The sequence below is a fragment of the Dasania sp. GY-MA-18 genome, assembly GCF_024734385.1.
GTDB lineage: Bacteria > Pseudomonadota > Gammaproteobacteria > Pseudomonadales > Dasaniaceae > Dasania > Dasania phycosphaerae.
In genome coordinates this window covers 1-52,489 of sequence record NZ_JANHAP010000018.1, presented here as the reverse complement: position 1 = coordinate 52,489, position 52,489 = coordinate 1, and the positions used below count along the sequence as shown (strand labels likewise).

Annotated in this window: 34 protein-coding genes and 1 pseudogene; 13 read left to right on the top strand and 22 right to left on the bottom strand. The window is 42.5% G+C overall.

Annotated elements, in window-relative coordinates; genetic code table 11:
- Positions 1–647: 647 nt before the first annotated feature.
- Positions 648–1,946 carry an adenosylmethionine--8-amino-7-oxononanoate transaminase gene (bioA, locus tag NO559_RS16460; protein WP_258332971.1) on the bottom strand — a complete coding sequence of 433 codons (1,299 nt, stop codon included), beginning with the start codon at positions 1,944–1,946 and terminating at the stop codon, positions 648–650.
- 348 nt (positions 1,947–2,294) lie between these two features.
- Between bioA and NO559_RS16455 the strand changes: the two genes are divergently transcribed.
- On the top strand, positions 2,295–3,422 hold the full coding sequence (locus NO559_RS16455) for a class II histone deacetylase (RefSeq protein WP_258332970.1): 1,128 nt from the start codon (positions 2,295–2,297) through the stop codon (positions 3,420–3,422).
- Between the two features lie 9 nt (positions 3,423–3,431).
- Here NO559_RS16455 and NO559_RS16450 read toward each other — a convergent pair whose 3' ends face one another.
- Positions 3,432–4,448, bottom strand: a complete 1,017-nt coding sequence (locus NO559_RS16450) for an AraC family transcriptional regulator (RefSeq protein ID WP_258332969.1) — start codon at positions 4,446–4,448, stop codon at positions 3,432–3,434.
- Between the two features lie 529 nt (positions 4,449–4,977).
- On the bottom strand, positions 4,978–6,888 hold the full coding sequence (locus tag NO559_RS16445; RefSeq protein WP_258332968.1) for a TonB-dependent siderophore receptor: 1,911 nt from the start codon (positions 6,886–6,888) through the stop codon (positions 4,978–4,980).
- Positions 6,889–7,870: 982 nt separating this feature from the next.
- Here NO559_RS16445 and NO559_RS16440 point away from each other — a divergent pair.
- The gene (locus tag NO559_RS16440) at positions 7,871–9,262 is read left to right on the top strand and encodes an aldehyde dehydrogenase family protein (protein WP_258332967.1); all 1,392 of its coding nucleotides are present in this window, start codon (positions 7,871–7,873) and stop codon (positions 9,260–9,262) included.
- 643 nt (positions 9,263–9,905) lie between these two features.
- Positions 9,906–10,169 carry a hypothetical protein gene (locus tag NO559_RS16435; protein WP_258332966.1) on the top strand — a complete coding sequence of 88 codons (264 nt, stop codon included), beginning with the start codon at positions 9,906–9,908 and terminating at the stop codon, positions 10,167–10,169.
- Between the two features lie 383 nt (positions 10,170–10,552).
- Here the strand turns inward: NO559_RS16435 and NO559_RS16430 are convergent, their stop codons facing one another.
- From NO559_RS16430 to NO559_RS16410, 5 genes are all read right to left on the bottom strand, one after another.
- Positions 10,553–11,761: an IS256 family transposase gene (locus NO559_RS16430; protein ID WP_258332965.1), complete on the bottom strand. Its 1,209-nt coding sequence runs from the start codon at positions 11,759–11,761 to the stop codon at positions 10,553–10,555.
- Positions 11,762–12,350: 589 nt separating this feature from the next.
- Positions 12,351–12,863: an FRG domain-containing protein gene (locus NO559_RS16425; RefSeq protein WP_258332964.1), complete on the bottom strand. Its 513-nt coding sequence runs from the start codon at positions 12,861–12,863 to the stop codon at positions 12,351–12,353.
- A 31-nt stretch (positions 12,864–12,894) separates the two neighbouring features.
- Entirely contained in the window at positions 12,895–13,542 is a 648-nt protein-coding gene (locus NO559_RS16420) for a hypothetical protein (RefSeq protein WP_258332963.1), read from the bottom strand.
- 720 nt (positions 13,543–14,262) lie between these two features.
- A complete protein-coding gene (locus tag NO559_RS16415) occupies positions 14,263–14,727 on the bottom strand; it encodes a GNAT family N-acetyltransferase (protein WP_258332962.1) in 465 nt (154 codons plus the stop codon).
- A 1,564-nt stretch (positions 14,728–16,291) separates the two neighbouring features.
- On the bottom strand, positions 16,292–17,197 hold the full coding sequence (locus tag NO559_RS16410; protein WP_258332961.1) for a DUF6538 domain-containing protein: 906 nt from the start codon (positions 17,195–17,197) through the stop codon (positions 16,292–16,294).
- Positions 17,198–18,144: 947 nt separating this feature from the next.
- On the opposite strand from NO559_RS16410, the gene NO559_RS17060 reads away from it, so the two are divergent.
- On the top strand, positions 18,145–18,396 hold the full coding sequence (locus tag NO559_RS17060) for a transposase (RefSeq protein WP_375542747.1): 252 nt from the start codon (positions 18,145–18,147) through the stop codon (positions 18,394–18,396).
- Between the two features lie 1,245 nt (positions 18,397–19,641).
- Positions 19,642–20,871: pseudogene (locus NO559_RS16405) on the top strand (agmatine/peptidylarginine deiminase).
- A 626-nt stretch (positions 20,872–21,497) separates the two neighbouring features.
- On the opposite strand, the gene NO559_RS16400 reads toward NO559_RS16405, so the two are convergent.
- The 4 genes from NO559_RS16400 to NO559_RS16385 form a co-directional block, all read right to left on the bottom strand.
- Positions 21,498–21,749, bottom strand: a complete 252-nt coding sequence (locus NO559_RS16400) for a transposase (protein ID WP_375542745.1) — start codon at positions 21,747–21,749, stop codon at positions 21,498–21,500.
- Between the two features lie 487 nt (positions 21,750–22,236).
- Positions 22,237–23,478: a CehA/McbA family metallohydrolase gene (locus NO559_RS16395; protein WP_258332960.1), complete on the bottom strand. Its 1,242-nt coding sequence runs from the start codon at positions 23,476–23,478 to the stop codon at positions 22,237–22,239.
- A gap of 23 nt (positions 23,479–23,501) precedes the next feature.
- Positions 23,502–24,224: a hypothetical protein gene (locus NO559_RS16390; protein ID WP_258332959.1), complete on the bottom strand. Its 723-nt coding sequence runs from the start codon at positions 24,222–24,224 to the stop codon at positions 23,502–23,504.
- An 862-nt stretch (positions 24,225–25,086) separates the two neighbouring features.
- Positions 25,087–26,319, bottom strand: coding sequence for an MFS transporter (locus NO559_RS16385; protein WP_258332958.1), 1,233 nt, complete (start codon positions 26,317–26,319; stop codon positions 25,087–25,089).
- A 544-nt stretch (positions 26,320–26,863) separates the two neighbouring features.
- On the opposite strand from NO559_RS16385, the gene NO559_RS16380 reads away from it, so the two are divergent.
- Both NO559_RS16380 and NO559_RS17055 read left to right on the top strand, forming a co-directional pair.
- The gene (locus NO559_RS16380; protein ID WP_258332957.1) at positions 26,864–27,208 is read left to right on the top strand and encodes a transporter substrate-binding domain-containing protein; all 345 of its coding nucleotides are present in this window, start codon (positions 26,864–26,866) and stop codon (positions 27,206–27,208) included.
- Between the two features lie 932 nt (positions 27,209–28,140).
- Positions 28,141–28,359 (top strand): helix-turn-helix transcriptional regulator, encoded by a 219-nt coding sequence (locus tag NO559_RS17055; RefSeq protein ID WP_375542746.1) that lies wholly within the window; start codon positions 28,141–28,143, stop codon positions 28,357–28,359.
- A 93-nt stretch (positions 28,360–28,452) separates the two neighbouring features.
- Here the strand turns inward: NO559_RS17055 and speB (NO559_RS16375) are convergent, their stop codons facing one another.
- From speB (NO559_RS16375) to NO559_RS16355, 6 genes are all read right to left on the bottom strand, one after another.
- Positions 28,453–29,457 (bottom strand): agmatinase, encoded by a 1,005-nt coding sequence (speB, locus tag NO559_RS16375; RefSeq protein WP_258332956.1) that lies wholly within the window; start codon positions 29,455–29,457, stop codon positions 28,453–28,455.
- A 364-nt stretch (positions 29,458–29,821) separates the two neighbouring features.
- A complete protein-coding gene (locus tag NO559_RS17050) occupies positions 29,822–29,923 on the bottom strand; it encodes a transposase (RefSeq protein WP_375542744.1) in 102 nt (33 codons plus the stop codon).
- A 1,463-nt stretch (positions 29,924–31,386) separates the two neighbouring features.
- Entirely contained in the window at positions 31,387–31,749 is a 363-nt protein-coding gene (locus NO559_RS16370; RefSeq protein ID WP_258332955.1) for a hypothetical protein, read from the bottom strand.
- Positions 31,750–32,847: 1,098 nt separating this feature from the next.
- Positions 32,848–32,982: a hypothetical protein gene (locus NO559_RS16365; protein WP_258332954.1), complete on the bottom strand. Its 135-nt coding sequence runs from the start codon at positions 32,980–32,982 to the stop codon at positions 32,848–32,850.
- Positions 32,983–33,083: 101 nt separating this feature from the next.
- Positions 33,084–34,040 (bottom strand): agmatinase, encoded by a 957-nt coding sequence (speB, locus tag NO559_RS16360; protein WP_258332953.1) that lies wholly within the window; start codon positions 34,038–34,040, stop codon positions 33,084–33,086.
- 256 nt (positions 34,041–34,296) lie between these two features.
- Complete coding sequence (locus tag NO559_RS16355; RefSeq protein ID WP_258332952.1) at positions 34,297–36,444, bottom strand: TonB-dependent receptor; 2,148 nt, start codon at positions 36,442–36,444, stop codon at positions 34,297–34,299.
- A 1,462-nt stretch (positions 36,445–37,906) separates the two neighbouring features.
- Here NO559_RS16355 and NO559_RS16350 point away from each other — a divergent pair.
- The 3 genes from NO559_RS16350 (at position 37,907) to NO559_RS16340 (ending at position 40,974) form a co-directional block, all read left to right on the top strand.
- Positions 37,907–39,331 carry an aminotransferase gene (locus tag NO559_RS16350; protein ID WP_258332951.1) on the top strand — a complete coding sequence of 475 codons (1,425 nt, stop codon included), beginning with the start codon at positions 37,907–37,909 and terminating at the stop codon, positions 39,329–39,331.
- Between the two features lie 250 nt (positions 39,332–39,581).
- Positions 39,582–39,920: a hypothetical protein gene (locus NO559_RS16345; protein WP_258332950.1), complete on the top strand. Its 339-nt coding sequence runs from the start codon at positions 39,582–39,584 to the stop codon at positions 39,918–39,920.
- A gap of 208 nt (positions 39,921–40,128) precedes the next feature.
- Positions 40,129–40,974: a response regulator transcription factor gene (locus NO559_RS16340; RefSeq protein ID WP_258332949.1), complete on the top strand. Its 846-nt coding sequence runs from the start codon at positions 40,129–40,131 to the stop codon at positions 40,972–40,974.
- A 484-nt stretch (positions 40,975–41,458) separates the two neighbouring features.
- Here the strand turns inward: NO559_RS16340 and NO559_RS16335 are convergent, their stop codons facing one another.
- The 3 genes from NO559_RS16335 to NO559_RS16325 all read right to left on the bottom strand — a co-directional run bounded on the left by NO559_RS16335 (position 41,459) and on the right by NO559_RS16325 (position 46,750).
- Positions 41,459–43,558 carry a 3-hydroxyacyl-CoA dehydrogenase NAD-binding domain-containing protein gene (locus NO559_RS16335; protein ID WP_258332948.1) on the bottom strand — a complete coding sequence of 700 codons (2,100 nt, stop codon included), beginning with the start codon at positions 43,556–43,558 and terminating at the stop codon, positions 41,459–41,461.
- Between the two features lie 35 nt (positions 43,559–43,593).
- Positions 43,594–44,796 (bottom strand): 3-oxoadipyl-CoA thiolase, encoded by a 1,203-nt coding sequence (locus tag NO559_RS16330; RefSeq protein ID WP_258332947.1) that lies wholly within the window; start codon positions 44,794–44,796, stop codon positions 43,594–43,596.
- A gap of 82 nt (positions 44,797–44,878) precedes the next feature.
- Positions 44,879–46,750 (bottom strand): acyl-CoA synthetase, encoded by a 1,872-nt coding sequence (locus NO559_RS16325; protein WP_258332946.1) that lies wholly within the window; start codon positions 46,748–46,750, stop codon positions 44,879–44,881.
- A gap of 203 nt (positions 46,751–46,953) precedes the next feature.
- Between NO559_RS16325 and NO559_RS16320 the strand changes: the two genes are divergently transcribed.
- From NO559_RS16320 to NO559_RS16310, 3 genes are all read left to right on the top strand, one after another.
- The gene (locus NO559_RS16320) at positions 46,954–48,153 is read left to right on the top strand and encodes an acyl-CoA dehydrogenase family protein (RefSeq protein WP_258332945.1); all 1,200 of its coding nucleotides are present in this window, start codon (positions 46,954–46,956) and stop codon (positions 48,151–48,153) included.
- 25 nt (positions 48,154–48,178) lie between these two features.
- Positions 48,179–49,306: an acyl-CoA dehydrogenase family protein gene (locus NO559_RS16315; RefSeq protein ID WP_258332944.1), complete on the top strand. Its 1,128-nt coding sequence runs from the start codon at positions 48,179–48,181 to the stop codon at positions 49,304–49,306.
- Positions 49,307–49,373: 67 nt separating this feature from the next.
- Entirely contained in the window at positions 49,374–50,198 is an 825-nt protein-coding gene (locus NO559_RS16310) for a thioesterase family protein (protein WP_258332943.1), read from the top strand.
- Positions 50,199–50,200: 2 nt separating this feature from the next.
- Here NO559_RS16310 and NO559_RS16305 read toward each other — a convergent pair whose 3' ends face one another.
- Complete coding sequence (locus NO559_RS16305; protein WP_258332942.1) at positions 50,201–51,001, bottom strand: IclR family transcriptional regulator; 801 nt, start codon at positions 50,999–51,001, stop codon at positions 50,201–50,203.
- Positions 51,002–52,489: the final 1,488 nt, after the last annotated feature.

Sequence of the window (52,489 nt, the reverse complement as noted above, 5' to 3'; positions counted from 1 at the left end):
AAAGCCGGAATACTACTATAATTGGGATATTGCAGCGATTTTGAAAATTAAGGCACCTCTGGAGACCTTATGAAGCGTGGGCTGTAGCGATAAGTGTTACATTAGGCGGGGATGTCCCCAGAACCCCTCGGTGGAGTCTATTTAGAGGTGCCGCAATAATATGTCAAGCAATAAGACCGACCGCATTAGACTGCTTCGTAGCCTTGGTTTTCCATCCCTCATCGCAAGGGGGCTGGGCTTTCGCAGTTTTTGGTAATATTGGAATTCATTTTTGTTTCCATATTTGTTTATTGAGTAGTTCATAATCGGGATAGGGAGGCTCTTCACGATACGATACCGTTCACTCCTCCGGCATATCGCTCACGTACACGGTAATTAAAATTTCTTTGTGTTCAACTTGCTACCAAACAAGTATCTCCCCCCCCTCCAGCTCTTTCTAAATCACGAGGCTAAAACTTTTCAATTGGTTAGGGAGAAGGAGCCACTCAGCTGAAATACTGGCTTAGGCTTGCACGAATCAGCATAAAAATTGAGCGGGGTTAGCTCTTAAAGGCTGATCAGAAGGCCTTGGCCACCACAGGCACAAACTATTTCTTTAGGATGACTTTAAGCGCGTAAAATATCCATGCATGGAATTATCGGAAAATTTACTGCTGGTTGATGACCTTAAGGATGTTTTCACATAGCGTTGCTAAGTCTTCATCATTCATAATATATGGTGGCATTATGTAGATGAGTTTTCCAAACGGCCGAACCCAAATACCGGCATCAACAAATTGCTTCTGAATACTGGCCATATCAACGACATGTTTCATCTCAATTACACCAATACTGCCCAGCACTCGAACACTCGCTACTTGAGATAATAGAAAAGCAGGGGACAGGCCTTTTATCAACTGCCGCTCGATGTTATTGATAATGCTTTGCCATGGCTGTGAAATCAGTAGTTCGATACTTGCACATGCTACGGCCGTGGCCAACGGGTTACCCATAAACGTGGGGCCATGCATAAAGCAGCCCGCTTCGCCTTCACTAATACCAGTACTTATTCTTGCGGTGCAAAGTGTAGCGGCAAGACTGAGATAACCGCCTGTAATGGCTTTGCCTAGGCACATAATGTCAGGTTCTATTCCTGCGTGTTCGCAGGCAAAAAGCTTACCTGTACGGCCAAAGCCGGTGGCAATTTCATCAAGTATCAATAGTATTTCATACTCATCACACAGTTCACGCAAGCGTTTTAAATAACCCGGAGAATAAAAGTGCATTCCCCCAGTGCCTTGAACAATCGGCTCAATGATGACTGCCGCTAGTTGTTGGTGGTGCTGCTCTATGCGAGCTTTCATCTCGGCGATATGTTGTTCTTCAAAGGCGTCGTCAAAGCGGCATTGGGGTTGCTCTACAAAATAATGCTTCGGGAGGACATCCTTAAAAATATGGTGCATGCCGTTAACCGGGTCGCAAACGGCCATAGCTCCAAAAGTGTCGCCATGGTAGCCATTGCGAACAGTTAATAGCTTTTGCTTGCTCTTATGCCCTGTTGAATACCAATACTGTAAGGCCATTTTAATCGCGACTTCAACAGCCACTGAACCTGAATCACTGATGAAAACCTTATCGAGAGTGGGGGGGGTAATATCGACCAGCAGTTTTGCTAGTTTGGCTGCAGGTGGGTGGATAATACCGCCAAACATCACATGTGACATATCATCAAGTTGTGCCTTGACAGCTTGGTTAAGAGCCGGGTGGTTGTAGCCGTGAATAGCGGCCCACCACGATGACATGCCGTCAATCAGCTCTCTGCCATCGGCTAGCTTTAATCGAACACCTTGTGCGGATACAACCGGGTAGCTAGGTGCCGCCGCCGCTGTCATTGACGCGTAGGGGTGCCATATATGCGCCTTGTCGATGGCTAATAATTGTTCAGTGCTAAGAGGTGACGAAGACATGGTGTGGCCTGTGAGCTCAAACGAAAACCGGCATTGAAATGAAAAGTAATGAGTTACTACAACGAATATTCTACATAATTTAAATGACTCAACTACAAGTCGCTCTAAACATACTTCTCTAACTAAAAAAGTTTTCGTATGATGTCGCGAAAAAACAGCGCAATATTCTAAAGCATTGTATTTACAATTATATGGGTAAACTGTCATGTTCTATGATTTTAAAAGCTGCTGTAGATTAGGGTGATATTTCTAATAACCAGATAGCTATATGTGCTTCTATTACGGTGATTTGTTTGTGAGAAGGTATTAATTTTATCTATATTGATAAAACATAATGTGAAGTTTCAGATGAGCTTATCTAGAGGTGAAAAATTGAAGACTGGATTTGTATATCATGAAATATATATGTGGCATAACACGGGGAATAACGCAGATGTTATGCCTTATGGTAATCCAGTGCAGCCTGGTATACATATAGAGAATCCCGAAACAAAGCGCCGTTTTCATAATTTACTTGAAGTTAGTGGCTTATTGCCACAGCTTGAAAAGATTATTGCTCGGCCTGTTACGGAATCTCAACTGTTGCGCTATCACACCCCTAAGCACTTGGCTAGAGTAAAAAAATTGAGTGAAGGAGATGGTGGTGATGGTGGCTATTTTTCCCCAATAGGTAGAGGGAGTTATGAAATAGCTATGCTGTCAACGGGGGGAGTGATTAGTGCTGTAGATGCTGTTCTAAACGGTGACGTGAAAAATGCCTATGCGCTAGTTCGGCCACCGGGTCATCATGCGCTGGCGGATTCCGCCATGGGGTTTTGTATGTTTGCCAATGCTGTACTAGCGGGTTTACATGCACTGGAGGCTCGTGGCTTGAAGCGCATTGCGGTTGTTGATTGGGATGTTCACCATGGAAATGGTACCCAAGCTGGATTTTGGGAAGACCCAAGAGCTTTAACCATCTCTATTCATCAGGATCAATGTTTTCCTTCTGACTCAGGATTTACCACAGAGGTGGGCGCAGGAGAGGGTGAAGGCTACAATATAAATATTCCTTTACCTGCCGGCAGTGGTGTTGGGGCCTATGAAGCTGCCTTTGATAGAGTTGTTATTCCAGCTTTACAGACCTATAAGCCAGATTTAATTTTTGTTCCCTCTGGCTTTGATGCTGGTGCCCATGACCCGCTAGGGCGCATGCAAATGCATAGTGAGGGCTATCGTAATTTAACCAGAAAAATCATGAAGGTTGCTGATGAGGTTTGTGATGGGCGGATAGTTATGTGCCATGAAGGTGGCTATAACGCTGCGACCGTTCCTTTTTTTGGCCTGGCAGTGATGGAGGAATTATCAGGGTTGAAAACTAATGTGGTGGATCCCTTCTATGAATCTATGGCAGCTTTAGGCGGCCAAGAATTACAGCCGCATCAGGCTGATGCGATTTCTTCTGCTGAAGCGTTGCTAAAAAATTTAACAAGATAAAAAGATAGATCAGCTATGTTCTTCTAATTTACGATAGGCTTTAGGCGTTAAACCGTAATAGCGTTTAAAGGCGGTTACAAAATTACATGAATGTTCATAGCCCAGTTGCCATGAAATTTGATTGATATTTGTTTCGTGCTGGAGCAGTAGAGTTTTTGCCTTTTCCATACGCACCTGCATAAGCAGGTTTCTAGGCGAAAGCCCAAAATGCTGCTTGAAGCGACCGATTAGGGCGCTTCTACTCATTCCTATTTCTTTAACCAGCTCTTCGGCCGATGGTGGTGATGATAGGTCGGCAACAAGTAGCTCTCTTGCTCGATCCAGTAGCTCTACTTCTTTTGTGTTTAATGGTTTATAAGGGGTTGCTCGTTCTTGCCTACGAAGTAATCGAGTCATTAAACAGATCAATTCAATAGATTTTGCTTCAATAAATCTTTCTATAATAAGACCTGTTTGATCTGCGGCAGCTAGAATTTGTATGGCCTGATTAATTTCGGTGTCCATCGCTAACGTGTGGTAAAGAAAGTTACGATTTTCTTCATATATAGGACGGAGTGATAGCGGTATTTCATTTGTTTTTTCTCCAAAAAAATCTAAAAATAAAAATGATTTAGATATTAGTATTTCAACTGTCACAAATCTGACGTCGGCTTTGCAGTAGCTTTCTATTGTTTCATTGTGTTTGTAATACTTTATTCCACAAGTACCTTTGCTGTGAGGGTATTTTTCTTGATTTTTTAAAGTTAAGTGGTTGCCGTTGATATTAAAAAAATAACTAATATATCCGCCCATTGATTGTATTTTTACCGTATTGTCGCGACGCATTTTTAGATCAACAGTGCGCATAATGATGCCGTTGCGTATTGTGTAAAACTGATCAAAGCCTATCTCGTCTTCTGTTTCGTGCTTAATTCGAAAGCGAGAATGGTTAGATAATACTGAAATTAGTTCAGTATAAGGTGTGTTGTAAAACTCAATGATGTCTTCGCTGTATAAATTGGGGAAGGCTGGGGAAAAGTTTTCCACTTACAATTCCTTAATCATCTGAGTAAAATGTATGCTGTATGGATATATTTATGTGTTTATACATTGAAAGTGAAACTGTCAAAAGTATGACAAATGAGGGGTGGGGCTGAGGTTAGCTATTCTATATGTTTTTTTAAACAATATAAGGTTTTGAAATATTAAAGCATATTTATGGGGTATTACCAAATGAAATATATGAGTGTTATTGTTCACTAAACGATAGTCGGCTTGAGTGGTTGTTATCTGCGTCGGTGATATTATTTTTGATTGTCGCTAGTTATGAGGCGGGTAAAGGGCCTAGTGTCTAAATGCGCTCCTTTATACGATTTAAAACTTTTCACTTCATGTTTTACGAGTTTATATCTCAAAATCAATTTAGGAAAAGGTCAGTTGGCTCATGTTATTGTGCCGGTTATGAATGCTTGGGCTATGATGTCAATTTTCGGTTGTTTTTCAGAGAACCCTTAGAATAAATACCTCAGCAGTAATTCTGTCCCTAGAATTGTATAGGGAGGTAAATCTTACTGGTCTAGAAATTCAGTTCCACCCCGAGCGTATAGGTGCGCCCCCGGTTAGGTATGCCCAGCGGATAGGAGGTTCCCACAGCTGAGCTGCTAAAGTAGTCTTTATCTAGCAGGTTTTTTATCCTGCCAATGATTGCCGCCTTCTTACTGAAGCTATAGCGTAGTGCAGAATTGACCACCCAATAATCATCCAGAGTGACAACGGTTGATACTCCGGTGCTCATTTCCATCTCATCGTGATAATAGGCGTTAAGGTTAAAGCCCCAGCGCTTAAACTGGGTACTGGAAATCAATGAAAAGGTGTTTTTTGGTACACGATTGGGACTAGGCTCAACCTCATTCAGTAGCGTGTAGGTAGCTCGCAGTGTCCCTTCGCTTCCCAACATTGTTAACAACTCCAGTTCCCAGCCTTCGGTATTAACCTCTGTAGGCAAATTGGTAAATATATTTGGCGTATCAAAAGTGGGAAGACCTAGTGAGACTCGAGGAACGGTTGTTATCTTATTCTCATGGGTACTATTAAAGTAGGTCGCTCCGAACTGCCCCCAGTCAAATTTGTGAAACCAGATCAGCTCTTGAGTTTTTATTGTCTCGGGGTCGAGATCGGGGTTTCCGACGATGGTTGATGAAGATTGACGGATAGAAGGCGCTCGAAACGCCTCGCCATAAAGTACTTTGAAGGTAGACCCAAAATTGCTGCTATATATCAGTGCTGCGCGAGGGTTTGTGGTGACGCCAAAATCCGAGTAATCATCGCGACGTAACCCAAGAGTTAGTTGGAGCTGGTCACTAAACCGGTATTCGTTCTGCAGGTAGATACCGAGTACATCACGGCTCCCTTCCTTGACGAAGGAACTTGTTGCTCGCATCTCCCCAGAGGCATCGCTCAGAATGCGTGCTTTTTCGATGTCCGGCTTGCGTAAATTAGCGCCGGCAAACCACTTACTGTTCGGGCTAAAATTAAAGGCGCTATCTAGCCCTATTTCCCACTCCGATTCTAGCTGAGTAGTTCCTGCAAGTGGTGACGGTGTGCCGGCTGTGGCCTCAAATTGAACGTCAATGCTTGACTCTGTGTATGCGCCATGGAAACTCAGCCCCCAGCTATCATTATTGACCACCTGGTAGGTCGTGCGGATAGAGTCTTGTTGCGTTGCACGCCTATTAAGGCCATCGTGAACTGCGAAGCGGATAAAGAAATCATCCAGCTGCCGGCGCATATGACGCGCATTAATTTGCAGGTTATCGCCATGGCTATAAGCCAGATAGAAATCAGTTTCGTCTCGTGGATCATGAGTAGATGAAACGTTGGGGTTGACTGCTTGTACCACCTCGGCCCCGTAGTGTTCACCGTCATCGGTGTATCGACGGGCGGAAAGGCTCAAAGACCGGTTTTCGTCTTTATAGGTAGTATTAAAATAAGACTCAAAGCCGCCTAAATTCCCCAGGCCTAAATAGCCATTGCTGGTCTCCTTGATGGTGATAATGTTAACGACGCCGGAAAATGCTCCTGTGCCATAGAGGGCTGAGCCGGGGCCGCGAATTACCTCCACTTTTTGCGCATTGAACAATGGTATGTTGTGATTGAGATCTCCCGCCCCTCCACTTAAGTCGTCGGACAATCGCTGTCCGTCAATCATAATCAGAAGGTTGTAGGAAGTTGGTGGTGTGCTGCTACCGCGTCCGGCTATCATATGCCCACTACCCAAAACGATATCACGGGAAGACTGGAAGCCGGGCACAAAGTTCATCAGCTCTTCCAATGAGTTTATGCCCATGGACTGGATTTCTTTGCGTAAAAATACAGTTACCGAAGAAGGAGCGTCGAGCGTAAAGTGCTCTGATTTGGAAGCGACAGAGACCTCCATATTTAAAAGATCCTGAAGACTAAGGGTAAATAAGTCGAAATCTTCTGCCATACTGGCGCTGGTGCAGCCGCCCAACAAAAGCAGTATCGCTGATTTACCATAATATGGCATATTTATTTTACTCAATATATTGATAAGGGTTTTTGTTGGTGATGAGATAAATTGCCTCTAATTCAACACCTAACATCCAGTTATAAACAGCTCAAAGCTATTCAATTATGGGCGAAATTAGGTAAAAAGCTATATACGTCGTTTCTTGTCAGTATGAAAATCTCGACTTAGGTAAACAGTTTATAATTTGCCTGAATCGAGTTTAGTATAATCAACCACAACTGAGTAAGCGTGTATCAACTGCATTGTATTGTTGTGTTTCTATTGGTTTGATAATTGCGGGCAATGGTACGGCAGATTTAACGCAGCAGCGCGAAGACATTGTTAATAGTCTCAACCGTCCTGATTTGACTATTAAAAAGTTCATTTGTTTCTGCAGGGCATTGTATTTCAGCAAAGCTTTTTAAGCGTCTGGCAAAGCTCAGGATGCCTTCAATCTGATATTCTAGATATTGCTTAATAAAAGGGTGGTTATAATCAATGTTCATATTGGCCTGTAAGGCTGTGGACTAATTGAAAGGAAAGACTGCTTTACAGGTATTTAGGCTGTTTCCCTATTTAAAGGAAAAGCACTATTAGGCGAAGGGGTATTGTGTTGATACGGAGATGATTCGCCAATATGTGAAGAATCAGGGAAAACTTGGAAGAAACTGAACTTAAATTTTAATTGGTTATTGTAATCGAATTACGATGACGAAGACTATCCTTCTATGAGGGCTGGTCTTAAGGGAGAAGCCAAATCCACGTTCTTAGAGCGTGGATTTTTATTTAAGCTGTTAGCGCGACTGCAGTGATAATTAAAGTAATCACTGGCGTACAAAACAGATTTTTGCAAAGCGAAGAACGACTCGTAGGTTTCAGAGTTAATTGTGATCGCTGTTAGTGTTTTCAGTGCTGTTGAGAAATGTAAGAGGATATTGTAATGAGTGTAAGTGATAAGGTAATAAATCAAGATGCAGGTCATTTACTTGATACTGCTCATCGTGCGGCTGATGAATTCAGTCTTTTCACTAAAGAGCAGGTTGAGAGTATCGTCAGGCAGGTTGCTGAAGCGGCAGAGAAAAAGGCCAAGTTTTACGCAGAGTGGTCAGTACGCGAAACGGGATTCGGTGATGCTGGTGATAAACATAAGAAGAATATGCGCAACTCTATTGGCATGCTGGATGAGTTTAAGGTAGAAGACTACGTCAACCCGGTAGTCGATCACGAAAATAAAATCATCAGCTTTCCTAAGCCCGCTGGGGTAGTAGTAGCTCTGGTGCCCTGCACCAATCCGGTAGCTACAATTTACTATAAAGCCATGATGAGCTTAATGACGCGTAATGCGATGATTCTCTGCCCTCATCCGTCAGCCAAGAACTGCTGTGTAGATGCCGCCGACTTGGTGGCGGAGATAGCTGAGAAAGCCGGTGCCCCTAAAGGCACTATTCAGGTACTCAGAGAGCCGAGTATTCCACTGGTAAATCAGTTACTGCAGTCAGATCGCACCAGTCTAATTCTCGCCACCGGTGGCCCGGCCATGGTGCGAGCCTCCTACAGCTCCGGCAACCCGGCGCTGGGGGTAGGTCCGGCTAACGTCGGCTGTTATGTGCATAAGTCAGCCGACGTGGCTACCGCTGGCGCCAATATTGTTTTTAGTAATAGTTTTGACAACAGCTTGCCGTGTACTTGTGAGTCGGTGGTGGTTGCCGACCACGAGATCAGTAATACCCTTAAAGAGATGATGACTCAATCTAATGCATATTTTGTCGCCGGCGACGAAGAAAAAGCCCTTCGTGAGTTTTTGTTCGCTGAAGCAGAATCCAATAGAGCGGCGGTGGGTAAGAGTGCCGAATGGATAGCTGAGCAAGCGGGTTTTTCTGTGCCGGCTGGCACCAAGTCACTGGTGGTCGAAATCTCCAGCATTGGGCCGCTTGAACCGCTAAGTAAAGAGAAGATGTTTCCTGTGCTGGGTTACATCACAGTCGATGGTCCACAGCAGGCGATTGAAACCGTTCATGCTATGTTGGCGATGATGGGCAAGGGCCATTCGGCGGTTATTCATGCTAATGACCCCAGTGTTGTGGCGAGCTATGGTGCTGCTTTACCGGTATGTCGGATTGCGGTGAACACTCCTGGTGCAGCCGGGTCGGCTGGTGTTACCACCAATCTCTCTCGAGGATCAGTGATTGGTACTGGTTTCTTTGGTCGCAGCTCTGTTGATGACAATGTTGGTCCCAAGCACTTGATTCAATGGACGCGGGTGGCATACCACAGCGACCCATCCGTTGTGATTGGCGATATGGATGAGGCGTTAGAAGAAATGGGTTATTAATGCTGTTAGGGAAATATCTCGCAACCTTAATAGGGTATTGCTATTAAATTAAATAGCAATACCCTCATTTTTCTGTGTGAATAGTAAAATTGAAGGGAGCACGGGTCTACGTCAATAAGTTTTATTGGTCACGCTAGGGTATTAGGCTGAAAAAACATAGCTGTTGCAAGCTGAAGCTTGTAGGTTAAAGAATTGATGGAGCTGTCGATATTATTGCTGAAAGACATGGCAGCGGTTGCGACCATCGGCAATATGTTTTTAAGAGTTGCAAGAATCACCAGCAGGCCCATGAATGGAGTATCGGCGATACAAGCAATTAGTTGTAGTAGCCGCCGATTTAATCAACCCTGAATAGTTTTTTACGATACTCCTTCTCGATGCCGTGACATTACTTGGCCATACAGGAATAGTTGAGACATTGCCTCATAATCCTGTGGCATTGAGATAGGTTAGCTTTTTCATAAGAAAAACAATATATTAGAAGCATGATAAAAAGGTTTCCATGGAATGTTATACCGACTCTTCCGCATAAACCCCAAAACCGGTACATATACCGACTTGTCCTAAGTTTTCAGATTAAACCGACTTGTCCGTTCAATAAGCGTTATATACCTTCGATTTAATCACAAAGAACTAAATCACCATGTACGCAATGTTATCCCTAGACTTAGATAAAAATACATCCAGTGAGGAAAGAAATAAATTCTATGAATATTTAAAAAATGAGAAATGGACTAAAATTCCAAAAGTAACAACAACATGGTATGCAAAATTTAAGGATGGCGGCACAGAATCTGGGGCAACTCAGGCTACAAAAAGCGATGTTGACAATGCAGCCAAACATGCCGGAGTTACGTCATATGATGCCGTAGTCAATGTCAGTGAATCAAAACCAACATCTTTCTAGCCTTGTATATAATAAGTTTAGGCAATCGGAAAACTTACTGCGCCTTCGGCTACGTAATTTTCCGTTGCTAAAGGTGTTAACTGCACAGAGTATGAAACAGGTATCTAAAGTGATCTCAACATATATACGCCTACCTAGAAAGGTATATTGGTCTGCGGTACTTGTCGTGGTTGCCATTAGTCTTTTGAGTAACATTGGTGTAAGTGAAATGCTCATGGGAATACTTACTCCAGTTCAAGCAGGGTTGATGCTAATGGTGTTTCACTATGTGATTACGATGTTTCTGTTTAGGGAATATGAAAGTAGTAATATCCAGCGGGTAATGAAGCATCCAGTAGTTTTGGCGTTTCGACCCTGTAAATATTTCTGTGTAACTGCCAGTGTTAAATATAGTCAGTTAAGCGGTCTTCGAACTCAATGATAAATCGGTTCAAGGCCGGCTTCCAGTTTCTTATCGGCATCGTCCATTTTTTTGATGCTTCTTGTATCGCCAAGTAAACCACTTTTTTAGCCGAGTCATCACTGGGAAACAGCTTACGCTTTTTAACAGCTTTTCGAATGACACTGTTGAGCGATTCGATAGCGTTGGTGGTGTAAATGGCTTTACGAATATCCTCAGGGTAATTAAACAGTGTATTGAGGTTATTCCAGTGTGCGTGCCATGATTTACTGATCTGTGGGTATTTGTCATCCCAGCGCCCTGCAAACTGCTCTAATGCAAGCAAGGCTTCGTCTTCGGTCACTGACTTATATATGTGTTTTAAATCAGCCGCTATGGCCTTGTAGTCCTTCCAGGGCACAAACTTCATTGAGTTACGCACCATGTGCACAATACAGAGTTGCATTTGTGTCTCAGGGTAGACTGTATTAATCGCGTCAGGAAAGCCTTTTAAGCCATCAACACAGGCGATTAATATATCTTTTACACCACGGCTTTGCAGTTCAGTGAGCACGTTAAGCCAGAACTTAGCGCCTTCGTTTTCAGAGATCCAAAGCCCCAGCAGCTCTTTGTGGCCCTCTAGATTTACACCTAGCGCTAGGTAGATCGCTTTGTTGATGACCTGCTTGTCCTGCCTGATTTTGAGTACGATACAGCCGAGATAGACGATGGGGTAGATGGCATCCAGCGGCCGTGCTTGCCACTCTACCACTTGCTCGATAACCGCATTGGTCACTTTAGAGATGAGTGTTGGTGAAATGTCAGCGCCGTACATTTCTTTAAAAGTGGTGACAATTTCGCGCGTACTCATTCCCTGGGCGTAGAGAAATAGAATTTTGTCATCCATTGAGGTGAAGCGACGTTGGTGTTTTTTAACGAGCTGAGGCTCAAAGCTGCCCGCTCTGTCACGTGGAGTGTCGACTTCAAATTGACCATCTTCGGTTTGTAAGGTTTTACTTGTAAAGCCATTGCGGCTGTTAGTAGCCTCAGATGGCTCGTGTCTTGAGTAACCTAAATGATCTTCTAGTTCAGCGTTAAGCGCGGTTTCAACCGTTATTTTTGTGAGCATCTGCCTAAAGTCATTAAGATCAGCTTCCGTCTTAATGTTTTTAGCCGCAGCTTGAGCTATCGCTTTTAATTCGTCGTGATTCATAGTGCGTCTATCCTTACCCTTTTTTGGGTTTAATGATAGACAGTTACACAGATTTAGTTACAGTCTCGGCGTTTCGTTGGTTTATCCTGTTCACAATAACTGCTTTTTTAATATATGGCGTGTAAAAGACACGTTAAACCACCGTTACAGCCGAAAAAAATCCTTGGTATCACATCTAAGTCTTCCCTAGTGCCCTATACTCCCTTGTGGCGTGTGTTTTTGTTTGGGGTGAGATACTTGTGTATAGTTCATTCCTTCCACCGCGCTCGTACGGTCTGCTGTGAACTCGTAAAGGCATGAATTATTCTTAAGGTCAATTCCTACGATTATGTCTCTATAGTTTTATTTCAACTTTAGAAGTAATAATTTGCAGCCTTCCAGATCTTATTGGTTCATATTCAAACATTTTTATTTCTGACGCTATTCCACACAAGCCTGGATATATAAATGATGCTGATACTCCTAGTGTTCTTAGCCTTTCACGAAGTTCATACTTCCACTCTTTTTTTATCTCAATTTTATGAATTCCCTCAATAGATAGGGGAGAAAAGGGATCTTTAGGGCATGAAAAAACCGATTTTTGGTTCAGTTAGCGTTTGTCAGAGTATTTAGGGCGGACAAAGACTACATTGCCTTGATGGCTTTGTATTGCGAAAATAGCTACTGGCTTTTCTTTATGCTCTTCAGTGTAATTGGCAGTTTTGTAGTCAAAGATTTCAAAGTCATCAGTGAATCCAGTGTTAGTATGATAAAGGTATGCGTCATTTTCATCGTCACCTTCAATTGCAAAATAAAGGGCTGCTAGAGGGTTAGTGCTCCAGTCGAGTAGGCGGGTTGGAAGTCCATAGTGCTGTGCTAAAAACAGCCACTCAAAGTCAGTTGAGGGAGGCTCTACAATTGTTGGAGTTGAAAGCCGCTTAAATTCACTCAAAATGTTGTCTTCAATGGACGATATATCATTTCTAGTGCCTTCCTTTGTTCCGCGCCCAATAGATGGTATTAATTCATATGCTTGGCGTGAAACTCCCCTGAATAATGTTGATTTTTTATTGAGCATTAATTTGTTAAAGTCTTGCCAAAATTCTTCAATTGATTTATTCATGTTATTTAAGTTCTTACTGTATTCAGATTTTTTATTTAGCTGATTCAGCTTCCGAATAAGCAGTGGAAATAGATTTCACCTCGGTTTCAGACCATTTGTAAATCTCGATTCCAAATTTAAAGTAATCAGGAACTGTATCTGTCGCGAAACCACTGACAAAATAGTGTTTGCCATCTGAAAACTGTTTTGTCCGTCCATAATGGTCGTTTGACATAGGAAGAGGGTATTTCCCACTCCATATGCCGAATTCTGTTAGAAACTGTAAGTTATACTCGCTTTCCTCATCTGAGGTGTAACCGGCTCTTGTTGATAGTTCGTATAAATCATGCCCTAGAAGAACTTTTGGTATTTTGGGCTTCTGTGTCATTTTAGTGTGTATGTTGTCTTTGTGTTTCACACAAATTACCGATTTGAAGGCATTTTCAATTGCTATGGCGCAGTGAAAAAAGTAAGGCGACGTTACTGATGGGGGGAGGTTTATATCTCTGCTCACTTCCCCCATCATCATTGACTTCGTAATTGAAAACCTATCCTTTACATGAGGTAATAGTAACTCTGCCGTATATAGGTGTTCTAGCGAGTGTGCTAACCACTGTTTATGGGTGAGGGTTACATCTCTAAATAGTTTATCTTCGGAAGTCCATGGCTTTTCTCTTCCTGTTGTTTTTAGTTCGCTCATTTAAATATCTTATTTCAACCTCTAGGCGTTAGTGTTTCCTGAATAGATTGGAATCTCGGGTGCACTGTGTAGCGGTTAATCGGTCTGGGGGGGGGTTCTACAAGGCCTGATGTTTCTAAATCATTTAGTGCATCTCTGTGTTGTTGTGATAGTTTACCTGTGGCTATTCCCCCGTGGATTGCAAGGAGTGACAGTAGTTCTCCTGCTAAGTCGATGTCTCCTACGACAGAATAAGAACCTTCACAAAGTAGAGAGCGTTACCGCCTCCTATTTCTGATAGAGAAGAGTGCCGTCGAATGACAGTCCAAAATTCATTGGATAGCTGTGTTGAAGCATGGGATGAGCTACTGAATAATTGAAATAGATTATCTAGGCTATCTGCGGTGTATCGACGATTTTCTGAAAGTGATGGATTTTCAGTGAAGCGATGTTCAACTTCGGCTCTGACTCGCTGGCTTGTTTTAGCGTAAACCTTTAAACGCTCTCCGTTTCTGAATTGCCCTCTGAGGTATATACTTTCTCTTGATAGCTTAATGATCGTGCCTGCATATCTTAGAGGCCAGCTTTACTTTTGGTCATTTACGATTTAATTGTTAATGTAACAAGTTATTGTTTATCGCCAACAATTGGTGTGGAAAGAATTAGAATTAATCGGATACCTAAGTCTGAAGAGGGGGCGAAATAATACTTACTCCACCCCTCTTACATAGTTTTCTGGGCTCAAACATATGCCGTAAGCCTAGGGCCAGTATTGCTAAAGCCATTAGATAAATAGAAATCGACTGTTCTTTGGTATCTCGGAATATCAGGTGCTCCTACTTCTATTACATCCCACCCCATCTCTTTTGAAAAATCTTTTGCATGTAATATTAATTTTTCACCTACTGCTTTAGAGCGAAACTGAGGCTTTACATACATTTCTGTAATCTCGCCAAAATTGCCTCCTGCATATATAGCGGAGCATTGATTTAAATTAATAATGCCGGCTATTTCCCCGTCAATTTTAGCGATAAAAGACCAAGCCATAGAGTCTTGATGAATTAATTTATTGGCAGCTTTTTTCATTTTATCTAAGGGAAATAGGTCAGCCTCATCTTCAAATAACTCGATTAATAAATCATAAACTAAACCTGCAATAAGTTCTGATTCTTGAGCAGTTGCTTCTTCAATTGCAATAATATCCATATCCAACTCCTTGTTTGTTTAACTTGAAGAATAACAACCAATTAATGAATTTTATATGCCCCTAAGGGATAGCGTTTATCAGGCAAGTAAAATTGGAAGTTATCGTCGATTTTCAATTCAAGCATTGAGTTTAATGATCGGCGACCATATAAACAGATCATTTGTGAAAGGCCGTTAAGGTCGGCTTCGGGTCATTACCGACTATGTTGAAAGCAATTTTGTAACTTCCGTTATGACCAATATATCAGCCTTTCGGGCTAAGTAGATACCAGATTTGTTTTGTCTTTATTGCTTCGAAATGTCAGTTCGAGTTTGAACTTCTACAGTTAAAAGTAAGACGTTTCCTCTTCTTTCATGCTGTCACTAATAGCGCTTAAGAAATCGCCTGTTGATTGTCACGTGGATTTTGCTTATAGGGCTTCAGTCATGTGAGCTTCTTAGAGGTAGCTTGGGTAGCTGAAAGAGTTTCTATATTTTCTTTTACTGCTTTTGAGTTAGACATGATTGTTCAACCTATATTTAAGTAATAAATTAAAAAAATAAAAATGTCTTTTGTCTCTCGTGATAGGAGAGTGCGAGGGTGAGTCTATAGGGTAGTAGAAAGGGGGGGTGCTATTAGGGGTGTTACTAGGCGAATGTCTGTAAGCCTAGTGTTTATGGGCTTTGGGGGATGTTTATACTCCCTATAGTATCTAGGGTATGTATTATTATTCCGCCCCCGCAGAATCCCGTTAGTGCCCGTATAGTTTTCTACGTTATTTAGTTACATGATTGATGTATAGATGGGTAAGGGTTATATCGTAATTGATTTTATTTATTGAACTGTGGAACTTTCCAAGTTTAGATCCTTTTCCGTAATCTTCCATTACTGCATCCGATATTTTCCAGCCGCCTAGTTTTGCTGCCACCTCTCTGTTGATATCAGCCTCTCGCATTGCGTCACGGAAGTTATGTCTAAAGCTATGGAAACATACCCCTTGCTCTTTAATTTTTGTGGTTTTTAAAAAACGTGTGAACCATTTCGATAAATTATCTGAATAGCTGCCTGCTGAGCTTTGGGTTAACTCTGGAAAGAGTATTGGGTGTCCTTTCTTTTTTATCTCTTTTACGTACTCAAGGAACCCAATGGTAATTAATTATGAATAGGGATGAGGCGCTCACTAAAATCAGTTTTTAATGATTTGAGTTCGTCATCGTCAATTTGTACGTGAATAACATCTATGCCATCAATATTTTCAATGTCAGTTATGAGTAGCTGGCATATTTCATTTAGCCTCATACCGGTCGCAGAGTGCGATTAGAGGAATCCAGAATCTGCCCCTGCGAGGTTTTTTGCAACCGGTTTCATATATCGGTTCTTGTCGTCTACACAGCCGGTGTAGATTGGAGCATTAAATAATTGTTCAAGGTTCTTGTCAGAAAAGGGGTGGCGGCCATCGCTCTTTTTGCGTCTTTGTTTGACGCGAGGGGTATGGGAGGAAGGGTTTTTTCCATGTAGCCTTCCCTAACCGCAAAGTTAAAAATAGCTGATAAGTTTTTAAGTGAGTGTTGACAGATGTAGGGCTCAGGAGGCCTGTAGAGGCCCCTGAGTGCGCTTTAATAGCTTCCATGAGTGTGTGTTGGGATAGCGCTTTTTTGCGTTGGAAGGCAGGGAAGAAAGGGTGTCTCTAAATGTTCGGCAGTCTTCAGGTTTTATGGAGTTAATATCTTTGTAGGGACTAAAAAGTTCCTTTGAAAAGTCAAAGGTTAGCCTGTAACCGGCAAGTGATTTATCCGTAATGCCATCTCTCTGTTTGGCTGCTATGAATTTATCAATTAAGGTGATTAGGTTAAGGCTCTCAGCCTTTGATTCAGAAGGTGCTTGTTCTCTGACGGGTGTTGATGAGAATAGTGAAAATGGCACTCTATCGTAGCTGTCGCCAAACCTTTCTAGACTAAGGTAGGTTTGCTCAATTAGGGCTTGATGAACTAAAGAATAAGCATAACGACTTTCATCGGTATCCGTGTTCAACGCAATACCGGTTTGTTCAAATACTTGTTTGGCGGTGGACTGTACGGAGCTGGCGTATTGCGCTTCATTTTCTCCATCGAGAGATGATAAGTCCTCCCGCAAAACGTCGAAGATTTTGCTTCGCTCGTCTTGGTGTACGCCAATCCGTGAGGAGTCATCTTCGTTGGCGTGTCTTGTTACTTCATTCCGGTGCCAAAGTAATATGCAGCGTTCTATTTCAGTTCGAGAGAGGGGGGTGGGCTTGGTTTGCTTTTTGAGCTTGACTCGGAGGGTTTTGGCAAACAGTTCTTCCGCTTTTAGTTGCTCAATGGGCAGGCGTAGTTTTGCTTCTCTAAGGTCACTAGTACCTAGACTCTTTTTAATTTCTTTCTTGGCTAGTGCTTCAACAAGATCTTTAGGGACTCTGATTCTGAAGTAGAGTCTTCCGTTCCGTCGTTGAAGATTGGTGTATCTGGACAAGTCTTCCATCTCCTAAGTGTACCACGTGTGTGTACCAGTTAGGAGATGGAAAGCCTTTAATATCAACTAGTTATTCAATTTCAATAACTTAGCTTTATCTGGTGGAGCCGGGGGGAGTTGCAATTAGCTACCGACAAACAGGGTGATTATTGGCTAACTAGTTAATTTTCTTATCCGACTGCTTGATGTGCTCATTTAATGCAGCTAGCTCCACCCAGCACTCGTGTAATAGTTCAACAGTCAGTTCGTTCTCTGTATCTTCGATAATACTAAATCAGCCGACAACTGACTTGGCTGCCCCCAAACAAATAGGGATGCCATATTCTAATAACTGCCCCCTGATTTGATTAACCAACACGGTTCGCAGCTGCACGCGTCTTTGTCGATACGTAGTGCATAGTGGGACGACTGTCGGCTTCATAAATAACCTCAGCATCATTGAAATCATTCTCGTTAGCTTTAGGGTAGGTTTTGATATAGCCTGGATGAGTAAGCTGAGCCTGATGCCCGAAACGCTTCGTTTGCCTCATCCAATAATGAGAGGTTGCGCAGGACTCGAAGACAAATTGACTCGCCGAGATTGTCGCAAGAAAATGTTTAAATTGAGTACCACCAAATTTGGTTTTGCTAAATCGACACCTACCGTATTAGAGTGGCTCATGAGCATACTCCTTCCAGAATTCGAATTAACGCTTTTTATGGCGAACTTAATTCAAAGAGCGTGTCCATCTCATTAGGCGGATTGTTAAAAAAGCCCCTTCATAACTTGCGATCAAGCCATTGACTAACGATAATATTTATAAGCTCCTCAGGAGGATATCATAATGCAAGGACGCCCCTAGTTTCACCCAGAACTTTTTCATACGGCTAACCTTAACGATTTTGCGCCAGAGAATCATCAATTCCGTAAATTCGATAAAGTATTAGACCTAGAGTTTGTTTACGGTCTGATATCATCACATTACTGTTCCGGTAATAGTCGTGCTTCTATCGATCCGGTACTCTTCTTTCACATGCAAATTATTGACTATCTTTATGGTGTTAAATTCGATAGAAAACTGTGCGAAGAGGTTTACCTCAATTTAGCCTATCGATGGCTCTGTCGACTTAACCATGAAGATAGTAGAATCATAACCGATCGCCACGCCACCACCGGGTCAAAGCAGGAAGGCACGATCATGTTTGATCGCATTATGTAGCAAGTAGAACAATTTCACTTGCCCACGAAAGAAGTGATTGCTGATGAAAGAATGTGAATTATGGGCTGCTTAAGAAACAAGGGGGTCGTACTTATATCTCACTACACAACCTTGGAGCCGGAAGGATTAGTCGTGGAGATGCACGCAGTAATCGTTATAAATGTCCGCAGGGCCACTGGATGTGTCCTTTCGAGAAACCTGGGAAGAATTGCCCCATGCGTGAATCTTGTTTGCCCCCAGGCGACCTAATCGTACTTGTTTCATTTAAAATCATCTCTATTAGAGTGACATTGAGCGAGTGCGAAAAAGGCAAGCAATCAGAACATTCAAATAAAAGCACTGCGAACGAGCATAGAAAGTAGAGGTTTTTTTTGGAGAGGCAAAGAATAATCATTGTTTTCGCCGAACCAAATATCGTGGTTTAAATAACGCATAAATACAGTTTTATCTAACAGCGTGGGCCCAAAACTTAAACCGGGTATCAGCTATCCTTTGATCGTTACTTTTTCCAGAGTACAGAAAAAGGCATTTATAGACAAAGTCTTAGCTTTGTTGGAATATTATTACTCTGCTAGTAGCGTTAACTAAAAAATAAGACATGCAGTGTGGCTGCACACTAAAGGCGAGGCAATGAAATTAAAAAGACTGTTTTCAACAGCTCGCAGGTTTGATCTGACAGCTACCCGTTTTTATCCAATGTTTGTCAGCATAGTTTTGGGCTAAATTCTTCTCGGCCCAAATAAATTTACCATCAAGTAAAGTTTCCATTGGTGTTCTCCGCAGCACATTTTACCTTGATAGGGTCGCTCATTATAGACGCTATTTTCTCACTAATAAGTCTTGCAGTAACTGTGTCAGAGCTGCAAGACGATAACACCATAACATTTTACCCATTGTTAGTCTGAGCTAAATGAATAAGCATAAAAAATAATCATTATTGGCGTTATACATGTGATTAATGAACATAATAAAAAAATTGTACCCGAATGAAACTAATTTATCTGAAATTAACCACGTAATAACTCATTACTACCAGTTAATTTCTGTTTTATTAGAGCGCTAAAATATCGGGCTATTGCCGTTTAATTGCTGGGTAAATTTGGGAGAGTGCAAGCAACAGGGTGCGTTTATTCGGGAGTTGCAAGTGGTATGTACTTATCTTAACGAATAAATCTGGAGAAAAACCATGAAAAAAATGTTACGTGGCGCTGGGATTATCCTCGCGCTTTCACTGTCAGCCCTGCTATGGCAGAGGGTAATTATCGCATGCCGGCTGAATGGGAACCGCAGGAGGCCATTTGGCTACAGTGGATACAAATGCCCGGCTATTATAACGAGACTCACTTTTCGTTGATCGAGGCCTTGATTCCATACACGCATGTGAAGCTGATAGTACACAGTCAAACGGCACAGAACCTGGCTACGCAAGAGCTAACCAATCGCGGAATCCCTTTAGATAATATCTCCTTTCATGAGGTGCAAGGTAATGGCATACAAGTATCCATGAGCCAGTGGGTAAGAGATATGGGGCCGATTTTTGTTTATGACGATGCCGGCAATAAGAAAATTATAGATTACGATTTTAACAACTGGAACCTAGGGGATTATGGCCCCCCGGCAACCGTTACTGAAATGGAAGCTCTCGATCGCCGCGTTGCTGCCAGCCAAGAGCTTGAAACAGTTCCCTCTACTATGATTTCAGAAGGTGGCGCTCGTGAGACCAACGGCAAAGGCACTGTAATTCTGGTTGAGTCGATTGAATTCGATCGCAATATCGGCTGGACCCGAACGCAAATTGAAGCGGAATATGCCCGCACAATAGGCGCTACCAACTTTATCTGGTTAGAAACTGGACCCGTTGAAGATAACCACCCAGACACTGGGGTAAGTGTAGGGCCTGATGGTGTCACAAAAAATGCCTACACTCTGGGTGTAAACGGCCATGCCTATGAGTTTGTGCGCTTTGTGAATTCCAATACTCTTTTGCTAGCCGAGGTTAGCGAAGAGGAAGCGGCCGGGCATCCTGTGCAAGCAGAAAACCGCGTGCGGCTGGAGCGTAGTTTTGACATTCTCAGCCAATCTACCGAAGAGCTTGGCAATCCGCTCAATGTTATTCGCGTAACTGCCCCCGTGCCTGTTTACCGTCAGTTCACCCCTGCGGACTAGCAGTATCAATGGGTTGCCGGGATGACTTTCCAAGATGGTTCCAGCTTCCCTCTGACCAATGAACCGGTATGGTTCCTTGCAGCTACCAGCTATCAAAACTTTGTAATAGCTAATGATGTCGTTGTGGCTCAGCAGTATTGGGAGCCGGGAATGGACCCTGAAATTAGTCAGCGTGATGAACACGCACAACAAATTCTGCAGAATGTATTTCCTAACCGTACAATTGTTGGGATAAACTCAATTGATCAGAATTTACAGGGCGGTGGTTTGCACTGTATTACTCAGCAAGAACCTGTTGATTTGCCTTAGTTTTATTTTGTACGGGTAAATACTGTCAACAATAATGCCTGAACCTCGTGTTTGGGCATTTTTTACCTGACGTGGTTAATTAAAATGGCTATGTTCCATTTAGGTGTGGCCTACACTTAGAGTAGTTGAAGAAAATAGCGAATAGACCTATGAGATCAAGCGATTTCAAGATGTTGATTGAGGCCTAAAGATCGGTGAAACAAATATGCAGAATTCATGATGAAGGAGGGGTTAGAGATTTTTTCCTCCAAATATTGCAACCCCCTTTGTTATCAGACCTATAGAGAGTGTCTATTATTTGTTAACGGGTAAATACCGCTCAATTGACTGCACCATTTCTTCCAAATCTGATAGTTTCGCAGTCAATTCAAAACTATGAGTACCTTCAAGTTGATATTGTACCAAGTCACCGGTGAATCGCTGTTTAGCGATGGCGATCAATTTAGTCTGCACTTAAAAATATTCAATTCATTGGCTTTCTTGGAGTAAAAGGTTTGCTAATGGTAAGCGCGGTATAAACCACTCCCTGGTGATATACCAGCCGTATAAGTGTGGTATTATTGGATTGCTAAACATCTAACTGCTGTCCCGTTAACTGTCATATCAAGGCCATCAAATCACGTTTTTCAAATAAGTTCAGCGCAAATTCGCTGCATTGTTTTTCCTAGCTTCAACTGAAGTTTGATAAAAGCTAACAGCAAATAAGCGCGCAGAGCTATCCATATTAGTGTCATCACCGCATTTTTACTGGTGCTAACAAAGGACTTGATCTTAAGGTTTTGTTTAATCCATTTAAAGAACAGCTCACTTGCCAGTGCGATCGTGTAAATATCGGTCATCGTCTTTGCGGACGAATTAAAATTATTGCTTAAAAACACTCAGTGTTTACCTGTTGTGGCATCTTTGTAACCAAACCGGCGCAGTTGAGCCTAGCACTTCTTAGCCGTTTGTGTGTCGGTGAACTCAATGGTTTAAACCCTTGCCTAAAGGGATGGTATGTCGACTTACTTCTTGCGTTTTAGCATTAGACTTTAGGTGCGTCACAAAGAAAATATCCTTATCTATTAATGATTTAAACCACGCCTACCACCTTCAGCACAGATGCTATCAAACAGCCAGTTAAGGCGTTTCATTGCTTGACTAATCAGCGCTCTAATCGGACGCAAGGGCCGATCATTGGCTACAGAGGTTTTCAAATGAGTAATAGTAAATAAGGATTCCTGAGAAATATCTTCTACGCGCACTACCAACTATCTCGCTTTAAATTATTGTTGTGCCTATTGTAACCAGTCCATATTCATGGGCGATAAGATCAACAGCCTGTTAGGGCGGTGAGATTTATCTCCCAGAAAACTTTTTAAGCTATTATCTACCATCTATGATGGTAATAATTTCATTATATTGTTTTATTGCACCATCAATACGAAGATAAAGTTCTTTTTTTTGTTTCTCCCATAAAGGTTCAAAACCAGGTGCTATTTCCCAAAATTCAAGCTCACCATAAGGGGTAGGTGTTTCTTTCATGAGTTGTAATTGTCCAACCAGTTTGTTAGCAATAGCTGGAGCTTTATCTTTTGCGATATGGGTGTCTGAGCCTAAATTTACATAAATAGGTGCGCTATGGGCAAGCGCTTGATTTTTACCAAAAGCACGTACCGCAAGCCATAGACCTGAACTAGGTTTAAGTGCTGTCTCTAACTTGAGTGTTTGCTCTCCTTCTTTGGCCTTTATTTGCGTAATCACTTCACCTTGTGAGATTAACTCAATACGATCTAGCTGATCAAAATCAGGATTCAAACTAACGTTGGCTGCAACTTGTAACTCATCACCTGCGGTTAATTTAACAGAGTCCCCCATAGATTCCCCATTAATATTAAACTCTAAAAATGGCCCATTTGTCACATAGACATGACCTTTTTTAACGGCATCAAACCAAGCTTGAGGTGAGAATTCTCCAGCCACTTTTGCGTAGGCACGTACTGCACCGGGCTGGTCGATAAAATAAGGGAAATCGGAGCCTGCCATAGGTGATAGTTTGTAGCCTAAATTTAGGAAGTCATACCATTGTCCGGTATGAATGGCTCCATTTTGCATAATTTCAACAAAATCAACCAAACCAAAAGGTACATCTAAGGCTAATCCTCTATCTTCATTAAACCAGCCAGCATCTACATGGGCATAACCTGTTAAACCGCCTTGACGTTGGTGCTCTTTAAAGACCTTGTGGTAAAGATAATATTTGTCTCTATCATGTACAGGGTTAGTGACATTTAAGCTGATTGTATGACCTCGGTGAGCGGTGCGGGGATCTTCAACGCCGGATGCTATTGCATGGTTTTTATCAATGTATTGTCCTTTTGTGCCAAAAGCATATTGTTGAAAATGCGTTGCGCTAAAGTTACCCATTTTTAACAAGTTAGAAACATGAACATCTTCAGCGGCTAACATTTTCATGATGTTTTTATTCGCAGCAGGTGCTGAACGAGAAAGATGAATGTGATCATCGCCAGAATACCAACCTTGTTCTGGCAGGTTAGCAAAGCGAGCTAAGTTAACCGTCATAGTCAGCGGTTTGTCGGCAGATACTTCAATGTCTTTTTTATACAATTGATACTCAGGGCCCTTGCTGATTACAAGGCTGTATCGTCCTTCAGGTAATTTGGCTCGATAACGGCCATCACTATAAAAAAATGACGATTTTCAGCTGGCCAAGGCTCAACCCCCCCCCAGGATTTTTTTAAATAATGCTGGGTAACCGTACGATGGTAATGTTGAAAGCTAACTGCATCATCACTGGGTAATGGCATTCTTCCTGTACTGTCATATAACCCCATACGTACGGGTATTTGGCCACTAGAATCAACTATCTTTAAATCAAAATCGCTAATTTTTTTATATTGTGGAGTTTCATATGTACGTTCGATTTTTAGATCACAGACCGTTATTTTATGGGCTTTATCTAAGGTGAAGGTTGACAGCTCAGCACCATAGGGGATCATCATGAAGTCCGTATTTGCTTGTGCGCGATTGGAAAAACGAGCACGTTTTAGAGACAAATTAATGGTATTCCATTGATCTTTTGCAGAGGGAATGGCAACTTCCTGATAACTTTCCGTTTGAGCATTACGATCATAGCCAAAGTAAAAAGTTTTATTGCCGTTTGCTTTAAGTCTAAATGAAAGCTGCACCGTTTCATCAATATCAAAGGCGAAATTATCTGCAACATCAAAGGCTAAATAGCTACCTGTTATGCATGTATTACCAGCTTCTGGTGTAGGAAAACCGCTGGCGCGGAAAGGCACCAGTCCCCAATGTGTCACCAAAGCCGGCAGAAACAACGCGAGAAATTTCAACTTGTGGCCACTGCATTTCAACAATTCCTTCAGGCCCCATAGGGGTAGAAAAATGATGTTCCTCATGCGTATGACATTGCAATGATGGTGATGATATAACTATAAGCAGCCCGAGACGAAGAAAAGATTTCAGATCACACAATATGACAGTATAATTCAAGCACATTTTTAACTTCCCATATAAATCTAAATAAGGTGTGGTATTTTGTAGTGTAAGCAATCATGACATTATCGTCTCTATGACAAAAGTCATGTATTATTGAAAACTTCACAAAATTAATTGCGCTTATAATTAAATATTTTATTCCTTTATGTGTGGCTAGTTATTCCTGTGGCTGAGCTCAATCAACGAGCTATGTTACCGTTCTTCGTTGTATCTCCACCCCGCCCCCGCACTTACTTTATTTAGCGTTCGGAGCACATGCATATTAAAAATCTCATCGCAGTAGGTACAATTGAATCGCCAAATAGATGGGTTCTATGTTGGTGTGCCTAGCTTGACATTAAATCGTGGACTATCGGCCTATTCATAGCAGGGGGGGTTAAGGCTAAGGTCGGCGAAAAAAGTTTAATCTTTCTAATTGCATATACTAGACATTTTTATAGCCTGGGTTGTCTAATAGTTAAAATATTTACAATCTTGATATTTAAAGCCAGTGGCTGGCCTGTTAATCAGTGTCCATTTTAGCGGGGGAAGATCAGCCGCCAAATGAATTATTTATTGGGCAGCGAGTAGATTTACTTGCTGGGCAATTAAATTGCAGTTATTACTTGAAACCGCGAATCACTTATTTATCATCTATAATTCCTGTGCAGTAAAATTCAAAGCTTCATAAAAAGCTTATGGAAAAAGTGTGAATTCTCATCCCTCTTGATCAACCACTCTTATTGGATAAATGACAATTAACACACATGCAGCCAATACAATTGCAGCAGTATTAATCAAAAAAATGTAATTTTCGGAGTCTCTCAATAAATACCCTGCAAGCAATGGGCCGGTAGCCAACCCCATTTTCGATGCAAAACCTCCTAATGCAGCCATTTGCCCAGCAGCGTCAAATTTTGATGTCATCGTAAACAAATAAGGAATACAAAATGCCCATGCCACACCGATGAGTGAGTTCGCCCCAAAGTACATCATGGCTGAATCACTAAAAATGAGTAACCACGTACCAATAGCTGCAGCCAAGAGTGCAATCGTTAATGGGGCTAATATTTTTAGTCTGGTTCCTGTATATATAGCCAAGACTGCGCCCAACATTGCGATAATATTAGCCAAGCCAATAGCACTGCTTAAAAAATCTGTTTGGTGCCCAAATGATTTCCCCAAGCCAAAAATAAAGGCAAATAATGACATATTAGCCGCTTGAAATAGAAAAATCGTCAGCAAAGTAAGAACAAGAGGCATCAATTTAACACTTTTGTTTACTTCAGTATTTCTTTCTTTATCAAACTCTTTATAGTCAACTGCATCTTTGCCCGGCAACGGGTAAGTACCAATAAATGGCACCATTGATAGAGTAATAACGCTAAAGGCAATAAGCGCATAAAAAGGCACATACGCCCCATACTCGGGAACTAATGGAGGCAGCAACCATAAACCGAGCGCGCCACCTCCGTATTGAACAACTAATAAGAGGCCAAATGCTACCGCTGGTTTTTTTGTTCTTGCGATAACAGAAAAACCTAAACCAACTAAGGCACCACCAATAAAGCCGTGGGCAAACCTTAGATAAATAAGCGTATCCGTAGATTCAAGTGCAATCGTAAATATATCTAGCGAAATGAGCATCGCCAGTAAGGCATATGCCGCTATTTTCCACTTTGGTAATAGGCGTATCAACAATGTTATGGCCAACGCACCAAATGCTGCACCTAGCGCATTAGCAGATGTGATTTGCCCAGCATCAAAAGTAGAAAGACCGGCGCCCTCCATAAAGGCATCAGTGATAGCAGCAAAAATATTAATATAAAATAAGCCTGCAGAAGCTAGGAACGCTAATAATAAGCTGGCCATAAAACCACTTTCTTCAGCCTTATATTTAGAAAAAAAGTTATTTAATTCGCAAGGACTAGACTGTGATGAAATTTGCATTATTAACTCTGATTTGTTGTAAAAGCGTCGTTTGACATATTTTGAATCAAGTCTCTATCTAGCATAGTATCGTGACGACCGCCTAATCACTAATAAATGCGACAGAAAAAATATAATTGGTACTTCAATGAGGTCTTTCCACGGAAGCCATTTTGCTCTGATGCCGCATTAAAGTGTGGTCAATCGAGCATTTACTGCAGTAAGCCCCTCTCTGGGCGAATTTTTGTCTTGCCTGAAAGAAAAATCATCTTCCGCATAGAGGTCTCAATAAATATTATCCATAACTATGTTCCTAGCACTTACTTTAACTCTCAATGAGATAAAGACGACATCTGATGAATAGTTTTAAACCGCACTCACAAAAAACTCGCTACTAATCAGAAGACATCCACTCCATATTCAAGGCAACACTTATCTTTACAATTTTGTAGAGCGCTAAAACTCATGCAAAGTAAAGAGATGCGTAATTACCAGCTAAGCTAAGCCGAGCTTCGCAGCTTTTCCGATTTTGAGTGGAGCATAGGTTAACCCTGCGCCAGGATTAATGCCTAAAATTCAATTTATGCCACTAAAGCGCGCATTCAGCAAGGTTGCTTCAGGTGATGTTGAAATGGCATTTGGGGCGCTCCGTAATGATATGCCATTGCGTTATTACCCTGATTGCCCCGTTCATTTTTCATCACCTGATATTGCTGTTTCAGCTGATTTGGACAAAAATTGGAAGGGATTAATTTCATTAAGTAATAAGACTGTTGCGGCACGTATAGGAGATAATTACGCCGCATATTTACCTGCTAATGTTAACTATAAAGAGTATTCATCACTTAAAGCTATGATGAAAATGTTGGCGGCGGGGCGAGTCGATGCTGTACTTGACCTTGGTGCTTGAAGACTGCAGGTCATAATGTTGATAAAGATATAGAATATTGAAAAGCAGTGCGTTAGATAGTCTCTTTCGCGTGGGGTTAGTGCCTTTTCAGCGTCTTATGGTTTGTCACCAAAACCTTTGTAGGTGATTGATACCTTCCTTTATACAGTATGAGCGACATGTCAATAATTAAAATTAACAGAATTTTCTACCGTTTGTAGTGGTTTATTAAACTATTGGCTCAATATGTATTCAAGTTCACTGCAGTCTTGTTGATATTTGGATATTTGGATATTTAATGTCGACGTCCGTAATTAAGGGGGCGCTTATATGCATCTCGCTAGACGTGAACTCGGCATTGCCTGCAGTGATTCATCGCGAGTACATTCATGTAGGCTCTGTGACAGCATTCATGCTAGCCAAGGTCACTGCATTCAATACCCAATTCATGCTTCCATAGCTAACGGGGCAGCAGTGACTTAATTTAGCAATTTCAAATTACTATCCAGTTGTTGAAATGCTACGGTTAGATGGATTAGGGGTTATCTTGACGTCCTAGCAAATTGTTGTGTTGTTAAATCTAATTTACTTCTTGAACTGGCTAGACTGATAACCCTGATTGATCAAAAGAATGTGTATGCACAGCTGATCAATGTGATCCGGCAACTCATTTCCTGTGATGTATGGCTGGTGGCTCCTGATCACTTTATTGACCCAGAGTTTATCGTAAATTATACAGCGCTTATGGTCTTCGGGAAGAGCTTTGCTGGCCTATTTGCATAAATGATGCCATTGATTAAGGTAATAGTTAGAGATACTTTGGAAAGTTCTCGGCCTAGTAAAAGCGAAATAGCAGCTACGGAAACTCAAGCTTTTGTATGTATCTTTCAGCAGGAATTTTCAAAATTCGCGACATCGTTATTGACAGATAAGGAGATTGAAATCACTCATTTATTATTGAAGGGGGCTCCCCAAAGTTGATTGCAAATGTTATAGCGCGCTCCGAAGGTACAGTGCGTAATCACCTGGTAAGCATTTATAATAAACTCAATATATCGTCGCAGGCAGAGCTGTTTGGTCTTTTTCTTGAAGCAATGTCCACTCTTGAGGCTGCGTCAAAGGATGACCCTTTAATACAGCTGGAAATAAAAGGGGGTGATGACCACTGCTAGGGATACAGGGGGGCGTTATTAGAGAGGCGATAGCTCGAAAGGGCAGGCTAAATTCATAGAAAATTTTAACCTGCTTTTTCTATTGGTGTTTATTTAGACTGCTTTATCTGCAGCCATTAAGCACAATATCTCAAACAGCATCTGGGCACCTGCTTGGGCAGTCGTGGTATTGCTATCCCAGTTAGGTGCTACTTCTACTAAATCGCCGCCAACAATATTCAATCCTTGCATACCTATTAGTAATTCCTGTGCTTCTCTTGGCAATAAACCCCCGACTTCAGGTGTTCCTGTTCCTGGTGCGTAGGCGGGATCCAGACCGTCAATATCAAAGGTCACATAGGTTGGGCCATTCCCTAAAATTTCACGAGCTTTGGCAATAACCGCTGGAATGCCCATTTCCGTCACGTCTTCAATATGCAGCACTGTCATGCCTGAATCATAGCTGAATTCCCAATAAGGGTCTGCTGAGCCGCGAATGCCAATCTGAATACAGCGGGCTGGATCCAAAACACCATCTAATACTGCATTGCGAAAGGGGCCGCCGTGGTGAAAGCGTGAATCACTAATGGGGCCACAGGTATCGCAATGAGCATCTATGTGAATCATGCCCAAAGGCTCTTTTTTACCTAGAGCGCGCATTATCGGGTAAGTGATGGAGTGGTCGCCACCAGCGGTCAATGGGCGAATACCAGCCTTAGCAATGCCTTCATAGTAAAACTCAATTTCTTTTAAGCCAGACTCTAAGTTATAGCGGCTTCCTAAGGGGACGTCTCCGATGTCAGCAATATCAGCTTTTTCAAAAGGGTTCATTTGGCTGCGATGGTTATAGGGGCCAATACGACCAATATCCCGTATGGCTCTAGGGCCAAACTTGGCGCCACCCCGATGGGTTACACCTAGGTCAAAAGGAACACCGATTAAGGCAATATCCATATCTCTGTCTTCTGGCCGATAAGGCGCATCAAGCAAGGTAGCAACGTCGTTCATTGCACCTATTGACTGTGCAACTGCAGGTTCAGGGTTTGATTCTTTAAGAAAACCGCCGGCTTCAGCACCATACTTCTGGCGTAATTCATCTAACTTCTCTTTATTGATCATTGGAGCCTCTCTTTGTTGATTTGGCGGCGTTATTTCTGGCTAATAAACTTTGTAGTGATTTTATCAGAAGAGAAAAGCGATGACTTCATGACATTTTACCCATTGTCAGCCTCGGCTAAACAAGGTTAAAGGGCAATACGAAAAGCATCTTTTACACCCTTTTGTCCATTCGATACCTTTCCTAAATCCCCAGATAGAGATTCGTTAACGTCTTAAAAACCTAAGCGTCCCTTTTTTACTTAGCTTCTATGACGCTCACTTCGCCACTACGAATTAACAGCCCCTGCTCGGCGAGCTGGTCATTAATTTCATTCAACAGCTTCTCAAATACCCCCGCATTTTCTAACAGATTACTAAAGGGCCACTAGGCAGAGTGATCGAGTACTGACTCGGGCAAACTTAAATCAACAAACCGGCGAAACAATAAGTCTCTGGTTAGCTGTTTCTCAAGGCCAAGATCACTCAAACTGTACTAACTTTGCAGTAATAACGTTTTAAACATCGTTAAGAAGAGCCCCCCATAAAGTAGATAAAATTACTGATTAATATTCTGCAGCCATTCTTTCATATGGAGGTGGCTAATGTCTTCGGATACCTCTCCGAAAATGACTCGGTTTTAAATATACGGAAGAATGATTCAGCATGAATATTACCTGTCATTGTCTTTTATCGATTCATGCTTGTTTTAATGCCTACCGATCGTAGCTTATTTTGAAAACATGAGCGCCATACTCAGTGACTTCAATGTTAGCTCTGTTGTTCAGTTTTTACCAAGTGACCAGCCGAAGGCTTTCCGTGAATAAAGATCTAGGATTACGGACATGTATATCCACTTACCTTTAACCTTAAGATAGCTGACATCACCAGCCCATTATTGATTCGGAGGTAGATGGAATGTTGTATCGAAGGTTATCAACCGTTATGCACGTGTTTGTACGATAGAGCCGCTCTACACGTTTATGGTGAACTAGCTCTCGATGGGTTCTAGGGCTTCCATAGTTACCATCGTGTAGATCAAGCAATTTTCTAATCACAGATATAAGCTAAGCATTGGTAGTGACGCGTGCCGATACAGGCCTATTTAGCCACTTATAAAAACCAGCTGGTGAAGCCTGTAAACTACGACATAGGCATCTGACGTCAAAATTATCACGATGATCAGCTATGAACCTGAATCGTTTTCCTTTTTAGCGGCGAAGAGCTCTTTCTTAAGATTACGGATCTCATCCTCTATACTTTTCTCTTCCTGTGGGGTCGTTGGCTGTTTAGTCATACTAATTCTTCTAGAGGATGTTTCAAAAAATTTACCCTCCCTGTATTCCTGTCGCCAGCGATATATCATTACCGGGTGAAGATTAAGAGCTTTTTCTATATCGATAGTTTTTACATCAAGTTAATAGTTAAGTCTGCTGATTTTAATTTTAAATTCGACCGAGAATTCAACAACTTGTTCGGAGATTAGTATTCCTGCTATTCATTATCTACCTTATAGTTAAGATAGAAGGGGTAGCCTTCTTTTTTATTGTCCAAAAAGTAGCTTTTATATCGTATAAATCTATCGATTTACTACAAACACAGATCTGGATAAAAAAATGAGGCAGTATTGATCACTTATTAAGGTTTTTGCAGGACAGATTAAGTGATGGTCAGTGATGAACTATGTGAAATTATAGTTTTTACTAAATTGGATTTCGTCTACTTAGTAGGCGATAGCTTGGTAAAAGTCACTGGTCGCAGCGTTCTTTGACAGAGCAGAGACTTTTAGGGGGCTGAGCCCAAGCTGCATGCAGTCGTTTTCAATTGCTGTCATGAGTTTTTAGGTAGTGCCCTTGCCTCTGTGAGACTTAGTTACAACTAGCTGAGAGATGTAGCCAAAGCGCCTAAATTCAGGGTCGATATGTGCAGTTCCTTGTTCTTCTTCAGCAATGGCTAAAAATATCTCGCCCGAATGTTGTTCACATTGCTTAAGCTGATGGACGAGGCATTGCTGCCTTGATCCTCGCCGCCGATTTTACCTGAGTTTCTGATCCAAATCCCTGCCTGGATTTTACCCTCAAGACCAGTACAAAATCGGGCTAGGCATATCGAGCTGAGTGCCTGAATAGTAACGGAGGACTTGCCCCTCTGGTCAAAGCCGCTGTCGGGACCGTCGGGTTTAAACGGATAACTTTTTGGCTGTTCATGGGGATTACCCATATCTATGACGAGTGTTAGAAGGAAGAATTTTATATCAGCGGCATAAATATAGGCGGAAATTAGCCGCTCCCCTATGGGTATATTTAAATTAAACATTTGATCCGCACGTTACAATACGGCATAAAGCAAAGAACTACCCAGACTACAAAAACGGATTTTGAATGTTCCTTTAATGGAAAAGAACAGTGATATCTTGTTGAAACGAGTAAAAAATAAATAAGGCCGTGCTGAGTTTAATTATTTTATAACTAGGTATGAGACGCCTCTAGTAAATGACGAGCTGATAAAGCTTTAAATTAAAAAATCCACTTGCCGAGCACCATCGCTACAAAGGGTAAGTGGCTGTTGAACCTAAGTTGCTGAGCATAATTGCTTTTAGTTGGCCGCTGTTGTGAAGTGACATAACGCCTTCATTAAATACTTTGAGTAGACGTTGGCCTTTTTTGTTGTTAGCAAAGGCTGCGTAAGTGTGATTTTTGAGACAGCATTTTTAATAATATACTGCGATTTTTCGTTAGTGGTCTTTTGTATATGTAGTATGTCCGGCTCGTAATTTAAAACAGCATCTAAGCGATCATGATTTAACATCTTTAAGATGGATTTTAATTTTTACATTTCTTTGTAATGCATATCTACATCGATATGGTCACCAAAGCTATAGCCTTTCAAAGCTCCTACCCGTTTTCCTTTTTGTGATTTTACCCCCTGCCAATTGTTAGCCATACTTTTACTTAAGGCAATATCAACTCTGTCTATTTCAAGAGGTGCACTGGAATAATTGGCTGAGAGGTCGTTGGTTTTATATACGCCAACAATGATATCAGCAGTTTTATTATTGATGATTTCAATAGATCGTTGGTAGGGATGAATTTTAAAAATGACAGTTAATCCCTATTTTTCAAATATTTCACGTACGGTATCAAGGTAATAGCCACTGCCATCTTTATTACTATAGTTTTTCCATTCGTCGCTGACGATAATGACCTTGTCGATTTCTGCGAATGCACAAGGTGCAAGAAGTAATAATAAAACAAGTGATTGTACTAATCGAAAGAATATTTTCATAATGTTGTTATCAAGACAATAAGTTGAGTTTAGAGTGCTATTTATATCTTTGTTGTTTTAAATAACGATACTACCATTGTGCTACTAATCTCTAGGCAGCATTTACAGATATTGCAATCTATTATAGCCTTAAGGATGATTGCGCTTAGCTATGGCCACAAAAAACAGACACAAATCTTCCAACATTAGTGCGGTTCCAGTTTGTACCGTAATTTCAGCGGGGTCATAACAGAGGACTACTTCAATCACATCGTCAAAAGTCATGGTTTACTCCCACTTGTAGAAATGTAAAACATAAGAAACAAAAAAGCCGACTCAAAATCTGCTAAGCCGGCACAAGCATCATCGCTGATGTGGAGATAAAGCTACTTTTGACGCTGCTCTTTACTGCTGGCGTACAGGCACAGCAAATCTAACGCAATAGTAGCGCCGGCCAATGAGGTGATTTCACCTACGTCATAGGCAGGGGCTACTTCTACTAAATCCATGCCTACTATATTGATACCGTCTAAACCACGAAGAATATGCAAGGCTTGGTAAGTTGATAAGCCGCCACAAACCGGTGTGCCCGTGCCTGGTGCGTAGCAAGGATCAAGGCAATCAATATCAAAGGTTAAGTAACAAGGGTTATCACCAACCATTTCTTTAATTTTTGCCGCAGTAGCTTCGACGCCATTATCGTGTACCCACTTGGCATCAAATACGTTATAGCCATGAGTTTTAGGGTTAGCTAAGCGCATACCTATTTGGGCAGACGCTTCTGGATTAATTATGCCTTGTTTGGCGGCATGATAGAACATGGTGCCATGATCGATACGCCCATCTTCGTCTTCCCAGGTGTCGCTATGGGCGTCAAAATGAATTAATGAAATAGGGCCGTGTTTTTCCGCGTGAGCTTTGACAACAGGGTAAGTCACAAAATGATCGCCACCCAGCGTTAGCATAGCCACGTCATTATCTAAAATATGTTTAGCGTGGGCGTGAATTTCATCAGGCACCAGATGAGGGCGGCCCGGATAAAAATCGCAATCGCCATAATCAATAACGGCTAATTTATCGAAAGGGTCAAAGTTCCAACCCATAACGGTTCCCCAAGATAACGTTGAGGATATGTTACGAATTGCACGTGGCCCCATACGTGAACCAGAACGATTGGAGGTGGCCAGATCATAGGGCACTCCAGAAACAGCAACGTCCACACCCGTTAAATCACGGGTGTATTTACGGCGCATAAAACTGGTCGCGCCCGCAAAGGTGTGCTCAGGCGTTGTGCCATATAAATCTTCACGGGTAAAAGCAAGATCATTAGTTGGCTTTGTCATAAAAACTCTACTTGTATTTTATGTTGATAAGAGCTTTGCGGGCTCGCAATGCGAACCCGCTAGTTAACCGTTAGTCGAACTGATAATTAAAGGTTACGCCGTATGTCGCCGGTTGTTGACGATAAACGGTGCGGCCAGCAAAACCCGAGAAAGAATAGGTTTCAGATTCTTCGTCGGTAATGTTGCGGCCCCATAGGGTTAACAGCCAACGTTCGTCATCAGCGCCGATTGAGGCTTGGGCATTTGCACCTTTAACCTAGCCGTATTGCGCATTAGGGTCGCCAAGCTGAGCGAATTGCTTATCAACCCAGCTGTAGCTGGCTTGAACACGGGCAATTAAATTATTGTTAACGTTGAATTCATAAGCGGCTGAGGCGTTATAGCTCCATTCTGGTGATTGAGCTAACACGGTACCTTCAGCAACAGGTGCGCCAATGGCATCAACGAATGCGATTTCGCTGCCATCAATAGCTCCGCTGAAATCAGCATCGCCGGTGGCGTTGTCGTTGATCGATACGTCGCCGCTAATGCCGCGTAATTCGGCAGCGCTTGGTGATTTAGTGACTTCGCTATCTAAGTAGGCGATACCCGCACGCAGAGACAATTGATCAGTGGCTAACCATTCGACATCCAGCTCAAAGCCTTGAGTTTCAGATTCCGGTACGTTGATCATTGTGGTGTCTATTGTGGCTGCTGCCGTTACATAGTTACTGAAGTCATCGGCGGTATAGGTAATTAATGACTGTCTGTTTTCGTATTCCATTTTAAAAACAGAACCGTTTAGCTGCATGCTACCTTCAAGTAATGACCATTTAAAACCTAACTCGTAAGATAAAATATCTTCAGGGTCGACGTAGGTCCAGGCATCGCTATCTACGATAGCTGTGCCGTAGTAAGCGCCACTTTTGTAGCTGGTGGCGACATTAGTAAAGATCATTAAATCGTCATTTACCTGCCAATCTAAACCCAGCTTGCCGGTAATGGCGTCTTCGCTGTTACTTTCGTTTTGAGTTTGGACGGGAATAATCTCGCCAAAGAATTCTTCAGTTCCAACGGCGTCAAAACTGCGCTTATCATTGGAATAGCGAACACCGCCAATTAACTTGAAGCTGTCGTTTAACTCAGTTTCGGTATGGAGGTATGCGCCATAGGAGTCCGTTTCTTGCTCGTAAGAGGCGACGAAGCGATCAAGGCCATTGGCGTCAGCATCAGCTGGGTCAAAACTGCCGAATAGAACAGAGTCAGTCACTAGGAAAGAGTCATCAAAATAGGCTTGGTTTTCGACAACTTCTTCATAAGAAATATTGACACCGGTTATCCAAGTGAAAGCCCCATCACTGTTACTGACGAAACGAAATTCTTGTGACCATTGCTCTAACTCTTCATCCAAAAATAAATCAGTAGTTGATACGGCATAGCCATCATAATTGTCTAGCACAACACGTTCATACTGATCGAAAGAGGAAATAGAAATAAATTGGAAGGCATCAAAGTCGTAGTTAACCGTTAAGGCAATACCTGTACCTTGCTCATCTTTAGAGGCATCTAAATTGCCCACCGATACTTTGCGAGGATTAGTTGGCGAGCTAAGGACATCAAAACCAGACAAGAAGAGAGCATCAGCAGCACCTTCGTTGTGTGGTGATTCTGGTGTGGAGTTATCTTCGCTGTAGTAAGTGCGCAGCAGGGCGTCACCATTACCACTGATATCAAACGCCAATTGGCCGCGTAACGCTAGCTTATCGGTTTTACCATATTCTTTGCCGGTGGCTTCATCTTCTTGCCAGCCTTCACCGGCTTTTACATAGTTAGCAGCGAGTCGGCCGCGAACAGAATCGCTGATAGGTCCAGAGATTACGCCGGTTAACTCAACGGTCTCATGGCTGCCGTAACCTGCTTCAATAGAGGCTTCAAACTCATCGCTAGGCTTGTTGCTGATAAAGTTAATCGCACCGCCGGTGGTGTTTTTTCCATAAAGAGTACCCTGAGGGCCTTTTAAAACTTCCACGCGTTCTATATCAAATAACTGGCCGTTTAAATAAGCCGGGCTACTGGCAAACACTTCATCGGTGTAAACACCCACGCCGCTGGTGTTGTTGGCATTAAAGTCATCTAAGCCTATGCCGCGAATCGCAAAAATAGGAGTGCCGCCGGAGGTGGCATTAACAGTAACCAGGCCTGGAGTCATAGCGCCAAGGTCTGAAGACTGCTCTATGCCTAAGGCTTTTAAACCGTCACCTGATAGTGCGCTAGCTGATACCCCGATATGGTTAACTGACTGCGCGCGTTTTTGCGCAGTTACCATGACTTCTTCTAATACGGCTGCCTGAGTTGCCGTGATAAACGAAGTGCTAAAGCTGGCAGCTAAAATACTACGAGCAAGAAGGTGTTTATTTAGATACATATTATCCCCTTGGTGGTCATTATTATTGTGCAGCGAATTGATTCGCTATACTTAACGATGGGATACTCACATTTTTTGGGGGGGCGTAAGTATCCTAAGTGGATATATAGCTTGCCACTTTTCGACCCTACAAAATCGATGCCACGAATGATTTGCTAACCTCTCTCGCAGGTATATTAGCGATTGCCCAATGAATAGACCTCTTAAATCTTACCGAACGTATTGACCAGAACTTTCCGCTGCCTAAAATCAATAGGGGGCTTCTGCCTTTATTAATACACTGATCTTAATGCAGCATGAAGGTAGCTTTCATCTGGATGATATTCGCCACCTCCATGATGAAGCGCTAAGTACCGTATTGAATCTCATCAAAATACCTAAAGCGACTACGCTAGGAGACTGGCTGAGAAGAATAGGAGCAGAGCCGCAGATTGTTGATGTCTGGGTTAAGGTTAATCAATTCGTTTTGCATTCAGCCTTGCATCACTGTAAAAAGTAACATTGGGTATCAATGCCTTTGCATCGGTAATTACGAAAAGCCTTTTACACTTATTATTTAGAGAAAATCCATTCAGGGCCAAGCAGATATGAATTTAGCGCCTTGTAATGGTGCTGCCGGAGCCTGTGCTGGCTGTTATGTTTGCCTTTACGCGTGGGTTACTGCCAGAGGAGTTAACTCATCATCGCGCTATAAAACTGCCTGGCTTCTGTATTCCATCGCTGCCAAAGTGGACAAAACGGGCCGACAGTTATTTGCGAAATTAAAAACAAAGCACCGAATATTATTGAAGTGTGCTTTTGAATATACCTGTTGAGCATATTGGCGGCAACGACCTACGTTAAACAAAAAAAGGGACGCTTAGGTGTTTTAAGGCTTTATCGAATATTTATTTGGGTTATTGTCATCGCTGGTATAGATAGGTACTTTTTAACAGCAGCGGTAATCACGGCTCAATTAATAAAAGCCATCGGGCTTAATATCATTAAAACAGTAAAGGCCCTAATTTGATTTTATCGCTGACTGATAGCAGAGATCTAAAACATAAGTTCAGTTAATATAATGCTTCTTTAATAACTGGTTTGGTCATGCAACAGTACAGGCGGCTTGTCATGAACAAACAGCAGCACCATTAAATCGTCAAATATCACGATACTGCGAAACAAATCGGCCAAGCGATACCGCGCAATCTGCGCTCCCATTATTTACCGTATTCTTTATAGCCGCTTGTGTTTAGATCAATTCATTTATAGGCCGTATTATATAGTTAAGCAAGGCCGAAAACATTTTCAATTTTTATCGGTGCGACTTACCAAAGCGCCTATATGTTATTGTCAACCGCTATAGCGCAGTAAATATCGCCATCCCCCTTAAAGGATATATAAAAGTGAAATAAACTCCTTCATACTGACTTTAACTTTATAAACAAACTTAATTAACCTCAATTGTTTTACGGAGCGGACAATGTCTTCAAATAACGCAGCAGCTAACAAAGGTCAACTGAGTGCTGACGAAACTCAGGCTATTATTGATATGGATAGAGATCACCATCTCCATCCTTGTCAAATTTTTGATGTGTTTCCTGAAAAAGGTGCTTTACCTATCGCCAAAGGTGAAGGTTCATTAATTTGGGATACTAATGGCAACCAATACCTTGACGCCGTTGGTGGCTTGTGGTGTAACAATATCGGCTTGGGCCGCGATGAGATGGCTGACGTGATTGCCGAGCAAGTACGTGAACTATCATACGCCAATCCCTTCGTTGACATGACTAACGTACCTGCCGCCAAACTAGCCAAGAAATTAGCTGAATTGGCACCAGGCCACTTAAATCACGTATTCTTTACTTGTGGCGGATCAACAGCAGTAGATTCAGCCTATCGTACCGTGCAAATGTATAACAACTGTCGCGGCAAAAAAGATAAGAAGCACTTTATCTCTCGTAAAGATGCTTATCATGGCACTACTTATGCGTCGATGTCTTTGGGCGGCAAAGAGGGCGATCATCCAGACTATTTTGATTTTATATCAGACAGCATCCATCACTTAAGCTCACCTAACCACTACCGTTACAGCAATGGTTTATCGGAGCAGGACTTCGCGGATCAATTAGTGACCGAGTTTGAAGCTAAAATTGAAGAGCTAGGCGGTGCCGATAAAGTAGCGGCATTTATTGCAGAGCCTATTATGGGTGCTGGCGGAGTGGTACTACCACCGGCCAATTATCTAAAGCGTATCTGGGAAATCTGTAAGGCCAACGACATTCTTTACATCTCTGACGAGGTTGTTACCGGCTTTGGTCGCTTAGGTGAATGGTTTGCTTCAGAATCTGTTTTCGGAATCGTGCCAGATATAATCACTTGCGCAAAAGGTTTATCGTCAGGCTACTTGCCAATTGGGGCAATGATATTCTCCGAAGCCATATTTGATGCTATTTCACAACCCGGCCAAGGTTACTACTACTCACACGGCTACACTTACAGCGGCCACCCCGTTAGCTGCGTTGCCGCATTGAAAAACATTGAGATTCTTGAACGAGAAAAAATCTTAGAGCATGTTCGTGACGTTGGCCCTTATTTCTTGGAGCAACTAAACACCCTGCGTGATCTCGATATGGTTGGCGACGTGCGTGGCTCACATTTAATGGTGTGTGTTGAGTTGGTTAAAAACAAAGAGACTCGAGAAACCTTCCCCGAAGAGCTAGATATCGGCAAAGAAGTCTCAATGGTCGCCGACAGCATGGGCTTGATTGTTCGCCCTATTGTTAACCTAAACGTGATGTCTCCGCCACTAGTATTAACCAAAGAAGAAGCCGACACGATTGTTAGCACTTTGCGCAAAGCTATTTTAACGGCTGGTGAAACAATGAAAGAGCGTGGTCACTGGTAATCACACTCGAAATTAAGGGCTGATTTTTTCAGCCTTTAATTTAGAAGCGACCTTACGTTTTGACTCAAAACGCTCCAACTGCTCCGGCGTTTCCACTAGCCTTTATTTAAAACTCCATCTACACTGCGACCATTTCTTAAACTCCCATAATTCAAAGAGATAATTTAAGCGAGAGCCCCATGGATGCAACAACCTTAGCCCAACGAGTTGATGTCGACCGTTGAGGTGTTCGTTGCTACTAGGGCCTCGCATGGTGACTGTAGCCTACAGCAGCGGCAAACCCTCTTTCGGTTTTGGCGCGGGTAACGTACAGAATATTTTCGATGACAACATCGACTACATCGCTGTAGCCGATGTTGTATTACGTAGCGAAAAAATGTGCCCTGTACTCGCTGCATTTGAATACGAAGCACTTGAAGAAGCTATCGACATTGCCCGCAGCAATTTAGAGATCAAAGGTCACACCAGTGAAATTCACTCTACTTCCGAAGAATACATCAGTAAAATTGGCTTGTCTTCACCCGTTAGTCGTGTGGCGATAAACGAGCCCTGCTCACTGACGAACGGATTTATTTCTACCGGCACTTAGGCTGAGGCTCTTGGGGGAATAGCTCAATTTCAGGAAACTTAAACTACAAGCATATGATTAACACCCAGCGCATAGGTTTCACCCAAGAAGGCAGGTACGTATCCAGCGATGAGGAAATTTGGGGTTAACCTTAACTCATTAAGTTGCTATATTCTTCGGCTTTTAACCTATACTGTGTTAAAGGTCTTTTTTTGCAAAGAGTTCATACATGTCAAAACATGCTAGCTGCTTAAACATGCTAGGCGATGCCGTCGCCAACTTAGGCAATGATTCATTCATTGTTACTTTAAGCGAGAGCTTTGCCAGCCTGGATCATATTGGCCGCGTGGTAGCCCTATACTTTCCGTTAAATGATAAACCAACTTGCCTATATGCCAACTGCAAAAGCGAAGTAGAGTACTCGCTGGAGGTTGAAGCCTATATCAATGGCCCATATATTTTTGACCCTTATTATCAAGCCAGCTTGAGTGGCATTAAAAACGGTAGCTATCGCTTTAAAGACATTGCTCCTGACAACTTTAAAAAGACGGAGTTTTTCCGCCGTTACTATAAAGCCATTAACAACTCTGACGAACTCTGCTATTTAGTGAATCTTGGTAGCGGCGCACATATTCAAGTCTCGATCAGCCCCCTTGAAACGCACAAAGCTTTCACCAAAAGCGTTTTAGACTTTTTAAATACTATTAGTCATATTGTTACTTCGCTAATCATTCATCACTGGCAGCTAAGCCATAAAATATCTACTGCTCCGAAAACAGCGCAAAAAAGTTTCAAACAAGCGCTGCAGCAAGCGCTCAAAAATTTTGGTAGTACGCTGTTAACCCCCAGAGAACACGATGTACTGCAATTAATTTTACATGGTCACTCTAATAAGGCAACATCCGAACGCTTGGATATCTCACTGGGCACCGTCAAACTACATCGCAAACGCATTTATCAAAAACTTGATATCAGCTCTCAATCAGAGCTGTTTTACTTATTTATCGACGTCCTCTCTTCAGAGAAAGGCGACGGAACCGGTGACCCGCTACAAGCCTATATGAATCTAAAATAGCCCCTATCAGCATTAGGTAACATGCCTGCGTCGCACTAGAAACTATGTGTCTCCAATAGATATGTATCTCTGCGCTTTCCATACATAGCTATGTTAGCTATTTACCGCCTTAGTGTAATATTGTTATTAAGAAGTGATAAAAAGCTGTTTTAGCATTAAATGTATATCCCTGACTTATTGATGTAAGTAGAAGGATATATGTATTAAAGCCCTTTAATACGGGGGGTTAGTTGTTACTTAAAATCATATTTATTATCGTGATTGTTATTTCGGCCATGTTATGCTCGTAAAAAATTAAAACATTATTTTATAGCATGTTGTTTTCTTGGCTTTGTTGCTAGCATGAAGGGGGTAAATCCACGTGCGTGCTATGAAAAATGATGTGTTAATTGGCGGGTGGCTAAATTATTATTCGATATTGATTAATAAGAGAGGCCCTCTTATAGAGGGCTAGGAATATTATTTTTATTCAATCAAGGATAAATTATTTATCTTTTGACCATTCTGAAAAGGTTTTATTACTAAGGGCTAAGTCTTTTAAAAGCACAGATGCTTGCCAATATTGCTCGCCATACTGTTCGCGATATTGGCAAATAGTATCGTAGACATTTTTTAGACCAAGGCTATCGGCGTATTGCATTGGACCACCACGAAATACAGGGAACCCATAACCATTAACATAAACAATATCAATATCACCCGATCGCTGAGCAATGCCTTCTTCTAAAATTTTTGCACCTTCATTAATCATGGTAAAAGTAAGCCGGTTAAGGATTTCATCATCATCGAATTGACGACGCTTAATTCCTTGAGCTTTAGCTTGCTGTTCGACAACGTCCATAACTAAGGGGTCATTTGAGCGGGCACGGGTTTGCGGGTCGTATTGATAATAGCCGGCACCATTTTTTTGGCCAAGGCGATCCATCTCTACTAGCGCATCGGCAATACAGTAGGTTTTTTCTTCGCCTCTTTGCTCATCGCTAAGCCCTTGGCGTGCTTTATAGCCAATGTCTAAGCCTGCTAAATCGCCTACCGCAAATGGACCCATTGCCATGCCAAAGTTTTGCATTACAGAGTCTATTTGCTGTGGCGAGCTGCCTTCAATCAAACAAAGCTGAGCTTCACGAGCATATTGCCGTAATATGCGGTTACCAATAAAACCGTAGCAATTACCGGAAAGTACTGAAACTTTATTAATGATTTTTGCTAATTTCATACTGGTGGCAATAACATCATCAGCTGTTTTACTGCCCCGTACAATTTCAAGTAGCTTCATTATGTTGGCAGGGCTGAAGAAGTGTAAGCCGATGACATCTTGTGGGCGTTGAGTGGCATTGGCAATTTTATCAATATCTTGATAAGAGGTATTACTTGCCAGTATTGCACCGGCTTTACAGCTTTTATCAAGCTCGGCAAATATTTCTTGTTTCAACGCTAGGTTTTCAAATACTGCTTCTATCACTAGGTCTACATCGGCCAGTTCCTGATAGTCGATGACTCCGCTAATCAGAGACATACAATGTGTTTTTTGCTTTTCGCTAAGCTTTCCTTTTTTGACACTAACGCTGTAATTTTTTTCAATAATAGCTAGGCCACGAGTAATACCTTCGTTATTAATTTCTACTAGCTTCACCGGAATACCAGCATTGGCAAAGTTCATTGCAATACCGCCGCCCATGGTGCCACCACCAATAATGGCAACTGATTTAACATCACGAACGGGAGTGTCTTTATTTAATCCTTTAACTTTAGTGGCTTCGCGTTGAGCAAAAAATAAGTGTCGCATTGCCGTTGATGAGTTTGACTGCATACATTCAATAAATAGTTCTCGCTCCTTGGCTAGACCCTCATCCATAGGAAGCATTACAGCTGCCTCTATGCAGCTAATGATATTCTGTGGAGCTATTTGCCCACGGGCTCGCTTTGCAAGTTTTTCACGGTAGTTGGCAAATAAATCATTGTTTACGGTTGTGGGATCAATGCTGATATCACGTGCTTTTTTTAGCTCTGCTTTTGTTTCTATCAGCTCTTGAGCGTAAGAGTTAGCACCTGCGAATAAGTCACCCTCAATAACCTTATCAATAAGTTTGTAACTCTGTGCTTTCTCAGCGCTAATAGGATTACCGTTAGTGATCATATCCAATGCCATCTCAACTCCTGCCAAGCGTGGTACTCGTTGAGTTCCACCGGCACCAGGCAGTAGCCCCAACTTAACTTCAGGTAAGCCTACTTTGGCACTGCTTAGTGCACAGCGATAATGACAGGCAAGAGCAACTTCAAAACCACCACCGAGTGCCTGGCCGTGAATAGCAGCGATTACGGGTTTATTGGAAGCTTCTATTGTTGTTAACACATCGGGCAAAGAGGGGGGCTGTGGTGGTTTGCCAAACTCACTGATATCTGCACCGGCAATAAAGGTTCTGCCTTGGCAAATCATAATTAAAATTTTACTTTCATCTTGTTGGGCGTTAGTAATAGTTTCAACAAGCTCAGTGCGAAGAGTGTGAGATAGAGCATTAACTGGCGGATTATTAATGCTAATCACGCCGACATTATTCTCTATTTGATAATTAACTACGGGCATTTTGTTCTCCAAAATAAAGTTTTTCACACAATGTGTTAGACGCGCTCTATTACTAGAGCGATGCCTTGGCCAATGCCTATGCACATGGTTGCAAGAGCGTAGCGGCCGCCCGTTTTTTCTAATTGACGTAGGGCAGTTAAAACAATACGTGCGCCGGATGCACCTAAGGGGTGGCCAATTGCTATAGCCCCGCCATTGGGATTTACTCGGGGATCATTAAAGTCTATGTCAAGTTGTTTTAAGCAACCAAGGGCTTGCACTGCAAAAGCTTCGTTAAATTCCATAACATCCATGTCGGCGATAGTTAAGCCGGCACGGGCTAATGCTTTGCGTGTGGCTGGTACCGGGCCTAAGCCCATTACTCTGGGTTCTACGCCGGCAATTGCACCTGCCAAGATACGGGCTCTTGGTTTAACATTATATTGCTTGCCTACAGCTTCACTACCAATTAATAGGGCGCTGGCACCGTCATTGAGGCCTGATGCATTACCTGCGGTGACGACACCGCCGTTAAATAATGCTCTTAATTTGCTGAGCCCTTCTATGTTTGTTTGCGGGCGAGGGTGTTCATCTTTATTAACGTTAAGAGCTGGCTTTTTTCGGCCTTGGGATACTTCCATGCCGATAATTTCTTCATCAAAGAAGCCATTCTCTAGCGCTGCAGCATATTTGGCTTGAGAGGCATTGGCAAACACATCACATTCATCACGGCTAATATTCAAATCGGCGGCAATATTGTCGGCTGTTTCAGGCATTGAATGGCCTCCAAATTGCTTAATAATCTCTGGGTTGGTAAAGCGTGCTCCCATGGTGGTGTCTGCTAGTTCTTGGCCTCGGTCAAAGGCGTTATTTGCTTTTGATAAAACGAGTGGTGCACGGCTCATAGATTCAACACCGCAGGCAACAAATAGTTCACCTTCACCGCAGCGAACAGCGCGCCCCGCATCAAGGGTAGCGGCTAAACTTGAGCCGCATAGGCGGTTTACAGTTATACCCCCAGTTTCGATGGGCAGGCCTGACAATAGGCCTGCAAAACGTGCCACGTTACGGCTATCTTCACCAGCTTGGTTGGTACTGCCAGCGATGACATCCTCATAAATATTTTTGTCGAAACCGTTACGGTCGACTAGGGTTTTTATTACATGGGCTAGCATATCATCGGGACGAACACTCGATAAGCTACCTGTTAAACGACCAAAAGCAGTGCGACCGCCATCGTATATATAGGCATTAGACATTTTATTTCTCCAGCGTAGTCAAAGTTTAGTGGCTACATATTTAGTTAATTGTTTCGGTTAAATATTTTTCTTTTATTAAAGATCAAAATTCGATAATCAGTGGATAAGCCTGTAGTAGATCAACAGCTTGTTGGTGCTGATCATTATTATGGAGTAATACCTTAGCGATTAAGCCATGCTGTGTATCAATTCGAGTTTTTATCTCCGCTTTAATATCTGCTTTAGCCAAGCTTGCATTGATTGCAAACTCAGTAGCTAATTGTCGTAACGCGGGTTTAAATACTTTTGATACCGCTGTTAGTGGTATCTCATCAATAAACTCAATACGTTTTGGTATGGCGGCTCGTTCACTGATAACTTCTTTGCAATAATCTAATAACTCGCAACTGCTAATGTTTTTACCGGTTTTAAGTTTAACATAGGCAATGGGTACTTCCCCTGCATAAGGGTCTGGCTGGCCAATAGCAACTGCTTGGGCAATGGCAGGGTGCTTACTTAAGGGGACTTCAATAATCAAAGGGTCAATGTTGTGCCCCCCGCGAATAATTAAGTCTTTTGCTCGGCCACACAAAAACAAGTTACCTTGTTCATTGTGATAGCCAACATCGCCGGTATTGAACCACTGGCCATCTATCCAGATGGAGTTATTATCGGCATTGTTCAGGTAACCCGAAAAAATATTTGGCCCTTGCGCTAAAACCACGCCAGACTCATTAACCCCACATTCGCGGATTAATTTTGAGCCTTCGATAACAGCAGTAATCCTACGAGTATAGGGTAGGCGTAAACCAACAGAGCTTGTAGGGACGATAGTGTTACCGGGTGGCTTGGCCATCAGGCAGCTGCTTTCTGTCATGCCATAGCCATTACGAACTTTAACCTCGAAGCGTTGCTCAAAATTTTTCTTCAATTGATTGGGAAGAGGGGTGGCGCCGCAGGCAACTTCTTGCAGGCAGGATATATTGTTATCACCCAAGGGTTGATCTAAGAGAGTGCCGAGAATAGTTGGTACTGTAGAAAAGGCTTTACAGTTAAAACGTGCTGTGTGGTGCCAAAAATTCTGGATGATATTGGGATTACGAAATCCTGAGGGGCTTAACAGTACGCCGTGACGACCAGAGGCAAATAACGCTAGTCCGGTTGCCACAATACCGAAAATATGGAATAGCGGTAGGCCACAAAGAGTAGTATAACGACCAAGATGGCCAGCGGTATCGGCATAAATCTGTCCGACAAATGTGAGCCCTCCGTGGGTTAGTTTTGCAACTTTGGGGCAGCCTGTAGTACCGCCAGTATGCATATATGCGGCGATTTGTTCGGCATTAAATTGGCGGCCACTTAACAGTTTGTCGCTCGGTTGCAGCTCAAGCTGTTGAGTGTAATCCACTATTCTCAGCTCAGTTTTAGGCGAGGAGGGTAGCTCACTATTATTTTTGTCTGATTGCGAAATCAGTATAATCGTCTTTAGAGAGGGGATGCTCTGGGTCATCTGGCACACTTTCTGCCACAACTCACTGTTTTCACTGGGAGCAAGCGTTATCAGAACTTTGCTACGGGTGGCGTTCATGATTTCGGTAATATGCTCGGCTTCTAGCATGGGGTTTATAGGTCCGGCAATACCGGCGGCCTGAGCGCCCCAAAGTGTATAATGAGTTTGGAGTAGACTGGGCAGTAATAATGAGACCGCATCACCCTGAGTGACACCCAAACTATGGAGTAAATTGGCTGTTTGAGTGACTTTTGCAGCTAGCTCTCGATAACTAATATTAATAGCTTGTTCGCCTGCAACCCCCGTGGGAAGGAAGCTCAAGGCTGGATCATCGCCATATTCCAACCCTGCTTGTTGTATCAATTCATAGCTATTGCTCCAGGGGTAGCGTTGTGAACGCGGGGTCTTTTCAAACTCTTCTATGTCAGATTGATGGTGTAAGGCGTGGGCTACGGTTTGGCTCATGTTCGCTGCTCTTTAGTTTGCTATTGAGTGTTCCAAGCTAATTCTGACATAAAAAGGAATTGCATTCCACTCTGCGGAACTTCATAATGTTGTTTTGATGCTCTTCCCTTTGGTTTTTCTCTGGAAAGGCACGTTTCACAAAGTGCATTAGACTAGCAGCACTTTAAAGCATGTTTTAGATTGTTTTATTAATAGGTAATGTGATGAATATAGAATTTACTTCCGCGGAATTGGCATTTCAGCAACAGATTCGCCAGTTCTTAAATGAAAAGTTACCCGTTGATATTGCTGAAAAGCGAAAGGCTGGTCTTTATCTTGGTAAGGAGGATCAAGTTCGTTGGCAGAAGATTCTTTATAAACAGGGCTGGTCGGCGCCTAACTGGCCGGTAGAACATGGTGGTACTGGCTGGACTCCCACGGAGAAATATATATGGGCCACAGAATGTGCGCTTGCAGGTGGGCCAGAAGTTATTTCCTTTGGGTTGAAGATGGTGGCACCCATTATTTATGGTCACGGTAGTGAGGAACAAAAGCAGCGCTTCTTACCCGATATTCTTGCCAGTAATGCATGGTGGTGCCAGGGCTATTCTGAGGCTAATGCCGGCTCTGATTTAGCATCATTGAAAACTACCGCGGCGCAGGAAGGTGATGAGTATATCGTCAATGGCGCTAAAACCTGGACAACGCTGGGCCAACATGCGGATTGGATTTTCTGTTTGGTACGTACTGGTGCCCCAGAGGTAAAAAACCAGGAAGCCATTAGCTTTTTATTGATCGACATGAAGACCTCAGGCATTACTGTCTCGCCCATTATCACTCTCGATGGTAAGCCCGAAGTCAATGAGGTGTTTTTTGATAATGTACGTGTGCCGGTGACAAATCGTATTGGTGAAGAGGGTAAAGGTTGGACCTATGCCAAAACACTATTAACCCATGAGCGTACCAATATTGCGCGAGTAGGTTTGTCGAAACAGCGTTTTGCACGGGCAAAGCAATTAGCTAAAGAGACCGTTGATCTTGATGGTTATTTAATAGATAACCCGGCTTTCTCTCAAAAAATGGCTGAGGTGGAAATTGAATTATTGGCTCTGGAGTATACTGAGTTGCGTACTTTATCTGCTGTTAGTACCGGTGCGGCACCGGGACCTGAGTCTTCGATCTTAAAAATTAAAGGTACTGAAGTATCGCAAATGATTGATGAGCTGCTGGTAGAAATTGCCGGTAACTATGCCTTGCCATTTGTTAAAGAACAGTTTGAAGATGGATTTGCGGGTGAACATATAGGGCCGGAGACCGCAGCTAATAGTGCTCCTTATTACTTTAATAATCGCAAAGCTTCCATTTATGGTGGCAGTAATGAAATTCAAAAAAATATTATCTGTAAAGCCGTCTTAGGTTTATAGAATTGATCTTGTAGAGGTATAAGTAATGGATTTTTCATTTTCAGAAGAGCAGCAGATGTTGCAGAGTAGTGTCTCAAAATTTGTTCAAAAGGATTACGATTTCGAAAGCCGCTGTGGCTTGGTAGATAGTGATAATGGTTTTAGCAAGGAGCACTGGCAGCTGTTTGCTGAGTTAGGTTGGCTGATGGTACCTTTCACTGAAGAAGATGGTGGCCTAGGAGGTAGTGCTGTTGACTTGATGGTGGTGATGGAAGAATTTGGCAAAGGTATGGTCATAGAGCCTTTTTTAACGACAGCCGTTTTGGCTGGCGGTTTGATTGCCGCGTCAGCTAGTGAAGAGCAAAAACTGCAGTTATTAGGGCCGCTGATGGAGGGAAAGCTACAACTGGCCTTTGCCTATAGCGAGCCACAAAGTCGTTTTAACTTGGCGGATATAAGCACTACAGCAGAGCTGCAAGGCGACAATTATTTGCTGAATGGCCATAAGGCGGTGGTGCTCAATGCTGAGGCTGCTGATCAACTGCTTGTAGCGGTACGTACAGCCGGTGAGCAGTTCGATCGTGATGGAATTAGCCTATTTTTGGTGAATACGAATACGGCAGGTATTGCTATACAGTCTTATAAAACAGTTGATGGTTTTCGTGCCGCTGAAGTTCGTTTCGATAAAGTCAGTGTCCCTGCAGCTAATCTATTAGGCGAAGCTGGAAAGGCATTGCCTGTTATTGAAAAGCTTATTGATAGGGCTACATTGGCGTTGTGTGCAGAAGCGGTGGGTGCTATGGAAGTGACTTACAAAAAAACCGTGGAGTATACCCAAACGCGCAAACAGTTTGGTGTGAGCATCAGTAAATTTCAAGCATTACAGCACCGTATGGCCGACATGTTTATTGAGTGCGAGCAGGCACGCTCTATTTTAATGATGGCTGCTATGCAGCTTGATGCCAATCAAGGTATTGCACCTAAAGCCGTCTCGGCTGCCAAGAGCCGTATTGGTAAGGCTGCCCGCCTAATTGGTCAGGAAGCGGTACAGCTGCATGGCGGTATTGGTGTTACTGATGAGTTGGATGTGGGGCACTTTTTTAAACGTTTAACGACTGTTCAGTTCCTGTTTGGTAGTACTGATTTTCATACGCAGCGTTTTTCAAGGCTTTAATCGCTTATTGTTAAACTTTCTATAAAACTAAAAAAACGGTTTTTTTATCTGAGTAATAAGTTAATCAATGTATAAGTTTGATCAAGATACGGCAGTTAAACAGATTGGCCCTAACTGTTGGCAGGGTAATGTTTCAGCGGATTGGTATTTTCGCGTGGCACCTAATGGCGGTTATATGATGGCGATGGCTGCACGAGCTTTGGGGCAGGCTTTTACTACGACCGATACTATACATTCAGATCCTATTTCGGTTACCGCCAATTATATTACGCCAGCGACTATCGGCGTAGTGCAAATAGAGGTTACACTTTTGCGGTCGGGGAAGCGCTTCAGTCAAGGCATTGCGAGCTTAAAACAAGATGGTCAGCTATGCATGCAATTAACGGCTGTTTACAGCAACTTTGATTTCCCCGTCGATGCTAATTGTAACGATTTCATCGCGCCGCCAATGCCATCTCCAATGATGGCTGAACCCTTGCGTGACGAAGATGTTTCTTTTTGGCGGCAGGTGGAGGCCCGTTTACTGCCCACAGATTTTCCGTATTTCATTGATGGAGGCAAAGGGCAAATGGAAATTAGTGGCTGGTTGCGCTTTTTCGATAAGCGTCCTGCGGATTTATTGGCACTGTTTTTGTTTGCTGATGCTTTTCCTCGTGCTATTGCGATGCGAGTGGGTAAATTGAACTGGGTCCCTACCCTGGACTTAACCGTGCAATGCTTGGCGCGTCCGGCACCTGGCTTTATAACGGGGCGGTTTAGTAGTCATCAGCTGTCAGCAGGTATGCTGGAAGAGCGCGGTGAATTATGGGATAGCGAAGGTAAACTGGTTGCTGTCTGCCGTCAGGCGGCAGTAGCGAGAATACCCGAAGAAAGATTACATCTTTTAGAGTGAGCTTAATATCTAATCAGTGTTGCCTCAATATTACGCACCATATTTTTTAATTGTGGTGCGACTTCTTGCATGCAAAACTCGGGACTAAGACGGTAAGCTGGCCCGCCAGCATTAAATGTAAAAATGTGGCCTTGACTCATTACAAAGGGAACGGAAACACCATTAACGTCTTTGTCCCAATCCCCCCAAGAATAGCAATAGCCGTTTTCCTTATAGGATGAAATCGCTTCATCAATGCCTTTTTTAATTTCAGGCCAGTTATCCCCTGATTTTTTCTCAAGATAGCTGAGAAAATAGTTTCGCTCTTCTTCTTGCAGTGCTGCAAGATAAGCTCGGCCAGCAGAGCTGGTTGCCAGGGGGACTCGATCACCTATTTCATGACGGAAGGTGGTGACCTTTACTGGGGCGCAATATTCAAGGTAAATCATTTTTAAACGATCACGATTCGCAAGTCCAACGGCGGTGCCTGTAGTATTAGCAAGCTCCTGCATCAGGGGTTTGGCAATCTGGCGAATACCGAGGCTGGAAACAAAGGCATAGCCTAATGCTAGCACGCCGCTACCTAATTGATATTTTTCTAAGCGCTCAGAATAAGTCAGGTAGCCCAGTTTTGTGAGGGTATATGTTATGCGAGAAATACTGGATTTTGGCAGATTTGTTCGTTTGGAAATTTCCAGATTGCCTAAGAATCCATCGCCGGGTTCAAATGCCCGTAAAACATCTAAACCACGAGCAAGGGCTTCGATAAATTTTCGGTCAGTCTCTTCGTTTTTGTTGCGAGGAAGGCCTGTAATCGAGTTCATAGCATATCCGTGTCGAGGTGATTCTGTGGATTATACATAAGCTGATAAGGAGAATAAATACAATAGCTGCTTACTATATTTGAGATTTTCACGCGGTCTGAAATAGATCGCCTTCTACTGTTGAATCTTGACAAATCCCATTGGGGCGAAGCATTTTGCAGTAGTCAACATACAGGGAGTATTCATCTTCATCAGCGCTTAACCTCAGCTTTCAGCATTTTGGCCGCTGACCGTGAATGCTATGCTGCACAAATAATTTTAAAAGGCGACTCGCTAAAATCAGCGGTGTCTAAATTAAATGTTTATTGCGGGAGGCCAAGTCACAGTAACGTAATGTGAAAACGCTAGACATCTAATCACAGTCTGATCTACTTCTCAGCACCTTCGTTAACCAAGATGAGTCCTCAGGATATAGCGACCTGATAGGGTATTATTTAACATAAACTTTATATTAGAAGTTACTGATAGTTATGTACAAAGATGTTTATTGTATATGCTCATTTGTTACTAGTTAAGGCGTGAAGAATAAGAAAATATAGGATAAACCTATATTAGTAATATTTAATATCTACTCATGAAGTTGCTCGGTTGCAGCTGTATGATTTTAGCTTGATCTCTGAGCCCGTTTAAAATCTTTAAAGCAGCTGTCCAATGATGCTATTTTAGAACTTTCAAACCAGCTCAAGTTGAGCTGGTTAATTATAATGAGCAGAACATCAAAAATTACAAGCAGGCAGGGTTGAAGCGGTTCTTGGCTTTTTTCCGGATTTTAATAAGTTTATTGACCAGGTTCATTTTGTGAGGCGCTTATTCTTAGTGAGGGTGGAGGCAGGGTATATTGCCATAATACAGCTGAAAATAGAGCCTTTGTGAAAAGATTTAATAAAGAGCTAAAGCTATGAAGCATGATGGGCGTTATAGAAAAATAGTAGGTGAGTTTTACTTGGTAGATTAAGTCGAAACTAATACAAGTAAGCATTACTCGAAGCTTCTAGCCGGGTCTCGTGCTATTTCTCCAGCTATCGTGGCACATTCTTCCAGATGGGCTCATCTGATAATTCTATCCGTTAAACCGTGAGGATTCAATCATACGATTGAGTAGCCTTAGGGCTAGGGTCAAGTCTGGGCGAGAATGTATTAACAGCGCACTATCAGTGATATTATGAATTCTAGAAACTCGCGTCGATACTCTGTTTGTTTCAGCTAGTATGAACGGATGTGAGGGCTTGATTAAGTTAGACGCTTCTACATTTAGAATCCATATTTTAGTAATGCCGGTTCGGATAATAAGTGCAGTTGGTTGTTGTAGGTGTTCGCTTTAATCAAATAATACCTAGATGCAACGCCTAGCGGGAGGGGCTTCTTGGGGTTCTGGGGACATCCCCGCCTAATGTAACACTTATCGCTACAGCCCACGCCTCATAGGGTCTCCAGAGGTGCCTTAATTTTCATTTTGCACTATTGATTGCATAATCTCATCCAAATTGA

Coding starts and splice junctions, on each gene's coding strand:
- NO559_RS16365 (WP_258332954.1), bottom strand. CDS start 32,982: ATGACTTTTGACGATGTGATTGAAGTAGTCCTCTGTTATGACCCCGCT.
- NO559_RS16320 (WP_258332945.1), top strand. CDS start 46,954: ATGAATATAGAATTTACTTCCGCGGAATTGGCATTTCAGCAACAGATT.
- NO559_RS16440 (WP_258332967.1), top strand. CDS start 7,871: ATGAGTGTAAGTGATAAGGTAATAAATCAAGATGCAGGTCATTTACTT.
- NO559_RS16335 (WP_258332948.1), bottom strand. CDS start 43,558: ATGCCCGTAGTTAATTATCAAATAGAGAATAATGTCGGCGTGATTAGC.
- NO559_RS16370 (WP_258332955.1), bottom strand. CDS start 31,749: ATGTTTAATTTAAATATACCCATAGGGGAGCGGCTAATTTCCGCCTAT.
- NO559_RS16380 (WP_258332957.1), top strand. CDS start 26,864: ATGCCTAAAATTCAATTTATGCCACTAAAGCGCGCATTCAGCAAGGTT.
- NO559_RS16340 (WP_258332949.1), top strand. CDS start 40,129: ATGTCAAAACATGCTAGCTGCTTAAACATGCTAGGCGATGCCGTCGCC.
- NO559_RS16325 (WP_258332946.1), bottom strand. CDS start 46,750: ATGAGCCAAACCGTAGCCCACGCCTTACACCATCAATCTGACATAGAA.
- NO559_RS16435 (WP_258332966.1), top strand. CDS start 9,906: ATGTACGCAATGTTATCCCTAGACTTAGATAAAAATACATCCAGTGAG.
- NO559_RS16330 (WP_258332947.1), bottom strand. CDS start 44,796: ATGTCTAATGCCTATATATACGATGGCGGTCGCACTGCTTTTGGTCGT.
- NO559_RS16455 (WP_258332970.1), top strand. CDS start 2,295: ATGAGCTTATCTAGAGGTGAAAAATTGAAGACTGGATTTGTATATCAT.
- NO559_RS16415 (WP_258332962.1), bottom strand. CDS start 14,727: ATGGATATTATTGCAATTGAAGAAGCAACTGCTCAAGAATCAGAACTT.
- NO559_RS16385 (WP_258332958.1), bottom strand. CDS start 26,319: ATGCAAATTTCATCACAGTCTAGTCCTTGCGAATTAAATAACTTTTTT.
- NO559_RS16310 (WP_258332943.1), top strand. CDS start 49,374: ATGTATAAGTTTGATCAAGATACGGCAGTTAAACAGATTGGCCCTAAC.
- NO559_RS16305 (WP_258332942.1), bottom strand. CDS start 51,001: ATGAACTCGATTACAGGCCTTCCTCGCAACAAAAACGAAGAGACTGAC.
- bioA (WP_258332971.1), bottom strand. CDS start 1,946: ATGTCTTCGTCACCTCTTAGCACTGAACAATTATTAGCCATCGACAAG.
- NO559_RS16430 (WP_258332965.1), bottom strand. CDS start 11,761: ATGAATCACGACGAATTAAAAGCGATAGCTCAAGCTGCGGCTAAAAAC.
- NO559_RS16445 (WP_258332968.1), bottom strand. CDS start 6,888: ATGGCAGAAGATTTCGACTTATTTACCCTTAGTCTTCAGGATCTTTTA.
- NO559_RS16425 (WP_258332964.1), bottom strand. CDS start 12,863: ATGAATAAATCAATTGAAGAATTTTGGCAAGACTTTAACAAATTAATG.
- NO559_RS16420 (WP_258332963.1), bottom strand. CDS start 13,542: ATGAGCGAACTAAAAACAACAGGAAGAGAAAAGCCATGGACTTCCGAA.
- speB (WP_258332953.1), bottom strand. CDS start 34,040: ATGACAAAGCCAACTAATGATCTTGCTTTTACCCGTGAAGATTTATAT.
- speB (WP_258332956.1), bottom strand. CDS start 29,457: ATGATCAATAAAGAGAAGTTAGATGAATTACGCCAGAAGTATGGTGCT.
- NO559_RS16345 (WP_258332950.1), top strand. CDS start 39,582: ATGGTGACTGTAGCCTACAGCAGCGGCAAACCCTCTTTCGGTTTTGGC.
- NO559_RS16315 (WP_258332944.1), top strand. CDS start 48,179: ATGGATTTTTCATTTTCAGAAGAGCAGCAGATGTTGCAGAGTAGTGTC.
- NO559_RS16355 (WP_258332952.1), bottom strand. CDS start 36,444: ATGTATCTAAATAAACACCTTCTTGCTCGTAGTATTTTAGCTGCCAGC.
- NO559_RS16350 (WP_258332951.1), top strand. CDS start 37,907: ATGTCTTCAAATAACGCAGCAGCTAACAAAGGTCAACTGAGTGCTGAC.